Annotated in this window: 53 protein-coding genes (1 of these 53 running past the window's edge); 38 read left to right on the plus strand and 15 right to left on the minus strand. The window is 70.8% G+C overall.

The features are described 5' to 3' along the window. Window positions 1-1,268 (plus strand): phosphoglucosamine mutase (gene glmM, locus ACTJI1_RS02820; RefSeq protein ID WP_440741464.1); only part of this gene is annotated, 1,268 nt, incomplete at its 5' end. A 20-nt stretch (window positions 1,269-1,288) separates the two neighbouring features. Here the strand turns inward: glmM and ACTJI1_RS02825 are convergent. Both ACTJI1_RS02825 and coaA read right to left on the minus strand, forming a co-directional pair. Beyond that, a complete protein-coding gene (locus tag ACTJI1_RS02825) occupies window positions 1,289-1,597 on the minus strand; it encodes a helix-turn-helix domain-containing protein (RefSeq protein ID WP_310130907.1) in 309 nt (102 codons plus the stop codon). A 78-nt stretch (window positions 1,598-1,675) separates the two neighbouring features. Then, complete coding sequence (gene coaA / locus ACTJI1_RS02830; RefSeq protein WP_440741465.1) at window positions 1,676-2,614, minus strand: type I pantothenate kinase; 939 nt, start codon at window positions 2,612-2,614, stop codon at window positions 1,676-1,678. 66 nt (window positions 2,615-2,680) lie between these two features. Between coaA and glmS the strand changes: the two genes are divergently transcribed. From glmS to ACTJI1_RS02870, 8 genes are all read left to right on the plus strand, one after another. Then, a complete protein-coding gene (gene glmS / locus ACTJI1_RS02835) occupies window positions 2,681-4,531 on the plus strand; it encodes a glutamine--fructose-6-phosphate transaminase (isomerizing) (RefSeq protein ID WP_440741466.1) in 1,851 nt (616 codons plus the stop codon). A 4-nt stretch (window positions 4,532-4,535) separates the two neighbouring features. Further along, window positions 4,536-4,892: a holo-ACP synthase gene (locus ACTJI1_RS02840; RefSeq protein WP_440741467.1), complete on the plus strand. Its 357-nt coding sequence runs from the start codon at window positions 4,536-4,538 to the stop codon at window positions 4,890-4,892. Then, window positions 4,880-6,007: an alanine racemase gene (alr, locus tag ACTJI1_RS02845; protein WP_440741468.1), complete on the plus strand. Its 1,128-nt coding sequence runs from the start codon at window positions 4,880-4,882 to the stop codon at window positions 6,005-6,007. Before ACTJI1_RS02840 ends, alr begins: the two co-directional genes overlap by 13 nt. Next, window positions 6,004-6,540, plus strand: a complete 537-nt coding sequence (gene tsaE, locus ACTJI1_RS02850) for a tRNA (adenosine(37)-N6)-threonylcarbamoyltransferase complex ATPase subunit type 1 TsaE (RefSeq protein ID WP_440741469.1) — start codon at window positions 6,004-6,006, stop codon at window positions 6,538-6,540. The genes alr and tsaE overlap by 4 nt, the downstream gene beginning before the upstream one ends. 9 nt (window positions 6,541-6,549) lie before the next feature. Further along, window positions 6,550-7,170 carry a tRNA (adenosine(37)-N6)-threonylcarbamoyltransferase complex dimerization subunit type 1 TsaB gene (tsaB, locus tag ACTJI1_RS02855; RefSeq protein ID WP_440741470.1) on the plus strand — a complete coding sequence of 207 codons (621 nt, stop codon included), beginning with the start codon at window positions 6,550-6,552 and terminating at the stop codon, window positions 7,168-7,170. After that, entirely contained in the window at window positions 7,167-7,679 is a 513-nt protein-coding gene (gene rimI, locus ACTJI1_RS02860) for a ribosomal protein S18-alanine N-acetyltransferase (RefSeq protein ID WP_440741471.1), read from the plus strand. The genes tsaB and rimI overlap by 4 nt, the downstream gene beginning before the upstream one ends. Next, window positions 7,676-8,758 (plus strand): tRNA (adenosine(37)-N6)-threonylcarbamoyltransferase complex transferase subunit TsaD, encoded by a 1,083-nt coding sequence (tsaD, locus tag ACTJI1_RS02865; RefSeq protein ID WP_440741472.1) that lies wholly within the window; start codon window positions 7,676-7,678, stop codon window positions 8,756-8,758. The genes rimI and tsaD overlap by 4 nt, the downstream gene beginning before the upstream one ends. Before the next feature lie 123 nt (window positions 8,759-8,881). After that, complete coding sequence (locus ACTJI1_RS02870) at window positions 8,882-9,469, plus strand: DUF4190 domain-containing protein (protein ID WP_310130890.1); 588 nt, start codon at window positions 8,882-8,884, stop codon at window positions 9,467-9,469. Here the strand turns inward: ACTJI1_RS02870 and ACTJI1_RS02875 are convergent, their stop codons facing one another. Beyond that, window positions 9,470-10,657 carry a class I SAM-dependent methyltransferase gene (locus ACTJI1_RS02875; RefSeq protein ID WP_310130888.1) on the minus strand — a complete coding sequence of 396 codons (1,188 nt, stop codon included), beginning with the start codon at window positions 10,655-10,657 and terminating at the stop codon, window positions 9,470-9,472. Window positions 10,658-10,789: 132 nt separating this feature from the next. On the opposite strand from ACTJI1_RS02875, the gene groES reads away from it, so the two are divergent. The 3 genes from groES (at window position 10,790) to guaB (ending at window position 14,110) form a co-directional block, all read left to right on the plus strand. Continuing rightward, window positions 10,790-11,086: a co-chaperone GroES gene (gene groES, locus ACTJI1_RS02880; RefSeq protein WP_055894868.1), complete on the plus strand. Its 297-nt coding sequence runs from the start codon at window positions 10,790-10,792 to the stop codon at window positions 11,084-11,086. A gap of 483 nt (window positions 11,087-11,569) precedes the next feature. Then, window positions 11,570-12,511 (plus strand): EamA family transporter RarD, encoded by a 942-nt coding sequence (rarD, locus tag ACTJI1_RS02885; protein ID WP_440741473.1) that lies wholly within the window; start codon window positions 11,570-11,572, stop codon window positions 12,509-12,511. A 96-nt stretch (window positions 12,512-12,607) separates the two neighbouring features. Continuing rightward, complete coding sequence (guaB, locus tag ACTJI1_RS02890) at window positions 12,608-14,110, plus strand: IMP dehydrogenase (protein WP_440741474.1); 1,503 nt, start codon at window positions 12,608-12,610, stop codon at window positions 14,108-14,110. An 81-nt stretch (window positions 14,111-14,191) separates the two neighbouring features. Here guaB and ACTJI1_RS02895 read toward each other — a convergent pair whose 3' ends face one another. Next, window positions 14,192-15,349 (minus strand): MalY/PatB family protein, encoded by a 1,158-nt coding sequence (locus tag ACTJI1_RS02895; protein WP_440742169.1) that lies wholly within the window; start codon window positions 15,347-15,349, stop codon window positions 14,192-14,194. Between the two features lie 112 nt (window positions 15,350-15,461). Between ACTJI1_RS02895 and ACTJI1_RS02900 the strand changes: the two genes are divergently transcribed. The 7 genes from ACTJI1_RS02900 (at window position 15,462) to guaA (ending at window position 23,595) form a co-directional block, all read left to right on the plus strand. Continuing rightward, window positions 15,462-16,580 carry a GuaB3 family IMP dehydrogenase-related protein gene (locus tag ACTJI1_RS02900; protein WP_310134991.1) on the plus strand — a complete coding sequence of 373 codons (1,119 nt, stop codon included), beginning with the start codon at window positions 15,462-15,464 and terminating at the stop codon, window positions 16,578-16,580. 103 nt (window positions 16,581-16,683) lie between these two features. Next, window positions 16,684-18,552, plus strand: coding sequence for a glycerol-3-phosphate dehydrogenase/oxidase (locus ACTJI1_RS02905; RefSeq protein ID WP_440741475.1), 1,869 nt, complete (start codon window positions 16,684-16,686; stop codon window positions 18,550-18,552). 185 nt (window positions 18,553-18,737) lie between these two features. Further along, window positions 18,738-19,271: a cation:proton antiporter regulatory subunit gene (locus ACTJI1_RS02910; protein ID WP_310130881.1), complete on the plus strand. Its 534-nt coding sequence runs from the start codon at window positions 18,738-18,740 to the stop codon at window positions 19,269-19,271. Between the two features lie 6 nt (window positions 19,272-19,277). After that, window positions 19,278-20,654 carry a cation:proton antiporter gene (locus tag ACTJI1_RS02915; protein WP_440741476.1) on the plus strand — a complete coding sequence of 459 codons (1,377 nt, stop codon included), beginning with the start codon at window positions 19,278-19,280 and terminating at the stop codon, window positions 20,652-20,654. 56 nt (window positions 20,655-20,710) lie between these two features. Further along, complete coding sequence (locus ACTJI1_RS02920; protein ID WP_440741477.1) at window positions 20,711-21,502, plus strand: SURF1 family protein; 792 nt, start codon at window positions 20,711-20,713, stop codon at window positions 21,500-21,502. Between the two features lie 4 nt (window positions 21,503-21,506). Next, the gene (locus tag ACTJI1_RS02925) at window positions 21,507-21,956 is read left to right on the plus strand and encodes a DUF3817 domain-containing protein (protein WP_310130874.1); all 450 of its coding nucleotides are present in this window, start codon (window positions 21,507-21,509) and stop codon (window positions 21,954-21,956) included. A 25-nt stretch (window positions 21,957-21,981) separates the two neighbouring features. Next, entirely contained in the window at window positions 21,982-23,595 is a 1,614-nt protein-coding gene (gene guaA, locus ACTJI1_RS02930) for a glutamine-hydrolyzing GMP synthase (RefSeq protein WP_310130871.1), read from the plus strand. An 83-nt stretch (window positions 23,596-23,678) separates the two neighbouring features. Here the strand turns inward: guaA and ACTJI1_RS02935 are convergent, their stop codons facing one another. Both ACTJI1_RS02935 and ACTJI1_RS02940 read right to left on the minus strand, forming a co-directional pair. After that, window positions 23,679-24,470 (minus strand): Bax inhibitor-1/YccA family protein, encoded by a 792-nt coding sequence (locus ACTJI1_RS02935; RefSeq protein ID WP_440741478.1) that lies wholly within the window; start codon window positions 24,468-24,470, stop codon window positions 23,679-23,681. 42 nt (window positions 24,471-24,512) lie between these two features. Next, window positions 24,513-25,067, minus strand: coding sequence for a hypothetical protein (locus ACTJI1_RS02940; protein ID WP_440741479.1), 555 nt, complete (start codon window positions 25,065-25,067; stop codon window positions 24,513-24,515). A 53-nt stretch (window positions 25,068-25,120) separates the two neighbouring features. Here ACTJI1_RS02940 and ACTJI1_RS02945 point away from each other — a divergent pair, with 53 nt between their 5' ends. From ACTJI1_RS02945 to ACTJI1_RS02955, 3 genes are all read left to right on the plus strand, one after another. Continuing rightward, entirely contained in the window at window positions 25,121-26,230 is a 1,110-nt protein-coding gene (locus ACTJI1_RS02945) for a glycerophosphodiester phosphodiesterase family protein (protein WP_310130866.1), read from the plus strand. Window positions 26,231-26,344: 114 nt separating this feature from the next. Further along, the gene (locus tag ACTJI1_RS02950; RefSeq protein ID WP_440741480.1) at window positions 26,345-28,897 is read left to right on the plus strand and encodes an ATP-dependent helicase; all 2,553 of its coding nucleotides are present in this window, start codon (window positions 26,345-26,347) and stop codon (window positions 28,895-28,897) included. Window positions 28,898-28,926: 29 nt separating this feature from the next. Beyond that, the gene (locus tag ACTJI1_RS02955; RefSeq protein ID WP_440741481.1) at window positions 28,927-29,937 is read left to right on the plus strand and encodes an FUSC family protein; all 1,011 of its coding nucleotides are present in this window, start codon (window positions 28,927-28,929) and stop codon (window positions 29,935-29,937) included. On the opposite strand, the gene ACTJI1_RS02960 is transcribed toward ACTJI1_RS02955, so the two are convergent. Genes ACTJI1_RS02960 through ACTJI1_RS02970 form a run of 3 tightly spaced genes read right to left on the minus strand, consistent with a single transcriptional unit; the run spans window position 29,934 to window position 32,356 of the window. Continuing rightward, the gene (locus ACTJI1_RS02960; protein WP_440741482.1) at window positions 29,934-30,731 is read right to left on the minus strand and encodes an oxygenase MpaB family protein; all 798 of its coding nucleotides are present in this window, start codon (window positions 30,729-30,731) and stop codon (window positions 29,934-29,936) included. The genes ACTJI1_RS02955 and ACTJI1_RS02960 overlap by 4 nt on opposite strands. Before the next feature lie 51 nt (window positions 30,732-30,782). Then, a complete protein-coding gene (locus ACTJI1_RS02965; RefSeq protein WP_440741483.1) occupies window positions 30,783-32,066 on the minus strand; it encodes a hypothetical protein in 1,284 nt (427 codons plus the stop codon). After that, entirely contained in the window at window positions 32,018-32,356 is a 339-nt protein-coding gene (locus ACTJI1_RS02970) for a hypothetical protein (RefSeq protein ID WP_440741484.1), read from the minus strand. Before ACTJI1_RS02970 ends, ACTJI1_RS02965 begins: the two co-directional genes overlap by 49 nt. A 233-nt stretch (window positions 32,357-32,589) precedes the next feature. Here ACTJI1_RS02970 and sucC point away from each other — a divergent pair, with 233 nt between their 5' ends. The 8 genes from sucC (at window position 32,590) to ddaH (ending at window position 42,174) form a co-directional block, all read left to right on the plus strand. After that, window positions 32,590-33,753: an ADP-forming succinate--CoA ligase subunit beta gene (gene sucC / locus ACTJI1_RS02975; protein ID WP_310130860.1), complete on the plus strand. Its 1,164-nt coding sequence runs from the start codon at window positions 32,590-32,592 to the stop codon at window positions 33,751-33,753. A 17-nt stretch (window positions 33,754-33,770) separates the two neighbouring features. Next, window positions 33,771-34,658 carry a succinate--CoA ligase subunit alpha gene (gene sucD, locus ACTJI1_RS02980; protein WP_018191900.1) on the plus strand — a complete coding sequence of 296 codons (888 nt, stop codon included), beginning with the start codon at window positions 33,771-33,773 and terminating at the stop codon, window positions 34,656-34,658. A gap of 159 nt (window positions 34,659-34,817) precedes the next feature. Next, window positions 34,818-36,206: a hypothetical protein gene (locus tag ACTJI1_RS02985; protein WP_440741485.1), complete on the plus strand. Its 1,389-nt coding sequence runs from the start codon at window positions 34,818-34,820 to the stop codon at window positions 36,204-36,206. A 55-nt stretch (window positions 36,207-36,261) separates the two neighbouring features. Further along, on the plus strand, window positions 36,262-37,563 hold the full coding sequence (locus ACTJI1_RS02990; protein WP_440741486.1) for a cell division protein PerM: 1,302 nt from the start codon (window positions 36,262-36,264) through the stop codon (window positions 37,561-37,563). 46 nt (window positions 37,564-37,609) lie between these two features. Beyond that, complete coding sequence (gene purN / locus ACTJI1_RS02995) at window positions 37,610-38,203, plus strand: phosphoribosylglycinamide formyltransferase (protein WP_310130853.1); 594 nt, start codon at window positions 37,610-37,612, stop codon at window positions 38,201-38,203. Next, window positions 38,200-39,780, plus strand: a complete 1,581-nt coding sequence (gene purH / locus ACTJI1_RS03000; RefSeq protein WP_440741487.1) for a bifunctional phosphoribosylaminoimidazolecarboxamide formyltransferase/IMP cyclohydrolase — start codon at window positions 38,200-38,202, stop codon at window positions 39,778-39,780. Before purN ends, purH begins: the two co-directional genes overlap by 4 nt. A gap of 99 nt (window positions 39,781-39,879) precedes the next feature. After that, window positions 39,880-40,950, plus strand: a complete 1,071-nt coding sequence (locus tag ACTJI1_RS03005) for a Glu/Leu/Phe/Val dehydrogenase dimerization domain-containing protein (RefSeq protein WP_440741488.1) — start codon at window positions 39,880-39,882, stop codon at window positions 40,948-40,950. Between the two features lie 24 nt (window positions 40,951-40,974). Beyond that, on the plus strand, window positions 40,975-42,174 hold the full coding sequence (ddaH, locus tag ACTJI1_RS03010) for a dimethylargininase (RefSeq protein WP_440741489.1): 1,200 nt from the start codon (window positions 40,975-40,977) through the stop codon (window positions 42,172-42,174). Here ddaH and ACTJI1_RS03015 read toward each other — a convergent pair. Next, a complete protein-coding gene (locus ACTJI1_RS03015) occupies window positions 42,146-43,636 on the minus strand; it encodes an MFS transporter (protein ID WP_440741490.1) in 1,491 nt (496 codons plus the stop codon). The two genes, ddaH and ACTJI1_RS03015, sit on opposite strands and share 29 nt — an antisense overlap. Before the next feature lie 241 nt (window positions 43,637-43,877). Here ACTJI1_RS03015 and ACTJI1_RS03020 point away from each other — a divergent pair, with 241 nt between their 5' ends. Beyond that, window positions 43,878-45,710 carry an ABC transporter ATP-binding protein gene (locus ACTJI1_RS03020; RefSeq protein WP_440741491.1) on the plus strand — a complete coding sequence of 611 codons (1,833 nt, stop codon included), beginning with the start codon at window positions 43,878-43,880 and terminating at the stop codon, window positions 45,708-45,710. Continuing rightward, window positions 45,707-47,521 carry an ABC transporter ATP-binding protein gene (locus ACTJI1_RS03025; protein WP_440741492.1) on the plus strand — a complete coding sequence of 605 codons (1,815 nt, stop codon included), beginning with the start codon at window positions 45,707-45,709 and terminating at the stop codon, window positions 47,519-47,521. Before ACTJI1_RS03020 ends, ACTJI1_RS03025 begins: the two co-directional genes overlap by 4 nt. Window positions 47,522-47,619: 98 nt before the next feature. On the opposite strand, the gene ACTJI1_RS03030 is transcribed toward ACTJI1_RS03025, so the two are convergent. Continuing rightward, window positions 47,620-48,588 (minus strand): hypothetical protein, encoded by a 969-nt coding sequence (locus ACTJI1_RS03030; RefSeq protein ID WP_440741493.1) that lies wholly within the window; start codon window positions 48,586-48,588, stop codon window positions 47,620-47,622. Between the two features lie 180 nt (window positions 48,589-48,768). Between ACTJI1_RS03030 and ACTJI1_RS03035 the strand changes: the two genes are divergently transcribed. From ACTJI1_RS03035 to ACTJI1_RS03055, 5 genes are all read left to right on the plus strand, one after another. Then, window positions 48,769-49,116: a response regulator gene (locus ACTJI1_RS03035; protein ID WP_310130826.1), complete on the plus strand. Its 348-nt coding sequence runs from the start codon at window positions 48,769-48,771 to the stop codon at window positions 49,114-49,116. A 4-nt stretch (window positions 49,117-49,120) separates the two neighbouring features. After that, entirely contained in the window at window positions 49,121-49,804 is a 684-nt protein-coding gene (locus tag ACTJI1_RS03040; RefSeq protein ID WP_310130824.1) for a response regulator transcription factor, read from the plus strand. A 3-nt stretch (window positions 49,805-49,807) separates the two neighbouring features. Beyond that, the gene (locus ACTJI1_RS03045; protein ID WP_440741494.1) at window positions 49,808-51,634 is read left to right on the plus strand and encodes a sensor histidine kinase; all 1,827 of its coding nucleotides are present in this window, start codon (window positions 49,808-49,810) and stop codon (window positions 51,632-51,634) included. 116 nt (window positions 51,635-51,750) lie between these two features. Then, complete coding sequence (locus tag ACTJI1_RS03050; RefSeq protein ID WP_440741495.1) at window positions 51,751-52,914, plus strand: anion permease; 1,164 nt, start codon at window positions 51,751-51,753, stop codon at window positions 52,912-52,914. Between the two features lie 2 nt (window positions 52,915-52,916). Continuing rightward, complete coding sequence (locus ACTJI1_RS03055; RefSeq protein WP_440742170.1) at window positions 52,917-53,240, plus strand: hypothetical protein; 324 nt, start codon at window positions 52,917-52,919, stop codon at window positions 53,238-53,240. A gap of 28 nt (window positions 53,241-53,268) precedes the next feature. Here ACTJI1_RS03055 and ACTJI1_RS03060 read toward each other — a convergent pair whose 3' ends face one another. The 3 genes from ACTJI1_RS03060 to ACTJI1_RS03070 all read right to left on the minus strand — a co-directional run bounded on the left by ACTJI1_RS03060 (window position 53,269) and on the right by ACTJI1_RS03070 (window position 54,560). After that, complete coding sequence (locus ACTJI1_RS03060; protein ID WP_440741496.1) at window positions 53,269-53,694, minus strand: hypothetical protein; 426 nt, start codon at window positions 53,692-53,694, stop codon at window positions 53,269-53,271. 64 nt (window positions 53,695-53,758) lie between these two features. Continuing rightward, window positions 53,759-54,124, minus strand: coding sequence for an MGMT family protein (locus ACTJI1_RS03065; RefSeq protein ID WP_440741497.1), 366 nt, complete (start codon window positions 54,122-54,124; stop codon window positions 53,759-53,761). Further along, on the minus strand, window positions 54,108-54,560 hold the full coding sequence (locus ACTJI1_RS03070) for a GNAT family N-acetyltransferase (RefSeq protein ID WP_440741498.1): 453 nt from the start codon (window positions 54,558-54,560) through the stop codon (window positions 54,108-54,110). The genes ACTJI1_RS03065 and ACTJI1_RS03070 overlap by 17 nt, the downstream gene beginning before the upstream one ends. Before the next feature lie 144 nt (window positions 54,561-54,704). On the opposite strand from ACTJI1_RS03070, the gene ACTJI1_RS03075 reads away from it, so the two are divergent. Beyond that, complete coding sequence (locus tag ACTJI1_RS03075; RefSeq protein ID WP_310130815.1) at window positions 54,705-55,919, plus strand: NADP-dependent isocitrate dehydrogenase; 1,215 nt, start codon at window positions 54,705-54,707, stop codon at window positions 55,917-55,919. A 78-nt stretch (window positions 55,920-55,997) separates the two neighbouring features. On the opposite strand, the gene ACTJI1_RS03080 is transcribed toward ACTJI1_RS03075, so the two are convergent. Further along, a protein-coding gene (locus ACTJI1_RS03080; RefSeq protein WP_440741499.1) for an SDR family NAD(P)-dependent oxidoreductase crosses the window boundary here: on the minus strand, window positions 55,998-56,307 show its 3' portion. 485 nt of this gene lie beyond the right edge of the window; the window shows 310 of its 795 coding nt (coding positions 486-795); its start codon lies beyond the right edge, outside the window; it ends in the stop codon at window positions 55,998-56,000.

Raw genomic sequence — 56,307 nt, forward strand, 5'->3', positions numbered from 1 at the left:
CTGTACTGACGCAAGGCCGAAGCGCCGAGGCGCGCCGCGCCGCCGGCAAGCGCCCCTCGGCGATCGTCGCCCGCGACCCCCGCGTCTCGGGCGAGTTCCTCTCCGCCGCCGTCGCGGCCGGGCTCGCCAGCTCCGGCATCGACGTGTACGACGCGGGAGTCATCCCCACACCCGCCGCGGCGTTCCTCATCGCCGACTTCGACGCGGACTTCGGTGTGATGGTGTCGGCGTCGCACAACCCGGCGCCCGACAACGGCATCAAGATCTTCGCCCGTGGAGGCACCAAGCTCCCGGACATCGTCGAGGACCGCATCGAGCAGCACCTCGACCTCGACAAGCTGACGCCCACCGGCGCGGCGGTCGGCCGCATCCGGCGCTTCGCCGACGCGGAGGACCGCTACGTCGTCCACCTGCTGGCCAGCCTGCCGCACCGCCTCGACGGCATCCACGTCGTGCTCGACTGCGCCCACGGCGCGGCCGCCGGCATCTCGCCGGAGGTGTTCACCGACGCCGGCGCCCGGGTCACCGTGATCGGCGACTCCCCGGACGGCATGAACATCAACGACGGGGTCGGCTCCACCCACCTCGACAAGCTCGCGGAGGCCGTGCTCGCCGCCGGCGCCGACGTCGGCATCGCCCACGACGGCGACGCGGACCGCTGCCTCGCGATCGACGCGAACGGCAACGTGGTCGACGGCGACCAGATCATGGCGATCCTCGCGGTCGGTATGAAGGAGCGCGGCAAGCTGCACGAGGACACGCTGGTCGCCACGGTGATGAGCAACCTCGGCCTCAAGCTGGCCATGCGCGAGCACGGCATCCGAGTGGTTGAGACCGCGGTCGGCGACCGGTACGTGCTCGAGGAGATGAACGAGCACGACTTCTCCCTCGGCGGAGAGCAGTCCGGCCACGTCATCATGCGCGAGTTCGCGACCACCGGCGACGGCATCCTCACCGGGCTCCATCTCCTCAGCGAGATGGCGCGCCAGAAGAAGTCGCTCGCCGAGCTGGCCAGCGTGATGACCGTCTACCCGCAGGTGATGATCAACGTGAAGAACGTCGACCATCACGGCGTCCACACCGACGAACTCCTGCGCACGGCTGTGCAGACCGCGGAGAGCGCCCTGGGCGACACCGGTCGCGTGCTGCTCCGTCCTTCCGGGACCGAGCCGCTGGTGCGCGTGATGGTGGAGGCGGCCGATCAGGAGACCGCGGAGCGCCTCGCCGCCGAGCTGGCCGACGTCGTGCGGGAGCGCCTCTCCCTCTGAGGGACGCTCGCGGTGAGCGCCTAGCGCGACTCCTGCGCCCGCCGGGCGGCGATGAAGTCGGCGACCGAGTAGGCGCGCGAACGATCCGGCAGCATGTCGGCGCCGTACAGGCCGCTCATCAGTTCGGCCGGATCCACGTTCAGCGCGGTCGCGAGACGGACGATCGTGTGCAGCTCGGAGTTCGCCTCGCCGCGCTCGACGCGGCCGTAGTTGGTGACGTGCATGTCAGCCAGCCCGGCGATGTCCTCCTGGCTCATGCCGAGGGCGATGCGCGCCTCGCGCACGCGACGGCCGAACACTTCGGCGGCGCGGGAGCGTGGAGTTGGCATGCCTCATGCCTACGGGATGTGTGCATCCCGGGCCAGAGCTTGACGGCCTCCCGCATCTGGACGTGAGGTCTGAATGCCCTACAGCTTGCGGAGCAGGACCGAGCTGACGGCGTGGTCCTCGTCCTTGCGCAGCACCAGCTTGGCGCGCGAGCGGGTGGGCCGGATGTTCTGCACGAGGTTCGGCTCGTTGATGCTCGACCAGATCGCGGCGGCCCGGGCCCGCGCCTGCTCCTCGGTGAGCGACGCGTAGCGGTGGAAGTACGACTTCGGGTTGGCGAAGGCGCCTCGCTGCAGCTTGAGGAACCGCTCCTCGTACCAGCGGGCGATGTCGCGGGTGCGCGCATCCACGTAGACGCTGAAGTCGAACAGGTCGCTCACGGCCAGCCGGTTGCCGCCGCCCGCTGGCTGCAGCACGTTGAGGCCCTCGACGATCAGCACGTCGGGACGGCGGACCACGATCTCCGCGTCCGGCACGATGTCGTAACTGAGATGGGAGTAGAACGGAGCGCGCACCTCGGGGGCGCCGCTCTTGATGGCGGTGACGAAGCGCAGCAGCGCCTTGCGGTCGTACGACTCGGGGAAGCCCTTGCGCTCCATGAGGCCGCGCCGCTCGAGTTCGGCGTTGGGAAGCAGGAAGCCGTCCGTGGTGACGAGCTCGACGCGGGGGGTGTCGTCCCAGCGCGACAGCAGCTCACGGAGGAGGCGCGCGATGGTCGACTTGCCCACGGCGACGGACCCGGCGACGCCGATCACGAACGGCGTGCTCGCCGCGCGCTCCCCGAGGAAGTCGCTCGTCACCCGGTGCAGCTGCTTGGCGCCGCCCACGTAGAGGTTGAGCAGACGGCTCAGCGGCAGGTAGACCTCTTCCACCTCGCGCATGTCGAGCGGATCGCCGAGACCCCGCAACTGCACGATCTCGGTCTCCAGCAGCGGGAGGCGCGTGTTCTGCGCCAGCTCGGCCCAGTCGCTCCGGCTCAGCTCGACGAAGGGGGTGGAGGAGTCACCGTTCGGAAGCATAGGGCACCCAGTCTAGGGGTGGCCTCCCAGCGGGGCTTCATCCGCGCCCACGATAGACTCGGGTGCATGTGTGGAATCGTGGGGTACGTCGGTACCGACAAGAGCCTCGAGGTGCTCCTCGGCGGTCTGAAGCGGCTGGAATACCGCGGATACGACTCGGCCGGCATCGCCGTCATCGGTCCGGACGGTGCCCTGGGCACCGCCAAGAAGGCCGGGAAGCTGTCGGTGCTGACCGACGAGCTGAAGCACAATCCCATCCCGAACGGTCAGACCGGCATCGGCCACACCCGCTGGGCGACGCACGGCGGCCCGACCGACGTGAACGCGCACCCGCACCTGGGGGACGAGGGCCGCCTCGCGGTCATCCACAACGGGATCATCGAGAACTTCGCCACGCTGAAGGACGAGCTCCTCGCCGACGGATTCGCCTTCGAGTCCGAGACCGACACCGAGGTCGCCGCTGTGCTCCTCGGTCGCGAGTACCACCGCACCGGCGACCTGCCGCAGGCGTTCCAGGCCGTCGTGTCGCGCCTGGAGGGCGCCTTCACGCTGCTGGCGATGCACCAGGACCAGCCGCACGTCGTCGTCGGCGCGCGCCGCAACTCCCCGCTCGTGATCGGGCTGGGCGACGGCGAGAACTTCCTCGGCTCGGATGTCGCCGCGTTCGTCGAGCACACCCGCCGCGCGATGGCCATCGGCCAGGACCAGATCGTCACCATCACCCCGGACAGCGTGACCGTCACCGACTTCGTCGGCGCGCCGGTCGAGGTCGAGCCGTTCGAGGTCGCCTGGGACGCGTCCGCCGCCGAGAAGGGCGGCTGGTCGTCGTTCATGGCGAAGGAGATCGCCGAGGAGCCGGACGCGGTGGCGAACACGCTGCGCGGCCGCCTGGCCGGCGAGACGGTGCACATCCCCGAGCTGGATGCGCTGGGCGACGAGTACTTCGCGGGCATCGACCGCATCACGATCATCGCCTGCGGCACGGCCGCGTACGCCGGCCTGGTCGGCAGCTACGCCATCGAGAAGTGGGCCCGCGTGCCCGTCACCGTCGAGCTCAGCCACGAGTTCCGGTACCGCGAGCCGGTGCTCACGGACGGCACGCTCGTCATCTCCATCAGCCAGTCGGGCGAGACGATGGACACGCTGATGGCCGTCAAGTACGCCCGCGAGGCCGGCGCCAAGGCGATCTCGGTCTGCAACACGCAGGGGGCGACCATCCCGCGCGAGTCCGATGCGGCGCTCTACACGCACGCCGGCCCGGAGGTCGCGGTCGCCTCGACGAAGGCGTTCGTCGCCCAGATCACGGCGCTCTACCTCTTCGGCCTGCACCTCTCCCGAGTACGCGGCACCCTGTCCGCCGCGCAGCAGCGCGACGCGATCGCCGAGCTGCAGTCGGTGCCCGAGAAGATCGCGACCGTGCTCGAGTCGCACGGCGAGATCGCCCAGCTGGCCAAGTGGATGTCGGACACCCGTTCCGTGCTCTTCCTCGGCCGCCACGTCGGCTACCCGATCGCCCTGGAGGGTGCGCTGAAGCTCAAGGAGCTCGCGTACATCCACGCCGAGGGCTTCGCGGCCGGCGAGCTCAAGCACGGGCCGATCGCGCTGATCGAGCCGGGCCAGCCCGTCTTCGTCGTGGTTCCGAGCCCGCGCTGGTCGGACGAGCTGCACAAGAAGGTCGTGTCGAACATCCAGGAGATCCGCGCCCGCGGCGCCCGCGTCATCGCGATCGCCGAGGCCGGGGATGCGGCGGTGCTCCCGTTCGCCGACGAGGTCATCCGCATCCCGCTCGCCGCGCCGCTCTTCGAGCCGCTGCTCGCGGTCGTGCCGCTGCAGATCTTCGCGATGGAGCTCTCGGCGGCCAAGGGCCTCGACGTGGACCAGCCGCGCAACCTGGCCAAGTCCGTCACCGTGGAGTGATGCCGTGATCGCCGGCATCGGGGTCGACGTCGTCGATCTGGCCCGCTTCGAGCGGTCCATCGCGCGCACCCCGAAGCTGCGCGAGCGGCTGTTCACGGAGGCGGAGCGCCCGCTTCCCGTTCACTCCCTCGCCGCGCGGTTCGCGGCGAAGGAGGCGCTCATCAAGGCGCTCGGCGGCTCCGAGGGCGTGCGCTGGCACGACATGGAGATCGTCCCGGACGAGGAGAGGAACCCCGGTTTCGTGCTGCACAACGTGGTCGAGGCGCAGGTGCGCGAGCGCGGCATCACGCGCATCCACGTGTCGATGTCGCACGACGCCGGGATCGCGACCGCGTTCGTCGTGACGGAGTGCGCGCCGTGAGCGCGGCGTTCCGCGAGCGTGTCGTCGACCTGGATGCGGTGGCCGGCAACGTCGCCCGCCTGCGGGAGCTGGTGGGCACGCCGCACGTGATGGCGGTCGTCAAGGCGGATGCGTACGGTCACGGCGCGGTCGAGTGCGCCCGCGCGGCGCTGGCCGGGGGAGCGGACTGGCTGGGCGTCGCCGAGATCGCCGAGGGGCTCGCGCTGCGGGAGGCCGGGATCACCGCGCCCGTGCTCGCGTGGTTGCACGATCCGGATGAGGACTTCGCCGCAGCCGCAGCGGCCGGACTGGATCTGGGGCTCTCGTCGCGCAGTCAGCTCGAGGCCGCCGCCGCGGCGGGCGACGGGTCGGCGCCGGTCTTCGTGCAGCTCAAGGTCGAGACCGGTCTGAGCCGCAACGGGCTCGCCGAGGAGGACTGGGATGCGGCGTTCGCCCGGGCTCGTGAGCTGGAGACGCAGGGTGCCATCGTCGTGCGCGGCATCTTCTCGCACCTGTCGAACGCCTCGCCCGAGGACGACCGGGCGGCCATCGCGCTCTTCGAGCGGGCGCTCGCGCGCGCGGCCGCGGCCGGTCTGACGCCCGAGCTCCGGCACATCGCCGCGAGCGCCGCGGCCCTGTCACTGCCCGAGGCGCGGTACGACCTGGTGCGTCTCGGCATCGCCGTCTACGGTCTCTCGCCGTTCGGCGGCTCGGCCGCCGAACTGGGACTCCGCCCCGCGATGACGGTGCGCGGCCGGGTGGCCGCCGTGCGCCGGGTCCCCGCGGGCAAGGGCGTGTCGTACGACTACACGTACCGCACCTCCGGGGAGACGACGCTGGCGCTGGTCCCGCTCGGGTACGCCGAGGGCATCCCGCGACACGCCTCCAACCGGGCGCCCGTGTCGATCGGCGGCCAGACGTTCCGGGTGAGTGGTCGCGTCGCCATGGACCAGTTCGTGGTGGATGTCGGCGATCTCGACGTGCAGGTCGGCGACGAGGTCGTGCTGTTCGGCGATCCGGCGACGGGTGTCCCGAGCGCCGATGACTGGGCGGAGGCCGCCGGCACGATCAACTACGAGATCGTCACGCGGCTCGGCGGGAGGCTGACCCGCACCTTCCTCGGAGGTGAGCGATGAGCACCGCATCCCACGCTCCCACCGTGCGTCGCGTCGCGACCGCGGAGGAGATGCACCAGCTGGGCCGGGAGCTCGCCCTTCGGCTGCGTGCGGGCGACCTGATCGTGCTGTCCGGGCCGCTCGGTGCGGGCAAGACGACGCTGACCCGTGGCATCGGGGAGGGGCTCGACGTGCGGGGGCCGGTGACGAGCCCGACCTTCGTGCTCGCGCGCACGCATCCCAGCCTGTCCGGCGGGACGCCGCTCGTCCACGTGGATGCGTACCGCCTGTCGAGCGCGCTGGAACTGGACGACCTCGACATCGACTTCGCCCGCTCCGTCGTCGTGGTGGAGTGGGGCGCCGGGATGCTCGACGGCGTCGCCGAATCGTGGCTGGAGGTCGCGATCGAGCGACCGACCGGCGCCGATGAGAGCGGCGACGCGGTCTCGGACGACCAGGCCGACGTCGACGAGGTGGATGAGCCGCGCACAGTGACCATCACGGGCTTCGGACCGCGGTGGGCTCAGGGGCCGGACGTCGTCGATCCCGCATAGGCTGGACGCATGCTTCTCGCCATCGACACGTCGGCCGGCACCAGTGTGGCGGTCGTCGACCGGGACGCCGGAGTGCTCTCCGAGGTGATCGAGACCGACACCATGCGCCACGCCGAGGTGATCGGCACACTGATCGACGAGGCGCTCACCGTCGCCGGCATCGAGCTGCGCGCGCTCTCCGGTGTGGTCGCCGGCATGGGCCCCGGCCCGTTCACCGGGCTGCGCGTCGGGATCGCGGCTGCGAAGGCCTTCGCGATCGGCATCGGCCGTCCGCTCGTCCCGGTGGTCAGCCACGACGCCGTGGCGTACGAGCGCTACGCCGCCGGGCACACGGGACCGCTGCTGGTGGTGACGGATGCACGGCGCCGCGAGCGCTACTGGACCGCCTACTCCGGCGCCGGCGACCACGGCCTGCCGGTGCGGCTGGACGGGCCGGGACTCGCGAAGCCGGACGACCTCCCGCACCCGGGCATCGAGCGGTTCGACGCGGAGGTGGTGCCCGCAGGGCGCCTCGGGATGCTCGCCGAGCTGCGCTACGCGAACGGACTACCGATGGATCCGGACGAGGCGCTGTACCTCCGCTCGCCCGACGTGACGCTCTCCGCCGGCCCGAAGCGGGTGACCGCATGACGGCCGAGCCGGCAGCGAACGCGCACGTCGCCTACGAGCTGCGCCGCGCATCCCGCGACGACGTCCCGGCGATCATGGAGCTGGAGCGCTCGGTGTTCGTCACCGACGCCTGGTCGGAGCGCTCGATGCTCTCCGAGGTCACCGGTGAGCACGGCTACTACCTCGTCGCCTTCGAGCCCGGAGCGCCCGACCGCATCGACGGCTACGCCGGCCTGCTGGCGCCGCGCGGGGCCGGTGAGGGCGACATCCAGACCATCGCCGTCGCGCCGCACGCGCGCCGTCGCGGCCTCGGGCGCACGCTCATGCTCGCCCTGATCGGGGAGGCCCGGCGACGCGGAGCGCGCGAGGTCTTCCTCGAAGTGCGCGCCGACAACCCCGGCGCGCAGACGCTCTACCGCACGCTCGGCTTCGAGGAGATCGGCGTGCGGCCCCGCTACTACCAGCCGGACGGCGTGGATGCGATCGTGATGCGCCTCACCGTCCCCAGCCCGGAGACGACGATCGCATGACCATCGCAGCCACGGACTCCGGACCCCTGGTTCTCGGCATCGAGACCTCGTGCGACGAGACCGGCATCGGCATCGTGCGGGGCACGACCCTGCTGGCGAACACGATCGCGTCGTCGATGGAGGAGCACGCCCGCTACGGCGGCGTGGTTCCCGAGGTCGCGGCGCGCGCCCATCTCGAAGCGCTCGAGCCCACGCTCCGCACCGCGATCGCGGACGCCGGCATCGAGCTGGCCGACGTGGACGCGATCGCGGTCACGAGCGGTCCGGGGCTCTCGGGCGCGCTGATGGTCGGGGTGGGCGCCGCGAAGGCGCTCGCCGTCTCCCTGGGCAAGCCGCTGTACGCCGTCAATCACCTGGTCGGCCACGTCGGCGCGGACCTGCTGGATGCGTCGGGCGGCCCCGGCCATCCCGTCGAGCTCCCGACGATCGCGCTGCTGGTCTCCGGAGGCCACACCTCGCTGCTGCTGGTGCGCGACCTGGTGTCGGATGTGGAGCTGCTCGGCGAGACGATCGACGACGCCGCCGGCGAGGCGTTCGACAAGGTCGCGCGGGTGCTCGGCCTGCCGTATCCGGGCGGTCCGCAGATCGACCGGGTCGCCGCGGACGGCGATCCGGCGGCCATCCGCTTCCCGCGGGGTCTCACGCGGCCGAAGGACCTGGAGAACCACCGGTACGACTTCTCCTTCTCGGGGCTCAAGACGGCGGTCGCCCGCTGGGTCGAGCAGCGGCAGGACGCCGGCGAGGAGGTGCCCGTCGCGGATGTGGCCGCATCCTTCCGGGAGGCGGTCGTGGATGTGCTGATCACGAAGGCGCTGGCCGCCTGCCGCGACCACGGCGTCCCCCGGTTGCTGCTCGGCGGCGGGGTCGTCGCGAACGCCCGGGTGCGGCAGCTCGCCGTGCAGCGCGCGGCGGAGGCGGGAGTCGCGCTGCGCATCCCGGCCCTGTCGCTGTGCACCGACAACGGCGCGATGATCGCGGCGCTCGGCGCGCAGCTCATCCTGGCCGGGCATGCGCCCAGCGAGCTGACGTTCTCGGCGGACTCGACGCTCCCGGTGACGGAGATTCAGGTCACCCGCTGACGTGGTGCGTTGACACCCCCGCGCGCACCCTGTCACGATGGACCTGATACAGCGTTCTCTCAGGAAGCGGAGCTTCCCGGGCGGAACGCCGAACGACGACTTCCACTGAAGGAGATGGGTCCCATGACCGATCCGAACACCCCCGCCGAGCCGGTGGACCCGAACGCGCAGAACGGGTCCGTCCCGCCGGCCGCGCCCCAGCCGCCCGCGGGCGACACCGGCGCCGTTCCGCCGCCGCCTCCGCCCGCGCCGGACTACGGCCAGCAGCCGCCGGCCCCGGGATACGGCCAGCAGCCGCCCGCGCCGGGCTACCAGCAGCCGTACGGTCAGCAGCCGTACGGGCAGCAGCCCTACGGCCAGCAGCCGGGCCAGCCGGGTTACGGTCAGCCGGCGTACGGTCAGCCCGCCCCGGGCTACGCGCAGCCCTACGGGCAGCCGGCCGCCAAGTCGCCGATCCTGAGCATCCTCTCACTCGTCGGCGGCATCGTCGGCATCGTGCTCAACCTCGCGTGGGGCATCGGATTCCTCTTCGGAATCGCCGCGGTCGTCCTCGGCTTCATCGGCCGCCGCAAGGAGCCGCAGGCTCGCGGCTTCTGGCTGACCGGTATCATCCTCGGTTTCGTCAGCATCGCGATCGCGATCATCTACTGGATCTTCCTCGCGATCATCTTCGCCAGCCTCGCCACCTACGGCAACAACTACGGAGGCTGATCAGAGCCGCTCGGCGAGCAGAGCCGTGTGCCGCCCGGCCACCCTGGTGAGGATCAGGGTGGCCGGGCGGTCGCCGTTGAGGGCGAGCCGACGGCGCAGTGCCGCGGGGTCCACATCCACGCCGCGCTTCTTGATCTCCAGGGTGCCGATGCCGCGCTGACGCAGCGCGCGCTTCAGGTCCTTCTCGCCGTACGGCAGGGTCTCGAGGACCCGGAAACCGGCGGCGAACGGCGTCTCCACGGGGGCGTCGGCGGTGATGTAGGCGATCTGCTCGGAGAGCATCCGCCCGTCGATGCGCCGGGCGAGGTCGCCGATGAGGCGGGCGCGGATGACGGCGCCGTCCGGTTCGTAGAGGTACTCGCCGAGGGGGCCGGTCTCCTCGTCCTCGCTGTCCGCGTCCGCGACCAGCTCGTCCGCCTGGTCGCCGCGGAGCACGAGGGCGGCTCGCCGGATGCCCGGGCGGGCCAGCGCCCCGAACCAGAGGCCCAGCTCGACGACCTGCCCGTCCGCCGACACCCACTGCGCTTCCGCGTTCGAGGGGATGAGGTCGCGGTCGAAACCGGGACCGAGCTTCAGTCCGACCGAGCGGCCGGTCGCCAGCTCGTACGCGAAACCGAGCGACGGAGTGTAGTCGTCGGGGTCGACGAGGCGCTCGGTCTGGGTGTGCCCGGCGGTGCGGCGGGCGGGGTCGAGGAACACGCCGTCGACGGTCCGCAGGTCCACATCCTCGGCCCGGCCGTGTTCGACGGTCGCCGTCGGGAACGGCGCGAGGTTGAAGGACGCGATCGCCGCGGTGACCTCGTCGGCCTCCACAGCGGTCACCTCGAGCTCGAGAGCGGCCAGGGCCAGTGCGTCGCCGCCGATCCCACAGCCGAGGTCGGCGACGCGATGCAGCCCGGCGGCGCGGAACCGTCCGGCGTGACGCGCGGCGACCGGCAGCCGGGTCGCCTGCTCCAGGCCGGCCTCCGTGAAGAGCATGCTCGCGGCGAAGTCGCCGAACTTGGCCTGGGCCTTGCGGCGCAGCTTCGACTGCGTCAGGACGGCGGCCACGAGGGCGGGGGAGTGCCCCTGCTTGCGCAGGTCGGAGACGATCCGCAGCACGTCGCGCTCGCTGCGGTACGGCGGGAGCGAGTCGAGCAGGCGCAGGCCCTCGGGGCTCAGCAGTGCGACCAGCTCGGACCGTTCCATGGCGTCCAGGCTACCCTGGCACTCACGTTGCGGGACTGCTAACGCACCCCCTAGACTCGTGTTAGCACTCTCACTGCGAGTTTGCTAATCAGTCTTAGTCGAGACACTGTTCTTCACAGGAAAGGGGTCAACGTGTCGGTCTCCATCAAGCCGCTCGAGGATCGCATCGTCATCAAGCAGGTCGAGGCTGAGCAGACCACTGCTTCCGGTCTGGTCATCCCCGACACCGCCAAGGAGAAGCCGCAGGAGGGCGAGGTCGTCGCCGTGGGCCCGGGCCGCATCGACGACAACGGCAACCGCGTCCCCCTCGACGTCGCCGTGGGCGACAAGGTCATCTACTCCAAGTACGGTGGCACCGAGGTCAAGTTCGGCGGCGAGGATTACCTGGTCCTCTCGGCCCGCGACGTGCTCGCGGTCGTCGTCCGCTGACGCACCCTTCTTCCGACGGCCCGGCTGCTCTGAGCAGCCGGGCCGTCGTCGTCTCTGCGGTGATGTCTGCGGCGGCGCCGGGGGGCGGCGGTGTCGGCGGGCGGCGGTGTCGGCGGGATTCGTGCCGAATGCTGCTCAGGGCGCGACGTGAGTCGCGATTCGTGCCGAATGTCAGGTCCCTCGGCGGAGAAGGCACCCGTCCCGCGTGCGGGATTCGTGCCGAATGCAGGGTCTGGCGGGACGTGAGGCTCCATTCGTGCCGAATGTCAGGTCCGCCGGCGTGCAGACACTCGACAGCGGGTCCACGATTCGTGCGGAATGCAGGCTGAGGCGGGATGTGAGGCACGATTCGTGCCGAATGTCGCGTTCCGCATAACCGCGCAAGCGCAGCGTGAGCGACGATTCGTGACGAATGTCGGGAGGTCACCACTCCGGCGGCGCAGGCGGGCGGCGGTGTCGGCGGGCGGCGGTAGAGTCGTGCGAGTGGCACAGCCTGACGACCTCTCCTCGCACCGCACCTCCGGGCTGGTGTACGCGGTCTCCGCGTACGTCCTCTGGGGCATCCTCCCGATCTACTTCCTCGCGCTCGCCCCGGCCGGCGCGTGGGAGATCGTGGCGTGGCGGGTCATCTTCTCGCTGGTCTTCTGCGCCATCGCGCTGACCGTCACGCGGTCGTGGGGCCGGTTCGCGGCGCTGCTGCGGGATGGGCGGGTCCTCCTCACGATGGGCCTCGCCGGCGCGTTCATCTACGTGAACTGGCAGACCTACGTTCTCGCCACGGTCAGCGGCCACGTCGTGGAGGCGGCGCTCGGGTACTTCATCAACCCGATCGTGACCGTGTTCCTGGGTGTGCTCGTCCAGCGCGAGCGCCTCCGGATCGCCCAGTGGGTCGCCGTCGGCGTGAGCGTCGTCGCGGTCATCGTCCTGGCCGTCGGATACGGCTCGGTTCCGTGGATCGCGCTCATCCTCGCGTTCTCGTTCGGCTTCTACGGGCTCATCAAGAAGCGCGTCGGCGGACGGGTGGATGCTCTTTCGGGCCTCACCCTGGAGACTATGTGGCTGACCCCGGTCGCCGTCATCCAGCTGGTCGTTGTCGGCGTCACCGCCGGCCTCACGATCGGCTCCGCCGGTCCCTGGCACACGGTCCTGCTCGCGGGAGCGGGAGTGATCACGGCCGTGCCGCTGCTGTTCTTCGCCGCGGCCTCCCGGCGCCTGCCGCTCGTCTACATGGGCTTCATCCAGTACTTCGCCCCGTTCATCCAGTTCATCGTCGGCGTCGCGGTGCTGCACGAGGCGATGCCGCCCGAGCGCTGGGTCGGGTTCGCGATCGTGTGGCTCGCGCTCATCATCCTCAGCATCGACATGATCGTCGCCGCGCGTCAGGGCAAGCGCGCCGCCGAGCTCGACCTCGCGCCGGTCGACTGAAACCCACCAGATCCCGGACCCTGATCGGCGGAATAGCCGCCCAGTTTCTGCCGTTACCATTGAGCATCCACAGTCGCGCATCTTGATAGGGGTGAAATGGACCAGGCGGATCCGTTCGGATTCATCGGTTTGACCTACGACGACGTCATGCTGCTCCCCGGGCACACGGACGTCATCCCGAGTGAGGCGGACACCTCCACTCGCCTGACCAAGCGGATCTCGATGGCGACGCCGTTGCTGTCGAGCGCCATGGACACCGTCACCGAGTCGCGGATGGCCGTCGCCATGGCGCGCCAGGGCGGCATCGGCATCATCCACCGCAACCTCTCCATCGAGGACCAGGCGGCCCACGTCGACAAGGTGAAGCGTTCCGAGTCGGGCATGATAACCAACCCGGTGACCACCACCCCGGACGCGACCGTCGAAGAGGTGGACGCGCTGTGCGGCCAGTTCCGCGTCAGCGGCCTCCCTGTCGTGGAGCCGGACGGCACCCTGGTCGGCATCATCACCAACCGCGACATGCGCTTCGTCTCGCCGTTCGAGCGGTCGACCACCAAGGTGCGCGACGTGATGACCCGTCAGCCCCTGATTACCGCCCCGGTCGGCATCGACCCGGACTCCGCGGTCGCCATCTTCGCCGAGCACAAGATCGAGAAGCTCCCGCTGGTGGATGCCGACGGCAAGCTGCGCGGACTGATCACGGTCAAGGACTTCGACAAGAGCGAGAAGTACCCCGACGCCACGAAGGACGAGGAGGGCCGGCTGCGCGTCGGCGCCGCCATCGGCTTCTTCGGCGATGCCTGGGACCGCGCCATGACGCTGGTCGACGCGGGCGTCGACGTCATCGTCGTGGACACCGCCAACGGCGACAGCGCGGGCGTGCTCGACATCATCCGCCGCCTCAAGGCCGAGCCGCGCGCGTCGCACGTCGACGTGATCGGCGGCAACGTCGCGACGCGCTCCGGCGCCCAGGCGCTCATCGACGCCGGTGCGGACGCGATCAAGGTCGGCGTCGGCCCGGGCTCCATCTGCACCACGCGCGTGGTCGCGGGCGTCGGCGTGCCCCAGGTGACCGCCGTGTACGAGGCGTCGCTCGCGGCGCGCGAGGCGAACGTCCCGCTCATCGCCGACGGCGGCCTCCAGTACTCCGGCGACATCGCCAAGGCGCTGGTCGCGGGCGCGGACAGCGTCATGCTGGGCTCGCTGCTCGCCGGGACCTCCGAGTCCCCGGGCGAGCTGGTGTTCGTCAACGGCAAGCAGTTCAAGAACTACCGCGGCATGGGCTCGCTCGGCGCGCTCCAGACCCGGGGCAAGAAGACCTCCTACTCGCGCGACCGCTACTTCCAGGCGGACGTGCCGAGCGACGAGCAGCTGATCGCCGAGGGCATCGAGGGGCAGGTGCCGTTCCGCGGCCCGCTCTCCGCCGTCGCGTACCAGCTCGTCGGCGGCCTGCGGCAGTCGATGTTCTACGTCGGCGCGCGCACCATCCCGGAGCTCAAGCAGAACGGCAAGTTCGTGCGCATCACCGCGGCCGGCCTCAAGGAGTCGCACCCCCACGACGTGCAGATGGTCGTGGAGGCCCCGAACTACCGTCGCTGATCCGACGACTGCGGTCATTCGGAACGTCTGCGGCGGGTCGCCCCGGCGCAGACGTTCCGAAACGCAGCAGTCGCGACCGGGTCAATTCCGGGTCAGCTCGGCGATGCGGTCGACGGCCTCCGTCAGCACCTCCGGCGAGCAGGCGAAGTTCAGCCGGACGAACCCGGCGCCCTGGCGCCCGAAGTCGGCGCCGGGATTGACGGCGACGCGGGCCTCGTTCAGGATGCGGGCGGCCGGGTCGTCGCCCCAGCCGAGTTCGCGGAAGTCGAGCCACGCCAGGTAGCCGGCCAGCGGCTCCCGGTAGCGCACGCGCGGCAGCCGGTCGGTGAGCAGCAGCGAGAGCAGTGCGCGATTGGATTCGATCGCCTCCAGCGCGCCATCCAGCCAGCTGCGCGCCGAGCGGTAGGCGGCTTCCGTGGCGATGCGGCCGAACTGGCTGGTCCGCACCTCCACCTCGATCGGGAGCGCGTGGACGCGCTGCGACTGCTCGCGCGAGGCCGTCACGAAAAGCGCGCACTTCAGTCCGGCGAGGTTCCACGCCTTGCTCGCCGCATGGGCCGCGATACCCACCCGCCGCGCTTCGTCGGAGACGGACAGGAACGGGGTGAACGTCGCGTCGGAGTGCGTCAGCGGCGCGTGCACCTCGTCGCTCACGACCCACACGCCGTGGCGCGCGGCCAGCGCGGCCACGGCCTCCAGCTCCTCCCGTGGGTGGACGAGCCCGAGCGGGTTGTGCGGGTTGCACAGCAGGAACGCCTTCGCGCCCCCGGCGAAGGCGCGCTCCAGCCCGGCGAGGTCGAGCGCCCAGCCGCGGCCGTCGGCCCCGCCCTCCAGCAGCGACACCTCCTCGACCACGCCGCCGGCCTCCGGGATGAAGTCGAAGAAGGGCGGGTAGACCGGCGGTGTGATGACGACGCGGTCGCCCGGCTCGATGAGCATCCGGAGGGATTCGACGATCACCACGCCGACATCCGTCGTCGTCCGGGTGCGCGCCGGTTCGACCTCCCAGCCCCAGCGGTCGCGCGCAAACCGCGCGAAGGCCCGCTGGGTGCGGTCGTCGGGACCGATGTACCCGGTGTCGTTGCGGTCGACCGCCGCATGCAGCGCCTCGGCGACGGCCGGGGCGAGCGGGTAGTCCATCTCGGCGACGAACAGCGGGAGGACGTCCTCGGGGTAGGCGCGCCACTTCTCACTGGTGCGCTGGCGGAGGCGGCTGAGTGGTTCGGCTTCGACGGTCACCACCCCACCATCCCACCGCGGGGACCCTCCGACCTAGAGCCGCGTCCGACGGCGGTCGCGGACGCGCGCACTGGCCCGGAGGGACCGGCGGCCTAGACTGAAGCGCGTGAGTATGGAGATCGAGATCGGGCGCGCCAAGCGCGCCCGCCGTGTGTACGCCTTCGACGACGTCGCGGTGGTTCCCAGCCGCCGCACCCGTGACCCGGAGGACGTCTCGGTCTCCTGGACGATCGACGCGTACCAGTTCGCCATCCCGTTCATCGCGGCGCCGATGGACTCCGTCGTCTCGCCGACCACCGCCATCATGATGGGCCAGCTGGGCGGCCTCGGGGTGCTCGACCTCGAAGGCCTGTGGACCCGGTACGAGGACCCGGAGCCGCTGCTCGCCGAGATCCGCGAGCTCCCGGCCGAGCGGGCCACCGCGCGCATGCAGGAGATCTACTCCGAGCCGATCAAGCCGGAGCTGGTCACCCGCCGTCTCGCCGAGATCCGCGAGGGCGGCGTCACGGTCGCCGGCGCCCTGTCGCCGCAGCGCACGCAGGAGCTCTACGAGACCGTGGTCGACGCGGGCGTCGACCTGTTCGTGATCCGCGGCACCACCGTGTCCGCCGAGCACGTCTCGAAGAACGTCGAGCCGCTCAACCTCAAGAAGTTCATCTACGAGCTGGATGTGCCCGTGATCGTCGGCGGCGCCGCCACCTACACCGCGGCGCTGCACCTGATGCGCACCGGTGCGGCCGGCGTGCTCGTCGGCTTCGGCGGGGGAGCCGCATCCACCACCCGCTCGACCCTGGGCATCCACGCGCCCATGGCAACCGCCGTGGCCGACGTCGCCGGAGCCCGGCGCGACTACATGGACGAGTCGGGCGGCCGCTACGTGCACGTGATCGCCGACGGCGGCCTCGGCAGCTCGGGCGACATCGTCAAGGCGATCGCCTGCGGCGCGGACGCGGTCATGCTCGGCACGACCCTCGCCCGTGCGACCGATGCTCCGGGAGGCGGCTGGCACTGGGGCGCCGAGGCGCACCACTCGCAGCTGCCGCGCGGCAACCGCGTCGCGGTGGGCCAGGTCGCGCCGCTCGAGGAGATCCTCTACGGACCGGCCCCGGTCGCCGAGGGCTCTGCGAATCTGGTGGGAGCCTTGCGCCGGAGCATGGCGACGACGGGATACTCGGACCTGAAGGAGTTCCAGCGCGTCGAGGTCGTGGTCGCGCCCTACCGGACGCAGTAGCACTGACGCCGGCCGAAGATGGTCGGGGAGGGAGAGAACGATGACGGATACGCAATCGGCTCCGGGCGGCAACAGGCACGCCACCCCCGCCTCCAATCCGGCGGTGACATACCCATCGCGGCTCGGCCCGGCCGAGCGGGCCGCCGCGATCGCGGCGCTGAAGGACACCGAGCTCGACATCCTCGTGGTCGGCGGCGGCATCGTCGGCGCCGGCTCGGCGGTGGATGCGGCCACGCGCGGACTCAGCGTCGGACTGGTGGAGGCGCGCGACTTCGCGTCCGGCACCTCCAGCCGGTCGTCCAAGCTCGTGCACGGCGGCATCCGCTACCTCGAGCAGCTCGACTTCCGGCTGGTCCGGGAGGCCCTGATCGAGCGCGGCCTGCTGCTGCAGCGCATCGCCCCGCACCTGGTGAAGCCGGTGCGGTTCCTCTACCCGCTGCACAAGCGGGTGTGGGAGCGCTTCTACATCGGCGCCGGCATGATGCTCTACGACATCTTCTCGTACTCGGGAGGCCGTCCCCCGGGGGTCCCGCACCATCGGCACCTGAGCAAGCGGCAGGTGCTCAACGCCATCCCGTCGATGAACAAGGACGCCCTGGTCGGCGGCATCACCTACTACGACGCCCAGGTGGATGACGCCCGGTACGTCGCGAACCTGGTCCGCACGGCCGCCCACTACGGCGCGCACGTCGCCTCGCGGGTGCGCGTCGAAGGCTTCATCAAGGTGGGGGAGCGCGTCGTCGGCGTGCGGGCGCACGACCTCGAGACGGACGAGCGGTTCGACATCCGCGCGAAGCAGGTCGTCAACGCGACCGGCGTCTGGACGGACGACACCCAGTCGATGGTGGGCGAGCGCGGCCAGTTCAAAGTCCGCGCCTCCAAGGGCATCCACCTCGTCGTGCCGCGGGACCGGTTCCAGTCGACGATGGGCCTCCTGCTGCGCACCGAGAAGAGCGTGCTGTTCGTCATCCCGTGGGGCCGCCACTGGCTGATCGGCACGACGGACACCGACTGGCACCTCGACAAGGCGCACCCCGCGGCGACCGCGGCGGACATCGACTACCTGCTCGCGCACGTCAACGAGGTGCTCAACGTGCCGCTGACTCGGGAGGATGTCGAGGGCGTGTACGCCGGCCTCCGGCCGCTGCTCGCCGGCGAGTCCGAGCAGACGTCGAAGCTGTCGCGAGAGCACCTCGTCGCGCACTCGGTCCCGGGTCTCGTCGTCATCGCTGGCGGCAAGTGGACGACGTACCGTGTGATGGCGAAGGACGCGGTCGACTCGGCCGTGAGCGCTCTCGACGGCAAGATCCCCGCATCCACCACCATGGACATCGCGCTGGTCGGAGCCGAGGGCTACCAGGCGGCGTGGAACCGGCGCGGGCGCATCGCGAAGGAGTCGGGCCTGCACGTCGCCCGGGTCGAGCACCTGCTCAACCGGTACGGGACGTTCGCCGAGGACATCCTGGCGCTCATCCGCGAGGACCCGTCGCTGGCCGAGGCGCTGCCCGGAGCCGACGACTACGTCGGCGCCGAGGTCGTGTACGCCGCGTCGCACGAGGGCGCACTGCACCTCGAGGACGTGCTCGCCCGCCGCACGCGCATCTCGATCGAGGCCTGGGACCGCGGGGTCTCGGCGGCGCCGGTCGCCGCGTCGCTGATGGCCCGCGTGCTCGGCTGGGACAAGGATCGCGAGGAGCGCGAGGTGCGCACGTACCTCAAGCGGGTCGAGGCCGAGCGCTCGAGCCAGCTGCAGCCCGACGACGAGTCGGCCGACCGCATCCGGCTCGAGGCCCCGGACATCGTGGATGTGGATGCCGCGGCGGCGAAGAGCGGAGCGGCGGCCGGCGCGGCGGCCGGCGCGGGGGCGGCGAAGCGCGGCGCGGCCGCCCGGCCGACGCCGACGAGCGCCGACGAGGCGCCGAAGGACGTGCAGGGCGCCGGCGCGGAGGACGCGCCCGCCACGGACGGCTGACCGCTCCGCCGAGCGTCGCCTCCAACGACTGCGGCGTCCCGGAACGACTGCGTGGGCTCGACCCGCCGCAGTCGTGACGGGACGCCGCAGTCGCGTCTGGCGCCGACGCCGGAGGGGGTCCGCGTGCCTTCGATAGACTGGAGGCTCACTCCCCTTATGCCGGCGAACCCGGTGGATGGAGACGGATGATGGTAGACGTTCGGCGGGTCAAGCTCCCCGGGGTGGGGGTGCTGCACACCTTCGTGACCGACGATGGCGGCAAGGTCGGCGTCATCGCGCACCGGTCCGGTCACAGCGACCTCATCACGTTCTCGGACCACGAGGACGGCAGCGACGTGACCAAGGTCTCGCTGCGGCTCAACGAGGACGAGGCGCACACCCTGGCCGAGCTGCTCGGCGGCACGCAGATCACCGAGACGCTGACGGCGCTCGACCAGATCCCGGGCCTGAGCATCGACTGGTTCACCGTCGACTACGACGACCACATCGCGGGACAGCAGCTGGGCGCCCCGGGCGACCGCGGTTTCGTCGGTCTGACCGTCGTCGCCGTCGTGCGCGGGGACTCCGCGAACCCGGCGCCCGCTCCCGACTTCAAGGTCTTCCCCGGCGACACCCTGGTCGTCGCGGGCACACCGGAGAAGGTCGCCAAGGCCTTCTCGTTCTTCCGCACGGGCGAAGTCGCCTCCCGGGTCGCCGCCGACGCTCCGCCCGGAGGCTGATCGACGATGCATCTCGGCGAAGACCTCATCGTTCTCGGACTGCTCCTGCTCGTCGCGTACGTGCTGGGCCGCCTCGGCAAGCTGGTCGGTCTCCCCGCGATCCCCATCTACATGATCGTCGGTCTGCTGGCGAGCCCGCACACCGGCTGGTTCCCGCTGAACTTCGACAGCGACTACATCGAGCTCATCGCGATCTTCGGGCTCATCCTGCTGCTGTTCAATCTCGGGCTGGAGTTCGACCAGGACGAGTTCTTCGGCAACTTCGGCAAGCTGATCGTCTCCGGCGGGTCGTACATCCTCATCAACATGGGGGTCGGCCTCGTCTTCGGCTTCATGGTCGGCTGGGGCACCCGGGAGGCGCTCATCATCGCCGGGATGACCGCCACGTCGTCGTCCGCGATCGTCACGAAGCTGCTCATCGAGCTGCGGCGCCTGGCCAACACCGAGACGCCGATGATCCTGGGCGTCACCGTCGTCGAGGACATCTTCATCGCGATCTACCTCGCCATCGTCTCCGTGGTGCTGAGCGGTGAGACCGACTTCTGGCCGGTGGTGGGCAAGCTGACGATCGCCTTCGTCTTCCTGGTCGTGATGTTCACGATCGCCCGCTTCGGCGGCCGGTTCGTCTCGCGGCTGTTCCGCACGAAGGACGACGAGCTCTTCACCATCCTGTTCTTCGGGTTCGCCGTGCTGTTCGCGGGCATCGGCGAGCTGCTCGGGGTCACGGATGCGATCGGCGCGTTCCTGATCGGGCTCGTGCTCGGGGCGACGAAGTACCGCAACAAGATCGAGCAGATCGCCATCCCGCTGCGGGACGTCTTCGCCGCCTTCTTCTTCCTCAACTTCGGGCTCGCCCTCAACCCCGCGCAGTTCCCGTCGGTGCTCGTCCCGGTGCTGGTCGCCGTGGGCCTGACCATCGTGCTGAACATCGCCGCCGGGCAGTTCGTGGCGTGGATCAACGGGCTGGGGGTGCAGGCCGGCATCAACACGACGGTGATCCTGCAGAACCGGGGCGAGTTCGCGCTGATCCTCGCGACGCTGTCTCTCGCCGCGGGGCTGGATGAGCGCATCCAGCCGTTCGCCGGGCTGTACGTGCTGATCATGGCCGTGCTGGGGCCGATCCTCGCAGCGAACTCCGAGAAGATCGGTGCGATGATCCTACGGTCCGGGCCGAAGAAGGAGCGCCGGCGGAAGAGGAAGAAGACGCGCGATCCCATGCTCGACGAGGAGATCGCGCTCGTGGAGGCGGCGACCGCCGATCCCGGCTCCGAGCCCGCCCCGCGGCGCGAGCACGCGAGCGTGGACGAGACGCGGCAGGCCGTCGACCGGATGGTCGAGCAGGCCATGCAGCAGGACATGAGCGGCGAACGGGAACGGGACTGACGATCGACACCACCACGGGAGGGTCCGCGGCCGACCGCCCCACCACCCTCTTCCAGATGATGCTGCGCCCGCGCTGGATCGCGGCGCTGGTCTTCGCTCTGCTCCTCGCCGCCGGATTCGCCTGGCTCGGGCAGTGGCAGCTCGAGCGCGCCGTCGAGTCGGGCAAAGCGGTGGAGGCTCCGACCGAGACGGTGCTGCCGCTCGCGAAGGTCGCCGGCCCCGGGGCGCCGCTGCGCGACGTCGCCGTCGGCCAGCTCGTCTCGTTCACCGGCACCTTCGTGCCGGGGGACTACCAGCTGCTGCACGGCCGTCTCAACAAGGGCGCCAGCGGCTGGTGGGTCGTCGGGCACGCGAACGTCGAGCGGCCGGACGGCAGTAAGGCGGCGCTCGCCGTGGCGCGCGGCTGGGCGGCCGACGAGCCGACCGCGCGCGCCGCAATCGCGCGGCTCGCCGAGGAGCCGGCGACCCCGCAACCGATCGTGGGGCGCATCCTCCCCGACGAGCAGCCGCAGCTGCCGGACGACAAGGAGAAGGATCCGACCGGCATGACCAGCCTCGGCGTCGGCCAGCTCTACAACCTGTGGACCGGCGTGGACGGCATGGACGTCTACGCCTCGTACGTCGTGCAGCGGGGAGCACCCGAGGGGCTCGTGCAGATCTATTCGCCGCCGCCGATCGCGCAGACGGAGCTCAACTGGCTGAACGTCTTCTACGCCGCCGAGTGGATCATCTTCGCCGGTTTCGCGGTGTTCCTCTGGTACCGCCTGGTGAAGGACGCCAAGCAGAAGGAGGACGAGCTGCGGGAGCTCTCAGCGCAGGAATCCGCCACCGCGGGGAACGTAGAATAGCCTCATGCCCCTCGCTCCCAAGCTTGAAGACTTCCCGAAGATCCGCGGGGCGCTCCGGTTCTACCAGGTGTTCGCGTACGTCACGGGCATCATGCTGCTCCTGCTGTGCGCCGAGATGGTCGTGAAGTACGGGCTCGGCTACGAGCTCTTCGCCTTCAGCAACTACGGGGCGCTGACCTTCGTGCCGGTCAAGACCGCGGTCGCGCCGACCGGTGTCGACCTGAGCACCGGCATCCTGATCCTGCACGGCTGGCTCTACGTCGTGTACCTGTTCTCGGACTTCCGCCTGTGGAGCCTGATGCGCTGGCCGTTCTCGAAGTTCATCATGATCGCCCTCGGCGGCGTGGTGCCCTTCCTGTCCTTCTTCGTGGAGGCGCGCATCACCAAGCAGGTGAGGTCCTACCTGGCCGGCCGGGAGGCCGAGGCCACGACACTCGCGGAGGCGACAAATTAGCGAAGATTCCAGGAGGCCCGATCCGATGAGCACGGACGCCCCGTTCACCGAGCAGCCGGGGGGCGCCGACTCGGCGAATCCCTCCGGGCCCGTGCTCGTCGTCGACTTCGGCGCGCAGTACGCGCAGCTGATCGCGCGGCGCGTGCGCGAGGCCAACGTGTACTCGGAGATCGTGCCGCACACCGTCACGGCGTCCGAGATCGCGGCCAAGCGCCCGTCCGGCATCGTGCTGTCCGGCGGCCCGTCGAGCGTGTACGAGGAGGGCGCCCCGCGCCTCGACGAGGGGATCTTCGACCTCGGCGTCCCCGTCCTCGGCATCTGCTACGGATTTCAGGTGATGGCGACCGCCCTCGGCGGCGAGGTCGCGAAGACCGGCCAGCGCGAATACGGCTCGACCGCGGTACGCATCTCCGACTCGGGCGTCCTGCTCGACGGCCAGCCGGCGGAGCAGACCGCCTGGATGAGCCACGGCGACTCCGTCTCGCGCGCCCCCGAGGGCTTCGAGGTGCTCGCCTCGACCGAGGGCACGCCGGTCGCCGCCTTCGCGAACGACGCTCGCCGCCTCTACGGCGTGCAGTGGCATCCCGAGGTCAAGCACTCGACGTACGGGCAGGCCGTGCTGGAGAACTTCCTCCACCGCGCGGCGGGCATCCCCGCCGACTGGAACAGCGGCAACGTGATCGCCGACCAGGTGGCCGCGATCCAGGCGCAGGTCGGCTCCGGCCGCGTCATCTGCGCGCTGTCCGGTGGCGTCGACTCGGCCGTCGCGGCCGCGCTCGTCCACAAGGCCGTCGGCGATCAGCTCGTGTGCGTGTTCGTCGACCACGGGCTGCTCCGCAAGGACGAGGCGCGCCAGGTCGAAGAGGACTACGTCAAGGCGACGGGCGTGCGGCTCGTCACGGTGAACGCCCAGAAGCAGTTCCTGGATGCGCTCACCGGCGTGAGCGACCCGGAGACGAAGCGCAAGATCATCGGCCGCGAGTTCATCCGCGTCTTCGAGAAGGCGCAGGCCGACCTCATCGCCGAAGCGGCGAGCGAGGGCGACCCCATCCGCTTCCTGGTGCAGGGGACGCTGTACCCGGACGTCGTCGAGTCCGGCGGCGGCACCGGCACCGCGAACATCAAGAGCCACCACAACGTCGGCGGCCTGCCGGAGGACCTCCAGTTCGAGCTGGTGGAGCCGCTGCGCACGCTGTTCAAGGACGAGGTCCGCGCGATCGGCCGCGAGCTCGGGCTGCCGGAGGAGATCGTCTCGCGTCAGCCGTTCCCCGGGCCGGGCCTCGGCATCCGGATCGTCGGAGAGGTGACCCAGGAGCGGCTCGATCTGCTTCGGGATGCGGACGCCATCGTCCGTGCCGAGCTGACCGCCGCGGGTCAGGACGCCGAGATCTGGCAGTGCCCGGTCGTACTGCTGGCCGACGTCCGCTCGGTCGGCGTGCAGGGCGACGGACGCACCTACGGGCACCCGATCGTGCTGCGCCCCGTGTCCAGCGAGGACGCCATGACCGCGGACTGGACGCGCCTGCCCTACGACCTGCTGGCGAAGATCTCGAACCGCATCACCAACGAGGTGGACGGGGTGAACCGCGTGGTTCTCGACGTCACGTCGAAGCCGCCGGGGACCATCGAGTGGGAGTGACCTCCCGCTGACGCGACAAGCGTCGACGCGAGAAGGCCCGGGATGCGGTGAGCATCCCGGGCCTTCGTCGTTTGCTTATGCGATTAGTCGCGGCTGATGGCGAGCATGCGCAGGATCTCGAGGTACAGCCAGATGACGGTGACCATGATGCCGAAGGCGCCGGACCAGCCGTAGATGCGGGGGGCGCGGTTGGTGACGCCCTGCTTGATCGCGTCGAAGTCGAGCACCAGCGAGTACGCGCCGAGGATGACGACGAGCAGGCCGATGATGAGGCCGAGCTTGATGCCGGTGTTGCCGAGCTCGACGCTGTTGAGGCCGAAGGCGCCGTTGGTGGCGCCGGTCCACATCAGGACGAGGTTGACCAGCGAGTAGGCCAGGTAACCGAACATCGCGATCAGGAAGACCTTGGTCGCCTTGGCGGAGGCGCGGATCTTGCCGGACGCGAACAGCGCGAGCGTCACACCGACGACCGCGAAGGTGGCGATGACGGCCTGGATGACGATGCCGGACCACTGCGCCTCGAAGACCATCGAGATCGCGCCGAGGAAGATGCCCTGCGCGAACGAGTAGCCCAGGATGAGCGCGGGGACCGGGCGGCGCTTGAAGATGTTGACCAGCGCCAGGACGAAGCCGATGATCGCGGCCGGGAGGGCGAGGGCGGGGACGAACCAGCCGATGCCGGCGCCGGCGAGCAGGAGGACGAAGCAGATCGCGGTCTTGACGATCGAGTCCTCGACCGTCATGCGGTCGGTGTCGACCGACGTGGCGGACGGCGCCTGGTACATCTGCTCCAGGTTCTCGGCCGAGACCGTGGCGGCCTGGCCGTTGCTGGAGAACGCCGGGTTCGTGGAGAAGGCCGGGTTACTGAGTGCCATGAGCTCCTCGTTCTTAGGGGACCGCAGGCGGGTGCGGTCGTGTCAGTCCAATCTATTCGTTTCTTTCCTGAGAGTTCTGACAGATTGCCATGAATCCGCCCGGATCGCGATCCAACGCGCGAGCCAGGCGGCGGCCACGATGATCACGCTGCACGACAGGATCGTGATCCAGCCCTGCCCGTAGTAGCGCACGAACGAGGGGAGGACGATGCTCCATCCGATCGGCAGCAGCAGCACGACGAAGGAGAGCAGGGGGCGGAGCCGCACCAGCAGCCAGGCGGCGAGCGGGACGGCGTAACACCAGGCGAAGCCGGCGCCGCCGAGCATGAGCCAGGTGAAGCCGAGCACCGGCAGTGCGACGGCGACGCGGCGCCCGATGGTCGACGGCAGGACGGCCCAGCCGGCGGGCTGCATCAGCGACCCGACGAGCAGCAGAGGGAGACTGTAGGCGGTCGTCGCGAGAACGCACGCGGTGCCCACCACGAGCATGGCGAGGCCTGTCACCAGACGCGCACGGTAGGAGCCCCAGCGGAGGGGGAGCCGCGAGGCGGGCTCCGTCCATGACGTGGCGGCGGTCGCGTTCGGGTCGGCGGGCACGGGACGATTCTGGCATCCCCGGGCGCGGCGTGGCGCCCGGCTAGGATCGGGCCATGCGAGCTCGAACCGCCCCCGTGGTCATCGGGCACCGGGGTGCCCCCGGGTACCGGCCCGAGCACACGCGCGGTTCCTATGAGCTGGCCTTCCAGCTCGGGGCGGATGCCGTGGAGCCGGACATCGTGGCCACCCGCGACGGCGTCCTGGTGCTCCGCCATGAGAACGAGATCTCCGGGACGACCGATGTGGCCGACCATCCCGAGTTCGCCGACCGGCGCACGACCAAGGAGGTCGACGGCGTCGAGCTGACGGGGTGGTTCACGGAGGACTTCACGTGGGCGGAGCTCTCCGTCCTGCGTGCGCGGGAGCGCATCCCGAAGCTGCGTCAGGCGAGCTCCACGTTCGACGGGCACTACCCGCTGCTGCGGCTTCGCGACCTCCTCGAGCTGATCGACCGCACGGCCGAGGCGGCCGGCCGCGACGGCGGCGGCCGCGATGGCGGCGGCAGGACCACGCCCGGGTCGCCCGGACTCGTCGCCGAGCTGAAGCACGCGACGTACTTCGCGGCCGCCGGGCTCCCGCTCGACGAGCTGTTCCTGGCGGAGCTCGCGGACGCGGGCTGGAACGACCGGTCGGGAGTCGTCGTCGAGAGCTTCGAGCGGACCGTGCTCGGCACACTGCACGACCGCGGTTTCCGGGGACGCCGGGTCTACCTCGTCGAGAGCTCGGGAGCGCCGGCGGACCGGGTGGCCGCGCTGGGATCGTCCGCTCCCGGCTACGACACCGATGTCAGCCTGCGCGGGCTCTACGCGCTCGGATCGGCGGCGGCGTCGCCCGCGCACCGGGTCGACGGCATCAGCGTGGAGACCAGCCAGGTGCTGTCGTCGGGGTCCGTCTCGGTCGCCCTGTTCGGCGAGGAGGACGCGGCCGACGTCGGAGCGGTGACCTCGGATCTGGTCGACCTGGCGCACTCGGCCGGACTCGCCGTGTTCTGCTGGACGCTCCGGCCCGAGAACGGCATGCTGCCCCCCGAGTTCCGCACCTCGTCGACGGACACCGAATGGGGCGATTGGCGCCGCTACTACTCGATCCTCCTCCACTCGGGGGTGGACGGGGTCTTCGCCGATCATCCCGACCTCGCAGTGTCGGTGCGCGACAACCGCTGAGCGGCACAGGGGCCGCGGGCGTCGCAGGCGCCGCGGGCGTGGCGGGCGCCGCGGGACCGGGCGCGGGGGACTCCCGGCCGAATGACGGTGGCAGCGACTAAAATCGACGGAGACATGACGAGCCTCCCCGACGCCCCGCAGACCACCCCCTCCTCCGTCCCGATCATCCTGGACGGGTGGCAGGGCGACGGTGCGGACCGCACCCCGGCCGAGGGGAGCCGCTCGGGCGGAGGCTCGGGCGGGTCCGGTGCCGGTCAGGAGGGTTCCGGGCACTGGCGTGGGCCGAGCGAGCGGCTGTTCGCCGGCCTCAACCCGCAGCAGCGCGAAGCTGCCGAGTACCGCGGGCAGGCGCTGCTCATCGTGGCCGGCGCCGGCTCCGGCAAGACCAGCGTGCTCACCCGCCGCATCGCCGGGCTCATCGAGAGCCGCGAGGCGTGGCCGAGCGAGATCCTGGCGATCACGTTCACGAACAAGGCCGCGAACGAGATGCGCGAGCGCGTCGAGCAGCTGCTCGGCGGCAAGGCGCAGGGCATGTGGATCTCGACCTTCCACTCCGCGTGCGTGCGCATCCTGCGGCGCGAGGCCGAGACGATCGGCAAGACCCCGAGCTTCACGATCTACGACTCGGGCGACAGCCGGGCCCTCCTCAAGCGCATCATCAAGGAACTCGACGCCGACACCCTCGGCTTCACGGTGGGAGGCGCAGCCAACCGCATCTCGAAGCTGAAGAACGAGTTGACCGACCTCGAGACCCACGCGCGGTCCGCCAATCTGAGCGACCCGCAAGAGGTCATGTTCCTCGAGATCTTCCGTCAGTACACGCGCGAGCTCCGCCGGGCCAACGCGTTCGACTTCGACGACCTGATCGCCGAGACGGTGTACCTGTTCCGCGCGTTCCCGCGGGTCGCCGCCCTGTATCAGAGCCGCTTCCGGCACATCCTCGTCGACGAGTACCAGGACACGAACCACGCTCAGTACTCGCTCATCCGCGAGCTGACCATGCCGGTGGCGCCCGACATCGTCGACGACCTGGAGGCGCACGGCCGCAACGTCCGCCCGCTGCGCGACGCGGCGGGACTGATCCCGCCTGCGTCGCTCACGGTGGTCGGCGACTCGGACCAGTCGATCTACGCGTTCCGCGGGGCGGACATCCGCAACATCGTCGAGTTCGAGCGCGACTTCCCCGGTGCGAAGGTGGTGCTGCTGGAGCAGAACTACCGGTCGACGCAGAACATCCTGAGCGCGGCCAACGCCGTCATCGCGAACAACTTCGACCGCAAGGACAAGAAGCTGTGGACCGCCGTCGGCGACGGCGAGAAGATCATCGGCTACACGGGGTACTCCGGCCACGACGAGGCGCAGTTCGTCGCCGACGAGATCGAGAAGCTGCACTCCGCGGGGATGGACTACAAGGACATCGCCGTCTTCTACCGGACGAACGCCCAGACGCGTGCCCTGGAGGAGATCTTCATCCGGTCGGCGCTGCCCTACAAGGTGATGGGCGGCACGAAGTTCTACGAGCGCGCCGAGATCAAGGACGCGATGGCGTACCTGATCACGGTCGCCAACCCGGATGACATGCTCGCGCTCCGCCGCATCCTGAACACGCCGAAACGGGGAATCGGACCGGCGACCGAGACGCAGCTGGCGAGCTATGCGGAGGACAACGGACTGACCTTCCGGGCGGCGATACGCGACGCCGGATCGCTGGGACTCGGGCCGAAAGTCACCAACGCGATCCTGCAGCTGTCGAACCTGCTCGACGAGGCGGCGGCGAAGATCGACCCGTCGAACCCTGCGGGCATCTCGCCGGTCGCCGACGTACTGACCTTCCTGCTGGACGGCAGCGGGTACCTCGAGGTGCTGCGCAACAGCCGCGATCCGCAGGATGAGGCGCGCGCCGAGAACGTGGACGAGCTGGTCGCGGTGACGCGCGAGTTCGCGCGCAACAACCCGAACGGCACCCTCGTGGACTTCCTCACCGAGGTGTCGCTCGTGGCGGCCGCCGATGAGATCGACGACTCGAGCGGCTCCGTGTCGCTCATGACGCTGCACACGGCGAAGGGGCTCGAGTACGACGCCGTGTTCCTGACCGGGATCGAGGAGGATCTCCTCCCGCACCGGATGTCGGCGAACGAGCCGGGCGGTCCGGCGGAGGAGCGCCGGCTGTTCTACGTGGGCATCACGCGGGCGAAGAAGCGGCTCTTCCTGTCGCTCGCGATGACCCGCGCGCAGTTCGGCGAGACAGCGGTCGCCATGCCCAGCCGTTACCTCCAAGAGATCCCCGCAGACCTCATCGACTGGCGGCAGTCTCCCGGCTCGGCGAACGGTCGCGGTGGCACGCAGTCGCGCGCGCTCAACGCGCGCCGGCCCGGCCTCGGCGCTGGTTCCGGCGACGGCTCCGGCGGCTGGAACGACCCGCTCTCCGCCTCGACGTTCCGGCAGGAGCGTCCGAAGGCGGAGTGGCCGAACCGGGTCACCGGCAAGGTCCGCGACAACGGCGACCTGGAGCTCGAGCCGGGCGACCGCATCCGGCACGCCGACTTCGGCGAGGGCCGCGTCACGGCCGTGACCGGGCAGGGCGCCAAGCGCGTCGCGCACGTGCAGTTCGAGAAGGTGGGCGCGAAGAAGCTCCTCATCAAGATCGCTCCGATCGACAAGCTGTGAGGGCCGTCTCCGGTCCCCGGAATCTGGAGGTGGGACTGCGGGCCGCGCTGGCGGTCGCCGTCCCGTTGTCGGTGCTGTTCGCGGTCGGTCGGCTCGACCTGACCGCGTACGCCACATTCGGCGCCTTCACTGCCCTGTACGGGCGCAACGAGCCGTACCGGTACCGGGTGCGCACGCTCACCGTCGCGGCGATCGCGCTGCTGGCGAGCATCGCAGCGGGAATCGGCCTCGCGGTGGCGGGCGAGCCCCTGCCGCTCGTCGCGGTCGCGCTCGTCGTGGTCGTCGGTGGCGGGACGCTGTTCGTCACGGTGTTCCAGATCGTTCCTCCGCAGTCGCTGTTCTTCGTCTTCGCCCTCCTGGTGTGTGCCGCGATACCCACTGCTCCCGCCGACGTGCTGCCCCGCCTCGGGCTGGCGGCGGTCAGCGCGGCGTTCGCCTGGCTGCTCACGATGTCGGGCTGGGCGATCCGCCGGATCCCCGGTGCCTCGCAGGGACTCCTGGCGCGCAGCGGTCTGGTCACCGAGCTTCGGCGTCGCCCCGGCATCGACACGGCAGCTCTGCGCGACCCGCGCGTGTGGCTGACCGTTGTGCAGAACGTCGTCGGCGTTCTCCTGGCGGGCGGCATCGCGCTGGCGTTCGGCTTCGGGCACGCGTATTGGGCGGTCGTGAGCGTCGTGGCTGTGATCCCGCCTGCGCGGGCGGCCCATTCGATCTCGCGCTCGTTGCACCGGATCGTCGGGACCGTCGTGGGCGTCGCCGTCACCGCCGTGCTTCTCAGCTGGTCGCCTCCGGCCGCCTTCGTCATCGCCGTGATCGTGGTGTGCCAGTTCTTCGCCGAGATCCTGGTGGCGCGGCACTATGGTGCTGCGCTCGTGTTCATCACGCCGCTCGCGCTGTCGGTGTCGCACCTCGCGAATCCCACGCCGATCGGAACGCTGGTCATCGATCGAGTGCTGGAGACCGTTCTCGGCGCCGGGATCGGCATCGTCCTGGTGCTCCTCGCCCGTGGGTTCGAGCGACGGCGGGGACTCGCGCCCTAGGACGTGACGACTGCCGACCGCAGCTTGGCCCGGTACCGCTCGTGGGGAAGCCGACGCAGCCTCGACGGGAGCCGCGGGTACAGGACCGCGGTGAAGCGCAGCAGGCGGTCGAATCGCCGTCTCCTGCCCTCGCTCCAGTCGAGCCGGAACTCGGCTCGCACCTCGGGAGGCAGCAGACCGGCGGTGAGCAGCCGGAGGAGCGGCAGAGCCGGGCGCATCCCCCAGGGGACGCCTCGCGGGTACAGGATCTGGCGCGACACCGTCAGCACCTCCTCGTCCACGGAGAGGGTCGGGAGCATGTCGTCCCAGTACCGGTCGAAATCCCGCCGCGATGCCGGCCAGTGCTCCGGCGACAGCTGCAGGTTGGACAGAGCGTGCACGAAGTCCTCGTACACGGAGTCCGCCTGGTCTGCGTTCAGCTCGCCGAAGACCCGACCGTGGAGGTCCATCATCGTCTGGTAGAGCGTCGCCGCCACCCACACCTGCAGCTCCGGGTCGAACGCGTTGTACGGCGTCGTCCCCTCTCCGCCGCGGACCGGCGCATGCGCCCGATTCACCGCTCGCCGCATGGCCCCGACCTCCTCGGGCGAGCCGAACATCGACGCGGTCAGATAGAGGATCGTGGCATCGAAACGGTCCATCAGCCGCGTGGCGAAGTCGCTGTGCTCCACGACGCCACGGCCCACCGCAGGATGGGCGATCTGAAGGAGCAGCGCGCGTCCGCCTCCGGCGAGCGTTATCGCTTCCGCCGCGATATCGCGGGCATCCACGGGTCGGGTGCGGGAGCGAGGCACGGCTCCATGGTGCCCACTCCGCCTGCGAAGCAGCGGAGAGCACGCCGTCGTTCACAGTGAGATCCAGGTGGACCGTGCCCGCCGGGGACGCGCACGTCCGAAGCGGGGTGCGCGCCCCTTCCGCCGGTCGCGCCGCATGTGCGACATGACCAGCATGGCCACGCCGGTCGCGGTCGCTCCGAGGCTGGATAGGGCTGCGGGGCCGATGTCCCTACCGACGTCGGCGCCGGTGTCGGCCAGCACGACGGTCGTCGCCAGGCTGGCCGTCGAGCCCGGCGCGACCGGGACCGGCGCGACCGGGACCGGCGCGACCGCGACCGGCGCCGACGAGACCCGTGTGATCTCCGTCGCGACGCCGAAACGGGACACCCAGGGCCGCAGACGACCGCCGCCGTCGGCGACCGCGACGCGAGACGGGTCGATCCGGTCCGTCCAGACGTAGTAGCCGTCGGCCGGGACGGTGCAGGGCGGCGTCACGTACTCACCCGTGTCATGGATGGCCGTCTCGACGGTGCAGACCGTCGGCGCTCCGACGGGTGGCTTCTCAGCCTCCGCGATCGCGTCGGAGAAGGGGCCGTACAGCGTGCTCTCCACGACGGCTTCGACGGGCTCGAAGCCGTCGCCCGCCGCGCGCACGCCCCACGACGGGAGCAAGCCGTCTCCCTCCTCGACCGTGACCGTGAGCCGGTCGGCCACCTCCGCACCCGGGTGCGCCTGGGCGGCTGTGGTCTGCGTCTCGACTCGCGGCTGGAACGGCAGGGGAGACGGACCGGTCGCCTCGGTCTGCGCCTGAGCGCTGGCGGAGGACGGCTGCGCGATCAGCACTGCCTGCGCATCCACGGTCGGAAGGGCGACGGTCAGGCGGTTCCCGTACGGCAGGCCGTCGGTCGTCGCTGCGGCGCTGACGGTGGTGCTCGCGGCCGTCCCCGTCGGGGTGATCGGGATGTCGGTCCCCGAGGGCACCGAGCGCTGAGTGGTGCCGTCGTCGAAGGCGGCGCCGGTCAGGGTCACGGCGACGGGATGCGCCCCAGGCGGCAGCACCTCGGGACCACTGACCCTGTCGACGGTCAGCTCCACGCGCACCCGGCCCGGTCCGGACTCGGCGAGCTCGACGATCGCCGCAGCGTGGACGCCGGTGGACGCCTGCACCCGTGCCTCGGCCAGCATCCGCCCGGCACGTTCGTAGACGGCGTCCGCGTCGGCGCCTGCCCGAGCCGCGTGACCGCGGGCATCGGCGTCGGACATCCCGGCGTAGATCCAGGTCGCCAGCTGGCCCGAGGCGGCGGTCAGGCGGTCGCCGGCGCCTGCCCACGTGCGGGCGATGTAGGCGAACACCGCCGACTGTTCCGGCGTCCACCAGCCCATCCCGGCCGATCGGCATAGGTGTAGGTCACTCCGGTCGGCGACACCTTGCCCGGGTTGAGACAGAAGCCGAGCGCCCCGTCGTCGAAGTGGTAGGCGCCGATCCACCAGCCGTCGGCGGACCGGTATCCGGGCTCCGTCCCGTCACCGGCGAGTGCCCGTGCGGGTGCGGCTCCGGCGACGACCGCCTGGAGGACGCCGAGGAAGACGGCGAGGCCGGCGAGCGCCACCGCCGTGATGAGGGAGAAGGGTCGATGCGTCATGCATCCACCGTCGCTGGCCGGCGAGGTCCGCTGTCGGGAGACCCCGGAATCGGTGGATAACCGCACATCCCGGGCACCTGTGAGCACATCCCCGGTTTCGGGCCGTTCAGGGGGACGCGCTAAAGTTCTTCCTGGCGAATTTATCTCGGCGTCGAGCTATTCTCGCGTCGGACCGCCCGGAGAAATCAGCCGGCAGCCACGAGCGCACCGGACCACCAGCGGATTGGATAACCGTGGATCTATACGAGTACCAGGCCAGAGACCTGTTCGAGAAGTACGGGGTCCCGGTGCTTCCGGGAATCGTCGCAGACACCCCGGAGGAGGTGCGAGCAGCGGCCGAGAAGCTGGGCGGCGTGACCGTCGTCAAGGCGCAGGTCAAGACCGGCGGCCGCGGCAAGGCCGGTGGCGTCAAGGTCGCCAAGAACCCGGATGAGGCCGAAGAGGCCGCGAAGGCCATCCTGGGCCTCGACATCAAGGGTCACGTCGTGCGCCGCGTGATGGTCGCCGGCGGCGCCCGCATCGCTCGTGAGTTCTACTTCTCGGTGCTCCTCGATCGGGCCAACCGCTCCTACCTGTCGCTGACCAGCGTCGAGGGCGGCATGGAGATCGAGCAGCTCGCCGTCGAGAAGCCTGAGGCGCTCGCGCGGGTCGAGGTCGACCCCCGCGGCGGCATCGACCACGCCAAGGCCGTCGAGATCGCCCAGGCCGCCGGCTTCCCGGACGAGCTGGTGGAGAAGGTCGCCGACGTCTTCGTGAAGCTCTACGAGGTCTACACCGGCGAGGACGCGACGCTCGTGGAGGTCAACCCGCTCGTCCTCACCGAGGAGGGCGACGTCATCGCCCTCGACGGCAAGGTCAGCCTCGACGAGAACGCCGACTTCCGTCACCCCGACCACGAGGCGCTCGAGGACAAGGACGCGGCCGACCCGCTGGAGGCCAAGGCCAAGGCGGCGAACCTCAACTACGTCAAGCTCGACGGCCAGGTGGGCATCATCGGCAACGGCGCGGGACTGGTCATGTCGACCCTCGACGTCGTCGCCTACGCGGGCGAGAAGCACCAGGGCGTCAAGCCGGCGAACTTCCTCGACATCGGCGGCGGCGCGTCCGCCGAGGTCATGGCCGCGGGCCTGGATGTCATCCTGAACGACCCGCAGGTCAAGAGCGTGTTCGTGAACGTCTTCGGCGGCATCACCGCCTGCGACGCGGTCGCGAACGGCATCGTGAAGGCGCTGGAGATCCTCGGCGACGAGGCCAACAAGCCGCTGGTCGTCCGCCTCGACGGCAACAACGTCGACGAGGGCCGCCGCATCCTGAAGGATGCGAACCACCCGCTGGTGACGCTCGCACTCACCATGGACGAGGGCGCCGACAAGGCCGCCGAGCTGGCCGCGAAGTAAGCGAAGGACGAACGAGAATGTCTATCTTCCTCAACAAGGACTCCAAGGTCATCGTCCAGGGCATCACCGGCGGCGAGGGCACCAAGCACACCGCGCTGATGCTGAAGGCCGGCACCCAGGTCGTCGGCGGCGTCAACGCCCGCAAGGCCGGCACGACCGTCACCCACGGCGATGTCGAGCTGCCCGTCTTCGGAACGGTCGTCGAGGCGATCGAGAAGACCGGCGCCGACGTGTCGATCATCTTCGTGCCGCCGGCGTTCGCGAAGGATGCGATGGTCGAGGCCATCGACGCCGAGATCCCGCTGCTCGTGGTCATCACCGAGGGCATCCCGGTGCAGGACTCCGCCGAGGCCTGGGCCTACGCCAAGGAGAAGGGCAACAAGACCCGGATCATCGGCCCGAACTGCCCCGGCATCATCACGCCCGGCGAGTCGCTGGTCGGCATCACCCCCGCCACCATCACCGGCAAGGGCCCGATCGGACTCGTCTCCAAGTCGGGCACGCTGACCTACCAGATGATGTACGAGCTGCGCGACCTCGGCTTCTCGACGGCGATCGGCATCGGCGGCGACCCGGTGATCGGCACCACGCACATCGACGCACTCGCGGCGTTCGAGGCCGACCCCGAGACCAAGGCCATCGTCATGATCGGCGAGATCGGCGGCGACGCCGAGGAGCGCGCGGCCGACTTCATCAAGGCGAACGTCACCAAGCCGGTCGTCGGCTACGTCGCGGGCTTCACCGCCCCGGAGGGCAAGACCATGGGCCACGCCGGCGCCATCGTCTCCGGCTCCGCCGGCACCGCACAGGCGAAGAAGGAGGCCCTCGAGGCCGCCGGTGTGAAGGTCGGCAAGACGCCGTCCGAGACCGCCGAGCTGCTCCGCGAGGTGTACGCCGCGCTGTAAGGCGACTGCGTCGACACCGGCGCAACGCGCATCCGGAAGGCCGGGACCCCCGTGGTCCCGGCCTTCCCCGCGTCAGGCGAGAGGCCGCGAATACTGCCTGCCCACATCCGCATGCCCGGCGCTACAGTGAGCGCACCGTGACGGCGGAAGGGGGCCCTGATGGCTCGCCCGACGAATACCACCGACCTGCTGCAGCGCATCGCAGCCCTCGAGGAGGAGAACGCGTCCCTGCGTTCGAGGATGACCGAGGAACAGGTGGAGGGAGCGCCCGCCACCGTGGCGTCGACCCCGGTGAAGCACCGGCGCAGCTGGGCGTGGACGCTGCTGGCGACGGTCCTCATCGTGCTCGGCTCCGTCCTGGCGCCGCTCGCCGTCGTGTCCTCGTGGGCGAAGGTCCAGCTGACCGACACCGACACGTTCGTAGCGACGTACGCGCCGCTCGCCCACGACCCGGACGTTCAGGCGTTCGTCACCGACCAGACGGTCAAAGCGGTGCAGCAGCACGTCGACGTCGAGCAGATCACCGGTCAGGTGATCGACGGGATCACGGGGCTCGGCACCGGGCCCGTCGCGACGAAGGCGCTCGAGTCCCTGAAGGCGCCGCTCGCGCAGGGGATCGTGTCGCTGATGCAGTCGACGGTGCAGCGCTTCGTGGCGTCCGACGCCTTCGCGCAGGTGTGGCAGCAGGCGCTGCGGACCAGTCACGACCAGCTCATCGCGACGATGCAGAACAACCCGAAGGCGGCCGTCACCGTGGGAGCGGACGGCTCCGTCGGCATCCAGCTCGCACCGATAGTCGCGCGGGTGAAACAGCTGCTGGTGGATCAGGGGCTCACCTTCGCCTCGCGCATCCCGACCGTGGACCGCACCATCACCGTGGCGCAGAACTCGTCCATCCCTACCCTGCAGCTGCTCTACGGCCTGTCGATCGCGGCCGGTGCGTGGCTTCCCTGGGTGGCCATCGGGCTGCTGGCCCTCGGCGTCATCGTCGCCCGGCGACGCGCGCTGGCCCTCGTGTGGGCGTCCATCGCCCTCGGGCTGGCGATGGCATTGACGCTCGGGGCGATCGCCGTCGCGAGGCTCGTGTTCGTCGCCAGCGCATCCCCCTCGCTGGTGCCCTCGGGGCTCGCCCAGACGCTCTACTCGACGGTGACGGATGCGATGATCGCGACCGCCGTCGCCGTCCTGGTGCTCGCCATCGCGGTCGCCCTCGTCGGCTGGTACGCCGGGCCCTTCGGCGTGCCCCGGCGCCTCCGCGGGTTCTTCGGCGACGGCGTCGCCTGGGTGCGCCGGTCGGCCGAGTCGCACGGGATCACCACCGGTCGCGTCGGCGAGTGGATGTACGCGCAGCGGGTCCTGCTCCGCACTGCTGTGGCGGTGATCGCGGCAGCGGTGGTGCTCTTCGTCCGGCCGCTCACCCCGTCGCTCATCATCTGGACGCTGGTGCTCGCGGCGCTCGTCGTCGCCATCCTCGAGCTGCTGCAGCGTCCCGTGATCACCGTGCCCGAAACCGCCGACGAGGAGACGCCGGTGGTCACGGTCTCCTGAGCGCCGAAGTGTCGACGGTGCGCGCGACCGCGCCGCCGGTAGGCTCCGTTCGGTCATGAGTCGCACATCCGTCGCCCTGCTCGCCGCTCTGGAGGCGCTCATCGTGGCCGCCATCGGGCTGGGCATCTGTCTCGTCCCGATCACCATCCTCTGGGCCGCGCAGTACCACCTGGGCGCGGACTTCACGGTGGTGTGGCGCTCGGCAGCGGACATCTGGCTGGTCGGGCACGGCGTGAACCTGACCGTGGCGCTCGACCCGCAGACCGTCGCCCAGCTGGGGCTGCCCGCGGCCGCCGCACCCTTCCAGGTGACCATCGCGCTTCTCGGATTCGCGGCGCTCACCGTCGGTCTCGGCGTCCGCACCGGCCTGCGCGCCGCGGAGACGGACGAGCGCCTGATCGGGGCGCTGAGTGCGGTGGCGGCCTTCGCAGTGATCTCCACGCTCGTCGTGCTGTCGTCGGGGTCCGCCATCGCGCAGCCCTCGGTCTGGCAGGGGATCGTGCTGCCGCCGTTCGTCTACGCGCTGGGCATCGCCGTGGGCTTCGGCTTCGCTGCGCTGCGCGGACCGGCGCCGGAGGATGGCGAAACCGGCGCGCGCGCCGACGCATCCCCGGGAGCATCACGCGAGAGGGCGGCCGGTGAATCCTCGTCCGGCGGCGCCGTCCTGTCGGCGCTGCGCAGCCGCACGACCACCATCGAAGTGCCCGGTGCGCTCCGTTCCGGAGCACTCGCCGCCCTGCGGGCCGGTTCTGCCGCCACCGCGGTCGTCATCGGCATCGCCGCCCTGCTGCTCGCGCTCCTCATCTTCGGCCACTACGGCACCATCATCAGCCTCTACGAGCAGCTGCAGACCGGCGTCGCCGGAGGCATCGCGCTGACTGTCGGGCAGCTGGCCGTGCTGCCCAACCTCGTCGTGTGGACGGCGTCGTGGCTGATCGGGCCCGGATTCGCCATCGGGACCGGCTCGTCGGTCGGCCCGCTCGGCACCGAGCTCGGGCCCGTTCCGGGGCTCCCGCTGCTCGGGGCCATCCCGACCGGCGGGGTGGCGTTCGGCCTGGTGGGGCTCGTCGTCCCGCTGCTGGCCGGGTTCCTCTCGGCCGCGCTCCTGCGGTCGCGCACCGGAGGGGCCGTGGCCGCGTTGCACGACCTGCGCGGGCGCATCCTGACCGCCGTCGGCATCGGCGTCGTCGCGGGTGTGCAGCTCGGGCTGCTGGCATGGTGGTCCTCCGGCTCGTTCGGGCCCGGGCGGCTGCACGACGTAGGACCGCATCCGTGGCTGGTCGGAGCGCTCGCCGCCGCCGAGGTGGCGGTCGGCGCCGTCGTCGGGCTGGTCATGGGGGCGCGCGACCGGCGCTGACGCGGCCCGGGCATCCGGGCCCCGCACTCGCCGCTAGGCTGGGGGAGTGCTCACGATTGTGGTCCTGATCTCCGGCGGTGGCTCAAACCTGCGCGCACTGCTGGAGGCCGCCGGGGACGCCGAGTTCCCCGCGCGCGTGGTCGCCGTCGGAGCCGACCGCGACGCCGACGGCTTCGAGCACGCCGAGCGCTTCGGCATCCCGACCTTCACCGTCCCCTACACCTCGTACCCGAGCCGTGAGGAGTGGGGCGACGCGCTCCTGGAGCAGATCCGGCAGTGGGAGCCGGACCTCACCATCCTGTCGGGCTTCATGCGCCTGGTGCCGCCGCGGGTGGTCGAGGCGCTCTCGCCCAACCTCCTGAACACCCACCCGGCCTACCTGCCCGAGTTCCCGGGGGCGCACGCCGTCCGCGACGCCCTCGCGGCGGGAGTCACGCAGACCGGGGCCAGCCTGATCGTGGTGGACAACGGCGTCGACGCCGGTCCGATCATCAGCCAGGAACGCGTGGAGGTGCTGCCCGGAGACACCGAAGCGGCCCTGCACGAACGCATCAAACCCGTGGAGCGACGGCTGCTCATCGACGCCGTGCTCGACATCGCCAACGGACACATCGACCTCGAGGAGCTTGCCCGAGCATGAGCGGACCCCGCCACGACCCCAGCCTGTACCGCGAGCGGGACGTCGTCCCGATCCGCCGTGCCCTCGTCTCGGTCAGCGACAAGACCGGGCTCCTCGACCTCGCCGCGGCGCTCGCCGGGGCGGGCGTCGAGATCGTCTCCACCGGGTCGACCGCACAGACCATCCGGGATGCCGGGCACCCGGTCACCGACGTCGCCAGCGTGACCGGCTTCCCCGAGTCGCTGGACGGCCGGGTCAAGACGCTGCACCCGGCCATCCACTCGGGACTGCTCGCCGACCTGCGGCTCGCCTCGCATGAGGAGCAGCTGAAGGACCTCGGCATCGAGCCGTTCGAGCTCGTGGTCGTCAATCTCTACCCGTTCGTCGAGACGGTCGCCTCCGGCGCGGTCGGCGACGACGTGGTGGAGCAGATCGACATCGGCGGCCCGGCCATGGTCCGCGCGTCGGCCAAGAACCACGCCAACGTGGCCATCGTGGTGTCGCCGTCGGACTACGCGGACGTCATCGCCGCCGTCGCCGCGGGCGGCACCACGTTCGACCAGCGCCGCGAGCTGGCGTCGAAGGCGTTCGCGCACACCGCCGCCTACGACGGCGCGGTCGCCGCGTGGTTCGCGGGCGAGGCGCCCACCACGGACGACTTCCCCGAGCGCTGGGAGGTGCGCGCCGAGCTGAAGCAGACGCTCCGCTACGGCGAGAACTCCCACCAGGCCGCCGCCCTCTACGCGGACCCGACGGGACGCGGCATCGCCCAGGCCACCCAGCTCGGCGGCAAGGAGATGTCGTACAACAACTATGTGGATGCCGACGCGGCACTGCGCAGCGCGTACGACTTCGCCGAGCCGGCCGTCGCGATCATCAAGCATGCGAACCCCTGCGGCATCGCCGTCGCCGACGACATCGCCGACGCCCATCGCAAGGCGCACGAGTGCGACCCGGTGTCCGCATACGGCGGGGTGATCGCGGCGAACCGCACGGTCACGCTCGCGATGGCGGAGACCGTGAAGGGCATCTTCACGGAGGTCCTGATCGCCCCGGCGTTCGAGCCGGAGGCGCTGGAGCTGCTCCAGACCAAGAAGAACCTGCGCATCCTGCAGCTGCCCGAGGACTACGCGCGGGCGCTGACGGAGTTCCGCCAGATCTCGGGCGGCGTCCTCGTGCAGGACAGCGACCGGTTCACTGAGTTCTCCTCCGCGGGATGGACGCTGGTCGCGGGCGACGAGGCCGACGCCGCCACGCGCGCCGACCTCGAGTTCGCCTGGAAGGCGTGCCGCGCCGTGAAGTCGAACGCCATCCTCCTCGCGCACGACGGCGCCTCCGTCGGCGTGGGCATGGGCCAGGTCAACCGGGTCGACTCCTGCCGGCTCGCCGTGAGCCGCGCCGGCGACCGCGCGGCCGGGTCGGTCGCCGCGTCGGACGCGTTCTTCCCCTTCGCGGACGGCGCCCAGATCCTCATCGACGGCGGCGTGCGCGCGATCGTGCAGCCCGGCGGGAGCATCCGAGACGAAGAGGTCATCGAGGCGGCGAAGGCGGCCGGAGTGACCATGTACTTCACCGGGGAGCGGCACTTCTTCCACTGAGGTACGGACGCCGTTGCTTCCGGCGAGGACGCAGGGGAGAATGGACGGCGGTCCACAAGACCGCCTACCTTTTCACCGCGATCCCACGAGGAGACACCGATGTCCGCCCTGCCCGCACTTCCCCTTCCCGGCAACCTGCCCCACGAGACACTCCACGTGGTGAAGGGCAGGCGAAGTGGACTCACCATCAGCATCGCGGTGCACTCGACCGTCCTCGGCCCGGCCCTCGGTGGCTGCCGCGTGTGGACGTACGACTCCTGGCAGGACGCGGTGGCCGACTCCCTGCGCCTGGCCGAAGGGATGACCCTCAAGAACTCCGCGGCGGGTCTGAACCGCGGAGGCGGCAAGGCGGTCATCTACCTCCCGCGCGGCACGGTGCTGACTCCGACCGAGAGGTACGAGGCCATGCTCGACCTGGGTGACGCCGTCGAGACGCTGGGCGGCAGCTACATGACCGCCGAGGATGTCGGCACGAGCGCCGAGGACATGTCCGTCGTCGCCACCCGCACCGCTCACGTCTGCGGGCTGCCGCCGTCGGAGGGCGGCGTCGGGGAGCCGAGCGACGCGACCGCCGCGGGCGTCTACGCGGGGCTCCTCGCCACGCTGGAGCGCGCCTTCGGGTCGCGCTCGGTGGAAGGCCGCCGGGTCACCGTCCTGGGGCTCGGACACGTCGGGTCGATCATCGCCATGCGCCTCGCCGGCGAGGGCGCCGTGCTGACGGTCACGGACGTGAACCCCGCCAAGCGTGCTCTGGCCGACGCCCTGGGCGCCCAGTGGGTCGAGCCGGAGGAGGCGCACCGCGTGGAGGGCGACCTGTTCGTCCCCGCGGGCGTCGGCGGCGTGCTGACCGACCGGGTGATCGACGAGCTGCGCGTCCGCGCCGTCGTCGGCCCGGCGAACAACCAGCTGGCGCACCGCTCCGGGGCGGAGCGGCTGGCCGCCCGCGGCATCCTCTGGGCTCCCGACTTCGTGGTCAACGCGGGCGGCGTGATCTTCCTCGACATGATGGGGGAGGCCGGTGTCACAGCCGAGGCGACCCAGGAGCGGGTCGAGCGGATCGGCGACACCATCGCGGAGATCTTCCGCGCGGCGGACGAGCGCGGGATCACCACTCTGCAGGCCGCGGACGAGCTGGCCCTGGCGCGGCTGCGGGAGCCAGCGAACGCATAGCGGCGCTCCGCTAGGTTGGTTCCCATGACGTCTTCCTGGGGCCGCCGGCTCGCCGCATCCATCTCCGCTGCTTTCGCCGTCGCCGCGATCGCGTTCGTCGCCTCGACGTTCGTGATCCTGGTGGCGAGCCAGCTGAACTCCGCGGCGCTCGCCAACACGACGCCGTACGTCGGCTGGCCGGCGGTGGTGGCCCTGGTGCTCGGCTTCGCGGCGGCGCTGCTGGGCGCGATGGACCGGCGCTGGATCGCGGTCGTGACGGGCATCGTGCTCGCTCTGGTGAGCACGGCGCTCGGCACGATCATCCTCTTCACGGTGCTGAAGGTGACGCTCTCCGGCGACGCGTGGGCGCAGCTGTTCCAGTCGTTCATCGGCATCAATCTGCCGTTCTGGCTCGCGGTCGCGATCGCCTTCCCGACGGCGGGCTACGCCGTCTTCCACGCCATCGACTCGGGCGAGCGCGCCGAGCGCCGGATCGCGCTGGTCCGCATCCCCGCGGCGAACCTCGCCGACGGCCTGACCACCCACATCGAGCGTGAGCCCGTCGACACCGAGCTGGCCGACAAGCAGTGGGATGCGTACGTGGCGGCTCTCGCCGGCGCCGGCTGGCAGACCGTGGAGGTCGCGAGCGCCGACCGTCTCGCCGACTCCGTGTTCGTGGAGGACACCGCCGTCGTGCTCGGCGACACCGCCGTGATCACGCGCCCGGGCGCCGAGTCCCGCCAGGCAGAGCCGGAGGGCACCGAGGCCGCACTGCGCGCGCAGGGCCTGCGCCTCGAGCGCATCGTCGAGCCCGGCACCCTCGAGGGCGGCGACGTGCTCAAGGTCGGCTCCACGGTCTACGTCGGCCGCGGCGGCCGCACCAACGCCGAAGGCGTCCGTCAGCTGCGGGCCATCGCCTCGCGGCTCGGCTACACGGTCGTCGCGGTGCCGGTCACCAAGGCGCTCCACCTGAAGACCGCCGTCACCGCGCTTCCCGACGGCACGGTCATCGGCTACGAGCCCATCGTGGACGAGCCCCGCATCTTCGAGCGCTTCCTGCCCGTCCCCGAGGCGCACGGCACCGCGGTCGTGGTGCTGGCGGAGGACACGGTGCTGATGTCCTCGTCCGCACCACAGTCCGTCGCGCTGGTCGAGAGCCTGGGCTACACCGTCATCCAGGTGGACATCTCCGAGTTCGAGAAGCTCGAGGGCTGCGTCACCTGCCTGTCGATCCGGATCCGCTGAGCGCGGCCTCCTCGCGCCTGGCGCGGGGCAGCACGCACCAGGCGGCCGTCAGTGCGGCGACCACCGCGGCGCCCAGCCAGCCGGCGCCGACGCCGCCGAAGGACGCGACGAGGATGAGCACCGAGGTGCCGAGTGCGGTCCCCAGCTGTGCGCCGGTGTTGAGGATGCCGCTGGCGCTTCCGGCCAGCTCCTCCGGCACGCTCGTCCCGATGGTCGTCGCCGCCACCGACGACAGTCCGAGGCCGGCGCCCGCGAGTGCGACACCGGCGAGGATTCCCCACCACGAGCCGACGGTCAGCGTCAGCAGGAGGCAGCCGAGCGCGATCGTCCCGATGCCCACGCCGCTGACGGTGTAGGCGCTGAGACGTCCGAGCAGAGCACGGGTGGAGGTGGACGTCAGGACGACCGCCACGCTGAGGGCCATGAGGGTGAGGCCTGTCGCGACCGGGTCGAGGCCGAGGCGTTCCTGCAGGTAGAGCGTGGCGAGCACAGCGGTGGAGCTCGTGGTGGCCGTGTTGACGAACGACAGGGTCGTGCCGTGGCGCAGCCGCCGGGAGCGGAAGGCGTCCGCCGGGATGAGCGGCGATCGCGCGGTGCGGAGCCGCACCGCGAGCAGCACGGCGAGCACCGCGCCGAGCGCGACGGCGACAGCGCCAAGGGCGCGGGTTTCCGCCTGCTCGATCCACGCGGCTCCGGCGATGACCGCCATGACGGCGAGGATGAGAAGGGCCGCGCCGGGCACGTCGAGTGGACGTCGGTCGACGTGTTCGCGTGTGGAGGGCACGGCCACCAGGACGCCGGCGGCGAGACCCACGGCGAGCGGGAGGTTCACCCAGAACACGGCCGGCCAGCCGAACGTCTGGACGAGCAGGCCGCCGACGAGGAAACCGGACGCGCCGGCCGCGGCACCGGTAGCGCTCCAGGCCGCCAGCGCCGCGTGGCGGCGATCCTCGCTGGGCGTCGCCGAGAGGAGCAGACGCAGTGCGGACGGGACGCAGAGGGCGGCGGCAGCGCCCTGGAGCGCACGCGCGATCAGCACGACGGCGAGCCCGGCGCCGCCCCACGCCCCCGCGGTCGCACCGAGAACAGACGCCGCGCCGAACAACCCGATGCCGGTGAGGAGGATCCGCCGGTGGCCGTAACGGTCGCCGAGCCGGGCTCCGAGGATGAGGACGCCGCCGAAGAACATCGCGTACACCGTGGCGAGCGGACCGGCCGCCGAGGGAGACGCGCCCAGCCCCGCGAGGATCGCCGGGATGGCTGTCGTCGCGCTCGTGACCCCGAGCACATCCACGAACTGCACCAGGCAGAGCACGACGACAACTCCTCGACGCATGAGCGTCACGGTACGCGTGGGGTCCGACATCCGATCCGCCGGCCGGACGTGAGAAAAAAATCTTGCGGTCCGGCTCAACCTGGCAATATCCTGTAGGGCTGCCTTGTTGCGGCACACAGGACGCATTCATCGAGGCTGGGAGGACGCCATGACGACGATCGAGACCGCACGAAAGACCACCGTGCCCGGGTCCGTCGCCGCCCTCGTGGCGACCACCCGACCGTCCGGGCGGTAGGTCCCGCCCCAGCCGCGCGCTCGTCGCGCCCGCGTCTTTCACAAGGTCTGCCACCGCCGGCAGTCCTTCGGCGACTCCTCCGCGCTGTCGCCGCCGACTCTCGTCGGACCACTCACAGAAAACGGAACACCCATGTCTGTCGCCCCGGCACAGAAGAAGAACGACTCCCCGCGGAAGAGCACGGCGCGCACCCTGCTGCGCATCCTGCCCTTCGCCAAGTCCGCCGCGCCCCGCATCGTGCTCGGCATGGTCGCCGCGCTGCTCGCCAGCCTGGTCGCCCTGAGCATCCCGCAGGTGCTGCGGTGGCTCGTCGACGGCCCGCTGTCGGACGGCGACCCGGCTGCCGTGTGGCCTGCCGCGCTGCTCGTGGTCGGCCTGGGCGCCGCCGAGGCCGTCTTCATCTCCCTCCGCCGCTGGTTCGTGCTCACCCCGGGAACCCACGTGGAGGCCCGGATGCGCAACGCGCTGTACGAGCAGCTGCAGGACCTCCCGGTCGCCTTCCACGACCGCTGGCCGAGCGGGCAGCTGCTGTCGCGTGCCGTCAGCGACCTGAGCATGATCCGCCGCTGGCTGTCGTTCGGCATCGTGCTGCTGGTGGTCAACGTGGTCACGATCATCGTCGGCTTCGCCATCCTGATCGGCTGGAACTGGCTGCTCGGGCTGATCTTCCTGGTCTGCTCCGTGCCGCTCTGGATCTACGGCTTCGTCTTCGAGAAGAAGTACTCGATCGTGGCGCGCCGCAGCCAGGACCAGGCGGGCGACCTGGCGACGGCGGTCGAGGAGTCGGTGCACGGCATCCGCGTGCTCAAGGCGTTCGGGCGCGGCAAGCACGCCCTGAAGAGCTTCGAGTCGCAGGCGGAGCAGTTGCGCGGCACCGAGATCGAGAAGGCGAAGGCGATCGCCGGCATCTGGCTGTGGCTGCTGCTGGTGCCGGACGTCGCGTTCGCGATCTGCCTGGTGGTCGGTGTCTGGCTGTCGGCGCAGGGCCAGCTCTCCGTCGGCGAGCTCGTGGCGTTCTTCGCGACCGCGACGGTGCTCCGGTTCCCGGTCGAGTCGATCGGCTTCCTGCTGTCGATGACCTTCGACACCCGCACGGCCGCCGACCGCTTCTTCGAGGTGATGGACGAGGTCAACACGATCACGGACCCCGCCGAGCCTGCGAAGATCACCGACCCGCGCGGTGAGCTGGTGTTCGACGACGTGCACTTCCGCTACCAGGACTCGCCCGAGCGCTTCCCGGATCTGCTCGACGGCATCCGCCTGACCGTCCGTCCCGGCGAGACGATGGCGCTGGTCGGCCTGACCGGCTCCGGCAAGTCGACGCTCACCGCCCTGACCACCCGCCTGTACGACGTGACCGGCGGCGCGGTGAAGGTGGACGGCGTGGATGTGCGCGACCTCACCCGCTACGACCTGCGGAAGGCGATCGCCATGGCGTTCGAGGACGCGACGCTGTTCTCGGCCTCCGTGCGCGACAACGTCCTGCTCGGCCGCGACGACCTCGACCCGGATTCGGGCGAGGCGGAGCGCGTGCTGACGGAGGCGCTGGAGGTCGCCCAGGCCGGCTTCGTCTACGACCTGCCTGAGGGTGTCGAGACGAAGGTCGGCGAGGAGGGGCTCAGCCTCTCCGGCGGTCAGCGGCAGCGGCTCGCGCTGGCCCGTGCGGTCGCGGCGAACCCGAGCATCCTCGTGCTCGACGACCCGCTGTCCGCGCTCGACGTCGACACCGAGGCGCTGGTCGAGGCCGCGCTCCGCCGCGTCCTCGCCTCCACCACGGCCCTGATCGTCGCGCACCGCCCCTCCACGGTGATGCTCGCCGACCGGGTGGCCCTGCTGGAGGACGGCCGCGTCACGGCGGTCGGCACCCATCACGAACTGCTCGCGAGCAGCGAGCACTACCGATTCGTCATCTCCAGCCTGGAGGACGACGAGAACGAAGAGATCCTCGAGGAGGTGAACCTGTGAGCACGACCACTGTCCTCGGTGTCGAGGGCGAGGAGCGCAACGACCTGAACGCGGCGGAGAGCCGCCAGGTCCGGCGCCGCTCGCTCCGGCTGCTCGGTTCGCTGCTGCACCCGATGCGGATGCGGCTGGTCCTGACCGCGATCGTGGTCGTGGTGAGCACGGCCGCGCAGGTCGCGGGGCCCGCGATCATCGCGTACGGCATCGACAACGGCCTGCCGGCGCTGCTGAAGCAGGACTGGTTCCCGCTGGCCGCCGCCGGCGTCGCGTACCTGATCACCGGCGTGATCGGCGCGGTGCTGATCGCCTGGTACACGGTGCTGAGCGCGCGGATCAGCCAGGCCATCCTGATCGACCTGCGCAAGCGGGTGTTCCTGCACACGCAGAAGCTCTCGCTGGAGTTCCACGAGTCGTACACGTCCGGCCGGATCATCTCGCGCCAGACCAGCGACCTCGACTCCATCCGCGAGCTGCTCGACTCCGGCATCAACCAGCTCGTGCAGGGCGTCCTGTACATGCTGTTCATCGCCATCGCGCTGTTCACGCTCGACTGGCAGAGCGGACTCGTGCTGCTCGCGTCGCTGGTGCCGCTGTACCTCCTGACCCGGTGGTTCCAGAAGCGCTCGCAGGTGCTGTTCCGCGTCTCGCGGGTGGCGTCGGCGAAGCTGATCGTGCACTTCGTGGAGACGATGACGGGCATCCGCGCCGTCAAGGCGTTCCGCAAGGAGAAGCGCAACGAGAAGGAGTTCGGCGGGCTGGTCGAGGAGTACCGCGACGTCAACGCGCGCGTCATCCAGCTGTTCGGGATCTTCGACCCCGGGCTCGTGATGATCGGCAACGTGACGGTCGGCGTCGTGCTGCTCGTCGGCGGCTTCCGGGTGGCCGACGGCCAGCTGGCCATCGGCGTCCTGCTCGCGGTGCTGCTGTACACGCGCCGGTTCTTCGACCCGATGGAGGAGATGGCGATGTTCTACAACTCCTACCAGTCGGCCGCCGCGGCGCTGGAGAAGATCTCCGGCGTCCTGGAGGAGGAGCCGAGCGTCCCGGACCCGGTCAAGCCGGTCGACCTCTGGTCGGCGCAGGGCCACGTGCGCTTCGACGACGTGACCTTCGCCTACAAGAAGGACCGCGTCATCCTGCCGGAGTTCACGCTCGACATCCCGGCCGGGCAGACCGTCGCCCTCGTCGGCTCCACCGGTGCGGGCAAGTCCACGCTGGCCAAGCTGATCTCGCGGTTCTACGACCCGAGCTCCGGCGCGGTCACCATCGACGGCGTCGATCTGCGCGATCTGCACCCGAAGGACCTCCGCCGCGCGATCGTCATGGTCACGCAGGAGGCGTACTTGTTCAGCGGCTCGGTCGCCGACAACATCGCGCTCGGCAAGCCGGACGCGACGCGTGAGGAGATCGTGCGGGCGGCGCAGGCGGTGGGAGCGCACGAGTTCATCGCGGGCCTCCCGAACGGGTACGACACCGACGTGAACAAGCGCGGGGGCCGCGTCTCGGCGGGTCAGCGCCAGCTGATCTCGTTCGCGCGGGCGTTCCTCGCAGACCCGGCGGTCCTCATCCTGGACGAGGCCACCAGCTCGCTGGACATCCCCAGCGAGCGGCTGGTCCAGGAGGCGCTGCAGACCCTGCTCGCGGACCGGACCGCCGTGATCATCGCGCACCGCCTGTCCACGGTGGCGATCGCCGACCGGGTGCTCGTCATGGAGCACGGCCGCGTTGTCGAGGACGGAACGCCGGACGACCTGATCGCCGGCACCGGCCGGTTCGCCCAGCTGCACGCCGCCTGGCGCGACTCGCTGGTCTGACCGGCGGCGCGCTCGCATCCACAACGAATAACGGCGGGGACCACGGGGAAGCCGTCCCGTGGTCCCCGCCGCCTGCGTCCGGTCGGCGAGGGGTTGGTTCAGCCGGCCGACGTCCAGGTCGATCGCGCCTTGGCGGGGCGGGGGATGCGGCGGCGGGCGCGGAGGACGACCACCTCGGCGCCGGCGTCGATCAGGGCGCTGGCGGTCGCCGGGTCGGCGTACCGCTCCGCCGTGCCGGTCACCAGGGTGATGGCGTCCGCCGCGACGCCGCGGCCCGCCGAGGCGAGCACCGTGATCTGCGAGGTCGCCGGGGCGACGAGCGAGCGGATGCTGCGCCCGAGCGCGGCGAGCCGGTGCGGGTAAGCGGTGGGCGGCCCGTCCAGGGCCGGGCCCAGGTCGAGGATTCCCAGCCTGCGGCCGGTCGACCGGGCGATGCGTGCGCGCGCGGCCATGGCCGCGTCCACCGTGTCGAGCAGGTGGGCGCTCGACGCGTCTCCGGGCAGCCGCAGCGAGAGCCCGGCGACCCGCACGCCGAGCGCGTGGGCCCGGCTCTCCGCCTCATCCACGAGCAGCGGGTGCAGCCGGAGGAGTACGGCGACCCCGGCGGGCGCGCCGGCGAAGTCGTCGAGATCGCGGGCGTCGTCGATGACGAAGAGCCGGACGCCGGCCTCCCAGGCATCGCGCCGTCGGGATCCGCGCGCCCACCGGTCCGCGTGGAGCACGCGGGCCGGGTCGACGCCGGTGCGCTGCAGCACGGGCAGGGCCGACTCGTGGGTCGCGACGAAGCCCGCGCCGTCGGCGGCGAGCGAGGCGAGCAGCGCGGGATGCGCCAGAGCGCACGCGTCGAAGCGCACGTCCATCCAGGGCAGGGCCGCCCGCAGCTCGCGGAAACGGTGCGCCACGCGCGGCAGGTCGATGACGACGACGGGCAGCGGCCGCGGGGCGTCGTGCGGGCCGTCTCGCCGGCCGTCGCGCCGGGGGAGGGCGGGGTCCATCGCGACCGCCCCGGCGGTCACCCGGGTGCGGGTGGCGCCGTTCGGGCGGGCGGTTCGGGTCGCGATGGACATCGCCGTCTCCTCGGTGGTTCTCGGCCCGGTTCGCCCGGGTCGGCGTCCTCCGCGTTCGGGTCGCTGAGGTTGTCTCATATGTTCGTCCTGCCGGGGATGCCCCGCATCCGGGGGGTCACCTCTTTCCGAATGCGTGGAAGCACGGATGATCGCCGGGGTCCGCGCGGTGATGATGGGGACATGGGCCCCCGCGTAGTGATCGTCGACGACCACGAGCGGTTCCGCACACAGGTGGCGGAGCTGCTCCGTCTGGAGCGGTTCACCGTGGTCGGCGACAGCGCGACGGCGGCGGGGGGCATCGAGCTGAGCCGCCGGCTGGCGCCCGACCTCGTGCTGCTCGACGTGGGCCTTCCCGACGCGAGCGGGTTCGACATCGTGGCGACGATGCACGCGACCGGGGCGGTCGTCGTGCTCACCTCCAGCCGGACGGCGACCGACTACGGACGACGGGTCGCCGACAGCGGCGCGGAGGGGTTCATCAACAAGGAGGAACTGACCGGTGAGGCGATCCGCAGCCTGCTAAGGTAAGCGCGTGAGCGGGGGACAGACAGATAGTTCTCGCGCGCTCAGGGTGGCGGTCGCCGACGACGCAGTGCTGCTGCGCGAGGGCATCGGGCAGATCCTGCGCGCCGGCGGGATGGACGTGGTCGCGTCCGTCGACACCGCCGAGGAGCTCCTGGACGCCGTCCGCGCCGACGGAGACGTCGACGCCATCGTGCTCGACATCAAGATGCCGCCGACGCACACCGACGAGGGCCTCCGCGCGCTGGAACGCCTCCGCGCGGACGGCTCGCGCGCCGGCATCCTGCTGCTCTCCATGTACACGACCGCCACGTACGCGATCCGGGCCATGAGCGCAGGCAGCGGCACCGGCTACCTCCTGAAGGACCGGGTGGCGGATGCGGACACGCTGGTCACCGCGGTGCGCACGGTCGCGCGCGGCGGCTCGGTGGTCGACCCCGAAGTGGTGCAGCTGCTGGTGAACGCGCGCTCCTCCGAAGCGGCGGTCGAGGCGCTGTCGTCGCGTGAGCGCGACGTGCTGCGGCTCATGGCGGAGGGCAAGTCCAACGTCGGCATCGCCGGCGACCTGCACCTCAGCCTCCGCACGGTCGAGTCGCACATCGGCCACATCATGGCCAAGCTGGGCGTGGAGGACTCCGCGGAGGGGCACCGGCGCGTCTTAGCGGTGCTGCGCTTCCTCGGCCGGGACGTCTGACCCGTGGTCGCCGCGCGCGAGGACCTGGGCGCCGTCGAGACGCTGCGGCCCGGGAGCGCGCGCCCGCACGCATTGCGGCTGGCGCTGCGCGCGCTCGCCGTGACCGTGGCCGTCGCCTCCAACGTGCTGGCCCAGGTGGTTAGCGCGATGACCAACGACTACGGTCCGCGGCCCTCGGGAGCGGGCTGGGCCATCGTCTTCGTCACCGTCGCCCTCGACTACGTCGTCTGCGCCGTCGTCGCCTGGCGCCTCGTGCGCAGCTGGGTCCCCGGCTGGCTGATGGTCCTCGCCGCCGTGTTCTGGTCGGCCGGCGCCTGGTACCCGCTGGTACGGCAGTGGGGATGGGTCTGGCCGTGGGTCGCCGGCGTCACCGACCTGTGGGCGGTGCTGGTCGGCATCCTGGTGCTCTGCTACCCGACCGGCCGGCTCCGGGCCCGGTTCGACCGCGTCGTGGTGCTCGTGGTGACGATCGCCTTCGCCATCCGCCTCGGCGGCATCCTGCTGTTCTCGTCGCCCGAGCCGTCCGAGTGCGGCTGCGCGCCCAACGCCTACGCGGTGCTGCCCAGCGACGCGGCGGACTACTGGCTCGGCCTCGGCTGGCGCTTCGTCGGGCTCGCCCTGATGCTCACCGTGGCGGCCCGGCTGATCGCCCGGTGGTTCACCAGCTCCCTCCCCGCACGCCGCGTGGCGTTCGTGATGCCGCTGGCCATCCTGCTGTGGTGCTACGGCACCGTCCAGGACTCGCTGAGCTTCGCACTCGGCTGGAACGGCGGCTGGCTGCAGTTCATCCCGCCGGTCGCGATCGCGCTCATCCCTCCCGCCTTCGTCGGTGGGGTGCTCTATGCCCGCGGGCTGCGCTCCCGGGTCGCCGACCTGGTGATCGTCGCCCGCGACAAGGTCGACCGCGCGCTGTGGGAGTCGAGTCTGGCCCGCACCCTGCACGACAGCTCCCTGCGGGTGTTCTGGTGGGATGAGCCGCTGCAGCGCTACCAGACCAGTGACGGCCGGCCCGCGCCGGAGGCCGGACCGGCCGCTCGCCCCGGCAGGTCGACGCTCGCCATCGACTCCGATCAGGGGCCGATCGCCCTCATCGAGCACGATGTCGCGCTGACGCAGGACGACCGGCTGCTCGACGCGGTGTCCTCCGCGTTGCTGCTCTCCGTCGACAACGACCGCCTGCGCGCCCGGCTGGAGCGCACCATCCAGGAGCTCCGCGAGTCGCGGCTGCGCATCGTCGAGGAGGGCTACCTGGCCCGCCGGCAACTGGAGCGCGACCTGCACGACGGCAGCCAGCAGCAGCTCGTCTCGCTGGCGATCAGCCTGCGCATCGCGACGTCGAAGGCGGAGGCCCATGGCGACGAGGAGCTCGCCGGCGACCTGCAGCGCTCGTCCGAGCAGCTGGCGGATGCGCTGCGGGAGCTGCGCGAGCTGGCCCGCGGCATCCACCCGACCGTGCTCAGCGACGGCGACCTGCGCTCGGCACTGGAGGAGCTCGGGATGCGCAGCCACCTGCCCGTGGAGGTGCGGGTCGACCTCGACGAACGGCTGCCCGAGGTGGTCGAGGAGACCATCTACTACTGCGTCTCCGAGTGCCTGGCGAACGCCGCGAAGCATTCGCGCGCGCGCAACTGCTCCGTGGCGGTGAGTCGCGCGGATGCGACGGTCACGGTCGTCGTGAAGGACGACGGCCAGGGCGGCGCCCGGATCGAGCCGGGCGGCGGGCTCGAGGGCATCCGGGACCGGGTGGAGGCCGTCTCCGGCCGTGCGGACGTGCGCTCGGTCGAGGGGCTCGGCACGATCATCGAGCTGACCATCCCGGTGCACGCGTAGCCGGTTCCGCGGGCGCCGGGCAGAATTCACCTGTCGTTCAAACGCGCTCGCGGCGATCGGCGTAGTCAGGGGTGGGACGCGGAACCGCGCCTCTCCGACGCCGGAAGGATCGCCGCATGGACATGCTCGTCACGGTCGTGGCCGTGATCGTCGTCGCTCTGATCTTCGACTTCACCAACGGGTTCCACGACACGGCCAACGCCATGGCCACCTCCGTCGCCACCGGGGCGCTGAAACCCCGCACGGCGGTGCTGATCTCCGCGGTGCTGAACCTCGTCGGCGCGTTCCTCTCGACAGCCGTCGCGCAGACCATCTCCGGCGGAGTGATCAAGGAGGGCTCCTCCGGCGTGGACATCACCCCGACGATGATCTTCGCGGGGCTCATCGGCGCGGTGCTCTGGAACCTGGTCACCTGGTACCTGGGCCTGCCCTCGAGCTCCACGCACGCGCTGTTCGGCGGCCTGATCGGGGCCGCCGTGATCGGCGCGGGCTTCGGCGCCGTCGACTGGCAGGTGCTGCTCAGCAAGGTCGTCATCCCGGCCCTGCTGTCGCCCCTCGTCGCGGGCTTCGTCGCCATGGTCGCGACCTATGCGGCCTACCGCATCACGAGGAACGCGCGCGTGCACGGCGCGGAGACGGGCTTCCGGCACGGCCAGACCGTCTCGGCGTCGCTCGTGTCGCTCGCGCACGGCACCAACGACGCGCAGAAGACGATGGGCGTCATCACGCTCACCCTCATCGCCGCGGGCCTCGCCCCGGCGGGCAGTGCGCCGCCGTTCTGGGTGATCGCGTCGTGCGGTCTGGCGATCGGCCTCGGCACCTACCTGGGCGGCTGGCGCATCATGCGCACCGTCGGCAAGCGGATCACGGACGTGAAGGCGCCGCAGGGCTTCGCCGCGGAGACGTCGTCGGCCGCCACCATCCTGGTCTCGTCGCACCTCGGCTTCGCGCTCTCGACGACCCAGGTCACCTCGGGCGCGGTCGTGGGCAGCGGGCTGGGCAAGAAGCTCGCCTCGGTGCACTGGGGTGTCGTGGGGCGCATCGCCACCGGATGGGTCGTCACGCTCCCGGCCGCGGCGCTCGTCGGCGGGCTCGCCGCGTGGGTCGCATCCACCAGCCTGGTCGGGCTGATCTGCGTCGGGGTCGTCGGGCTGGCGGGCGGGCTGCTCCTCTACGGCCTGTCCCGCCGCGACCCGGTGAACCGGCACAACGTCAATGAGACCGCGGAATCCGGACCCCAGCGCGAGCAGGCGCCGGTGTCCGTCGGACAGGAGGGGTGAGCATGCTGCACTCGACCATCCAGGATGCGGCGCCCGGCGGCGTGCGCGCGGCGGCGCCCGAGGGTTCGTTCCTCGGCGTCGACTGGGGCTCGTTCGTCGTCGTCTTCCTGGTCGCCTTCCTGGCGACCGTAGTCGTCGTCGTGTCGTACGCCGTGGCCCTGCGGCTGCTCTCGGTGGGCGCTCCGCTCGATGCGACGGATGGCGCGGTCACGGTACGGGTGGGCAGACGTCCGGTCGCCGCGACGGCGGGGGCGTACGTCTGCTTCGCCATCGGGGTCGCGGCGGTGATCTACGGGATCTGGCTGATCATCCCGCAGTTCCACTGACCGGCCCGAGGGTCCGGCCGGCGGGCGGCTACTTCGCGGTCGGGGCCTTCGCGGCGTAGACCTGGTCGCCGATCGCGAAGCCGGACCAGCCGCCGCCGCAGTCGCCGGCCTTCGCGGGCAGGCCGTCGACCGGCCACCAGCTGTCCTGGATGGTCGGCTTCGGCATCGGCACCTCCTTGGCGCACGTCCCCGGCGCCACGTGGGCCTTCGAGGAGTACGTCATGATCGCCGAGCCGTCCTGCGTGTCGTAGTCGACGCGGATGATCGTGGCGTCGTCGGGCACGAACGTCGGAGAGCCGAAAGTGGAGGTCTTCGCGGCCTTCATGTCCTTCGCCGTGTCGAAGATCTCCGACTCGACGTGCGGCGAGAACGCGGTCAGCACGGAGCATCCGGACAGGGCCAGGGCGAGGGCGGACATCGTCGCGATGACTCCGGCGGTACGGATGCGGGGCACGGCAGCTCCAGGTGACAGAAGGACAGGGTTCCGACAACGAGTGAACACTACGGAACTGAGCGAATCATCGGTCGGAGGGATGATCCCGCGCGGCGTCGAAGCGGGCCGCCCGTAAATCTACCCGGTACGCGACCGTTCCGCCGCCGAGGAGCGGTGTGCCCTCGGCCCGGTAGTGCTGCAGCGCGATGTGCTCGTGGTTCGCCGGTGGATGCCCGCCGGCCCGGACCACGCGCCACCACGGAACGTCGGAGCCGTAATAGGCCATGATCTGGCCGACCATCCGGGCGGCACGGGAGCCGAGCGTCGCCGCGACGTCGCCGTAGGTCATCACGTGGCCGGGCGGGATCGAGTCCACGACGTCGAGGACGCGCTCCACGAAGGATCCGGCGGCGTCGCCGTCCCCGGGCTCCCGGTCAGAGGTCGAGGGCACCGATCGTCTCGCCGTACTGCGTCTCGCCGACCGGCTGGAAGCCGCTCCGCAGGAAGAACTGCTCCGGACCGAGCTCGCCCGACTCCCAGATGACGTAGAGGCGCTCGTGCCCGCGGGCGCGGGCCTCGTCGGCGAGGGCGCGCACGGCGAAGGTGCCGATGCCGCGGCCCTGGTCGTCCGCGTCGACGTTGATGCGCCAGAGGATCGCCTTGAACTCCTCGTGCTCGGCGTTCGGGTCGAAACTGCCCATGATGAAAGCGACCACGTCGTCGCCGTCGAGCACCACGCGCTGCCACGAGGTGTTGGGGTCGGGGATGGCTGCCGCCGCCGAGTAGGAGACCGGAGCGACGAACTGCTCCTGGCCCGGCTTCAGTGTCAGCGCGTTGGCCGCCACGACGGTCCGCGCGCTCAACTCTTCCAGTCTCAACTCAGCCATGACGAAAGCGTATCCTGCGTGCCCGATCGGGGCATAGCTCCCTCCCAGCCGACCATCCGCCGAGAGAAAGTGTCTCGATGTCAAGATAGTTCTCTGGCTCAGGTAAGCTGTCGTCGGCTCAAACGGCACAGACTCAGGAGAACCATGGACAAGATCAAGGTTGACGGGACCGTCGTCGAACTCGACGGCGACGAGATGACACGCATCATCTGGAAGGCCATCAAAGACTCGCTCATCCACCCGTACCTCGACGTGAACCTCGAGTACTACGACCTCGGCATCCAGAAGCGCGACGAGACCGACGACCAGATCACGATCGACGCGGCCCACGCCATCCAGAAGCACGGCGTCGGCGTCAAGTGCGCCACGATCACGCCGGACGAGGCGCGCGTCGAGGAGTTCGGCCTGAAGAAGATGTGGAAGAGCCCGAACGGCACGATCCGCAACATCCTCGGCGGCGTGGTCTTCCGCGAGCCGATCATCATCTCCAACATCCCGCGGCTGGTCCCCGGCTGGAACAAGCCGATCGTCATCGGCCGTCACGCCTTCGGCGACCAGTACCGCGCCACCGACTTCACCTTCGACGGCCCGGGCACCCTCAGCATCAGCTTCCAGCCGAACGACGGCGGCGAGGCGCAGAGCTTCGAGGTCTACCAGGCCCCGGGCGCGGGTGTCGCGCTGGCGATGTACAACCAGGACGAGTCCATCCGCGACTTCGCCCGTGCGTCGTTCAACTACGGCCTCGACCGCCAGTACCCGGTCTACCTCTCGACCAAGAACACCATCCTGAAGGCCTACGACGGCCGCTTCAAGGACCTCTTCCAGGAGGTCTTCGACACGGAGTACAAGGAGAAGTTCGACGCGGCCGGCCTCACCTACGAGCACCGCCTCATCGACGACATGGTCGCCTCCAGCCTCAAGTGGGAGGGCGGCTACGTCTGGGCCTGCAAGAACTACGACGGCGACGTGCAGTCCGACACCGTCGCGCAGGGCTTCGGCTCGCTGGGCCTGATGACCTCCGTGCTGACCACGCCGGACGGCTCGGTCGTCGAGGCGGAGGCCGCGCACGGCACCGTGACGCGCCACTACCGCCAGTACCAGCAGGGCAAGCCGACCTCGACGAACCCGATCGCCTCGATCTTCGCCTGGACGCGCGGCCTCGCGCACCGCGGCAAGCTCGACGGCAACCAGGACCTCATCGACTTCACCCACACCCTCGAGGACGTCGTGGTGAAGACGGTCGAGCAGGGCAAGATGACGAAGGACCTCGCGCTCCTCGTCGGCCCGGAGCAGAAGTTCCTCACCACCGAGGAGTTCCTGGACGCGATCAGCGAGAACCTGAAGGCGCGCCTGGGCTGACCCCCGCCTGACGCATTCGTGCCGAATGTCGGCTCCCGCGCCGCGGGAAGCGACATTCGGCACGAATCGTTAACGGGGTCAGCGCGCGGTCCAGCCCCCGTCGATCGCGAGGGTCTGGCCCGTGATGAGGGATGCGGAGGGCGACGCCAGGAAGGCGACCGCGCCCGAGACCTCCCGCGGCTGCCCGATGCGGTGCAGCGCGGCGATGCGGTCGACGGTGTCGGCGCGGAACGCGTCGTCCGAGAGCGCCGCCGCGGTGCCGTCGGTCTCGATGAACGTGGGGGCGACGGCGTTCACGCGGATGCCGTACTCGCCCCACTCGACGGCCAGGCACCGGGTGAGGTGCACGACGGCCGCCTTCGCCGCGCAGTAGGACACCTCACCCGGC

The organism is Leifsonia sp. 22587, assembly GCF_052044215.1.
In the GTDB taxonomy this organism is placed as follows: Bacteria; Actinomycetota; Actinomycetes; order Actinomycetales; family Microbacteriaceae; genus Leifsonia; species Leifsonia shinshuensis_C.

What these genes read in the sequence shown, in the direction of transcription:
- ACTJI1_RS02825 (WP_310130907.1), bottom strand. Translation starts at nt 1,597, where the DNA reads ATGCCAACTCCACGCTCCCGCGCCGCCGAAGTGTTCGGCCGTCGCGTG.
- coaA (WP_440741465.1), bottom strand. Translation starts at nt 2,614, where the DNA reads ATGCTTCCGAACGGTGACTCCTCCACCCCCTTCGTCGAGCTGAGCCGG.
- glmS (WP_440741466.1), top strand. Translation starts at nt 2,681, where the DNA reads ATGTGTGGAATCGTGGGGTACGTCGGTACCGACAAGAGCCTCGAGGTG.
- tsaE (WP_440741469.1), top strand. Translation starts at nt 6,004, where the DNA reads ATGAGCACCGCATCCCACGCTCCCACCGTGCGTCGCGTCGCGACCGCG.
- tsaB (WP_440741470.1), top strand. Translation starts at nt 6,550, where the DNA reads ATGCTTCTCGCCATCGACACGTCGGCCGGCACCAGTGTGGCGGTCGTC.
- rimI (WP_440741471.1), top strand. Translation starts at nt 7,167, where the DNA reads ATGACGGCCGAGCCGGCAGCGAACGCGCACGTCGCCTACGAGCTGCGC.
- tsaD (WP_440741472.1), top strand. Translation starts at nt 7,676, where the DNA reads ATGACCATCGCAGCCACGGACTCCGGACCCCTGGTTCTCGGCATCGAG.
- ACTJI1_RS02870 (WP_310130890.1), top strand. Translation starts at nt 8,882, where the DNA reads ATGACCGATCCGAACACCCCCGCCGAGCCGGTGGACCCGAACGCGCAG.
- ACTJI1_RS02875 (WP_310130888.1), bottom strand. Translation starts at nt 10,657, where the DNA reads ATGGAACGGTCCGAGCTGGTCGCACTGCTGAGCCCCGAGGGCCTGCGC.
- guaB (WP_440741474.1), top strand. Translation starts at nt 12,608, where the DNA reads ATGGACCAGGCGGATCCGTTCGGATTCATCGGTTTGACCTACGACGAC.
- ACTJI1_RS02900 (WP_310134991.1), top strand. Translation starts at nt 15,462, where the DNA reads ATGGAGATCGAGATCGGGCGCGCCAAGCGCGCCCGCCGTGTGTACGCC.
- ACTJI1_RS02910 (WP_310130881.1), top strand. Translation starts at nt 18,738, where the DNA reads ATGATGGTAGACGTTCGGCGGGTCAAGCTCCCCGGGGTGGGGGTGCTG.
- ACTJI1_RS02915 (WP_440741476.1), top strand. Translation starts at nt 19,278, where the DNA reads ATGCATCTCGGCGAAGACCTCATCGTTCTCGGACTGCTCCTGCTCGTC.
- ACTJI1_RS02920 (WP_440741477.1), top strand. Translation starts at nt 20,711, where the DNA reads ATGATGCTGCGCCCGCGCTGGATCGCGGCGCTGGTCTTCGCTCTGCTC.
- ACTJI1_RS02925 (WP_310130874.1), top strand. Translation starts at nt 21,507, where the DNA reads ATGCCCCTCGCTCCCAAGCTTGAAGACTTCCCGAAGATCCGCGGGGCG.
- guaA (WP_310130871.1), top strand. Translation starts at nt 21,982, where the DNA reads ATGAGCACGGACGCCCCGTTCACCGAGCAGCCGGGGGGCGCCGACTCG.
- ACTJI1_RS02935 (WP_440741478.1), bottom strand. Translation starts at nt 24,470, where the DNA reads ATGGCACTCAGTAACCCGGCCTTCTCCACGAACCCGGCGTTCTCCAGC.
- ACTJI1_RS02945 (WP_310130866.1), top strand. Translation starts at nt 25,121, where the DNA reads ATGCGAGCTCGAACCGCCCCCGTGGTCATCGGGCACCGGGGTGCCCCC.
- ACTJI1_RS02950 (WP_440741480.1), top strand. Translation starts at nt 26,345, where the DNA reads ATGACGAGCCTCCCCGACGCCCCGCAGACCACCCCCTCCTCCGTCCCG.
- ACTJI1_RS02970 (WP_440741484.1), bottom strand. Translation starts at nt 32,356, where the DNA reads ATGACGCATCGACCCTTCTCCCTCATCACGGCGGTGGCGCTCGCCGGC.
- sucD (WP_018191900.1), top strand. Translation starts at nt 33,771, where the DNA reads ATGTCTATCTTCCTCAACAAGGACTCCAAGGTCATCGTCCAGGGCATC.
- ACTJI1_RS02985 (WP_440741485.1), top strand. Translation starts at nt 34,818, where the DNA reads ATGGCTCGCCCGACGAATACCACCGACCTGCTGCAGCGCATCGCAGCC.
- ACTJI1_RS02990 (WP_440741486.1), top strand. Translation starts at nt 36,262, where the DNA reads ATGAGTCGCACATCCGTCGCCCTGCTCGCCGCTCTGGAGGCGCTCATC.
- purH (WP_440741487.1), top strand. Translation starts at nt 38,200, where the DNA reads ATGAGCGGACCCCGCCACGACCCCAGCCTGTACCGCGAGCGGGACGTC.
- ACTJI1_RS03005 (WP_440741488.1), top strand. Translation starts at nt 39,880, where the DNA reads ATGTCCGCCCTGCCCGCACTTCCCCTTCCCGGCAACCTGCCCCACGAG.
- ddaH (WP_440741489.1), top strand. Translation starts at nt 40,975, where the DNA reads ATGACGTCTTCCTGGGGCCGCCGGCTCGCCGCATCCATCTCCGCTGCT.
- ACTJI1_RS03015 (WP_440741490.1), bottom strand. Translation starts at nt 43,636, where the DNA reads ATGCGTCCTGTGTGCCGCAACAAGGCAGCCCTACAGGATATTGCCAGG.
- ACTJI1_RS03020 (WP_440741491.1), top strand. Translation starts at nt 43,878, where the DNA reads ATGTCTGTCGCCCCGGCACAGAAGAAGAACGACTCCCCGCGGAAGAGC.
- ACTJI1_RS03030 (WP_440741493.1), bottom strand. Translation starts at nt 48,588, where the DNA reads ATGTCCATCGCGACCCGAACCGCCCGCCCGAACGGCGCCACCCGCACC.
- ACTJI1_RS03035 (WP_310130826.1), top strand. Translation starts at nt 48,769, where the DNA reads ATGGGCCCCCGCGTAGTGATCGTCGACGACCACGAGCGGTTCCGCACA.
- ACTJI1_RS03050 (WP_440741495.1), top strand. Translation starts at nt 51,751, where the DNA reads ATGGACATGCTCGTCACGGTCGTGGCCGTGATCGTCGTCGCTCTGATC.
- ACTJI1_RS03055 (WP_440742170.1), top strand. Translation starts at nt 52,917, where the DNA reads ATGCTGCACTCGACCATCCAGGATGCGGCGCCCGGCGGCGTGCGCGCG.
- ACTJI1_RS03070 (WP_440741498.1), bottom strand. Translation starts at nt 54,560, where the DNA reads ATGGCTGAGTTGAGACTGGAAGAGTTGAGCGCGCGGACCGTCGTGGCG.
- ACTJI1_RS03075 (WP_310130815.1), top strand. Translation starts at nt 54,705, where the DNA reads ATGGACAAGATCAAGGTTGACGGGACCGTCGTCGAACTCGACGGCGAC.